46 protein-coding genes and 1 tRNA gene (1 of these 47 only partly in view) are annotated in these 57,069 nt (G+C 65.5%); 27 read left to right on the forward strand and 20 right to left on the reverse strand.

The window, feature by feature from the left end; translation table 11 throughout:
* Positions 1-255: 255 nt before the first annotated feature.
* Positions 256-663, reverse strand: coding sequence for a hypothetical protein (locus NK214_RS02145; protein WP_107800679.1), 408 nt, complete (start codon positions 661-663; stop codon positions 256-258).
* A 324-nt stretch (positions 664-987) separates the two neighbouring features.
* Here NK214_RS02145 and NK214_RS02150 point away from each other — a divergent pair, with 324 nt between their 5' ends.
* Entirely contained in the window at positions 988-1,257 is a 270-nt protein-coding gene (locus NK214_RS02150; protein ID WP_253313674.1) for a hypothetical protein, read from the forward strand.
* 961 nt (positions 1,258-2,218) lie between these two features.
* On the opposite strand, the gene NK214_RS02155 is transcribed toward NK214_RS02150, so the two are convergent.
* The 3 genes from NK214_RS02155 to NK214_RS02165 form a co-directional block, all read right to left on the reverse strand.
* Positions 2,219-2,686 (reverse strand): DUF1842 domain-containing protein, encoded by a 468-nt coding sequence (locus tag NK214_RS02155; protein WP_043589836.1) that lies wholly within the window; start codon positions 2,684-2,686, stop codon positions 2,219-2,221.
* Positions 2,687-2,930: 244 nt separating this feature from the next.
* Positions 2,931-3,458, reverse strand: a complete 528-nt coding sequence (locus NK214_RS02160; RefSeq protein ID WP_253313675.1) for an RDD family protein — start codon at positions 3,456-3,458, stop codon at positions 2,931-2,933.
* Positions 3,459-3,460: 2 nt separating this feature from the next.
* Positions 3,461-4,006 (reverse strand): gamma carbonic anhydrase family protein, encoded by a 546-nt coding sequence (locus tag NK214_RS02165; RefSeq protein ID WP_107800675.1) that lies wholly within the window; start codon positions 4,004-4,006, stop codon positions 3,461-3,463.
* Positions 4,007-4,065: 59 nt separating this feature from the next.
* Between NK214_RS02165 and NK214_RS02170 the strand changes: the two genes are divergently transcribed.
* A complete protein-coding gene (locus NK214_RS02170; protein WP_253313676.1) occupies positions 4,066-6,099 on the forward strand; it encodes a M3 family metallopeptidase in 2,034 nt (677 codons plus the stop codon).
* A 210-nt stretch (positions 6,100-6,309) separates the two neighbouring features.
* Here NK214_RS02170 and NK214_RS02175 read toward each other — a convergent pair whose 3' ends face one another.
* Positions 6,310-6,486: a hypothetical protein gene (locus NK214_RS02175; RefSeq protein WP_158274345.1), complete on the reverse strand. Its 177-nt coding sequence runs from the start codon at positions 6,484-6,486 to the stop codon at positions 6,310-6,312.
* Between the two features lie 220 nt (positions 6,487-6,706).
* Here NK214_RS02175 and xth point away from each other — a divergent pair, with 220 nt between their 5' ends.
* From xth to NK214_RS02195, 4 genes are all read left to right on the forward strand, one after another.
* Positions 6,707-7,480, forward strand: a complete 774-nt coding sequence (gene xth, locus NK214_RS02180; RefSeq protein WP_107801970.1) for an exodeoxyribonuclease III — start codon at positions 6,707-6,709, stop codon at positions 7,478-7,480.
* A gap of 112 nt (positions 7,481-7,592) precedes the next feature.
* Complete coding sequence (rquA, locus tag NK214_RS02185) at positions 7,593-8,300, forward strand: rhodoquinone biosynthesis methyltransferase RquA (RefSeq protein ID WP_107800673.1); 708 nt, start codon at positions 7,593-7,595, stop codon at positions 8,298-8,300.
* A gap of 157 nt (positions 8,301-8,457) precedes the next feature.
* Positions 8,458-8,991, forward strand: coding sequence for an acid-shock protein (locus tag NK214_RS02190; protein ID WP_107800672.1), 534 nt, complete (start codon positions 8,458-8,460; stop codon positions 8,989-8,991).
* 228 nt (positions 8,992-9,219) lie between these two features.
* A complete protein-coding gene (locus NK214_RS02195; RefSeq protein ID WP_227105079.1) occupies positions 9,220-10,347 on the forward strand; it encodes an alanine--glyoxylate aminotransferase family protein in 1,128 nt (375 codons plus the stop codon).
* Positions 10,348-10,456: 109 nt separating this feature from the next.
* Here NK214_RS02195 and NK214_RS02200 read toward each other — a convergent pair whose 3' ends face one another.
* The gene (locus NK214_RS02200; protein ID WP_019104206.1) at positions 10,457-11,239 is read right to left on the reverse strand and encodes a ferredoxin--NADP reductase; all 783 of its coding nucleotides are present in this window, start codon (positions 11,237-11,239) and stop codon (positions 10,457-10,459) included.
* Between the two features lie 44 nt (positions 11,240-11,283).
* On the opposite strand from NK214_RS02200, the gene NK214_RS02205 reads away from it, so the two are divergent.
* Positions 11,284-11,457 (forward strand): hypothetical protein, encoded by a 174-nt coding sequence (locus NK214_RS02205; RefSeq protein ID WP_158274344.1) that lies wholly within the window; start codon positions 11,284-11,286, stop codon positions 11,455-11,457.
* Between the two features lie 508 nt (positions 11,458-11,965).
* On the opposite strand, the gene NK214_RS02210 is transcribed toward NK214_RS02205, so the two are convergent.
* Complete coding sequence (locus NK214_RS02210) at positions 11,966-13,006, reverse strand: glycosyltransferase family 1 protein (protein ID WP_253313677.1); 1,041 nt, start codon at positions 13,004-13,006, stop codon at positions 11,966-11,968.
* A complete protein-coding gene (locus NK214_RS02215) occupies positions 12,994-13,824 on the reverse strand; it encodes a UDP-2,3-diacylglucosamine diphosphatase (RefSeq protein WP_107800669.1) in 831 nt (276 codons plus the stop codon). The genes NK214_RS02210 and NK214_RS02215 overlap by 13 nt, the downstream gene beginning before the upstream one ends.
* Before the next feature lie 219 nt (positions 13,825-14,043).
* Between NK214_RS02215 and NK214_RS02220 the strand changes: the two genes are divergently transcribed.
* Together NK214_RS02220 and NK214_RS02225 are read left to right on the forward strand one after the other, a co-directional pair.
* Positions 14,044-14,706: a response regulator gene (locus NK214_RS02220; RefSeq protein WP_107800668.1), complete on the forward strand. Its 663-nt coding sequence runs from the start codon at positions 14,044-14,046 to the stop codon at positions 14,704-14,706.
* On the forward strand, positions 14,703-16,055 hold the full coding sequence (locus NK214_RS02225) for an ATP-binding protein (protein WP_227105077.1): 1,353 nt from the start codon (positions 14,703-14,705) through the stop codon (positions 16,053-16,055). The genes NK214_RS02220 and NK214_RS02225 overlap by 4 nt, the downstream gene beginning before the upstream one ends.
* A 262-nt stretch (positions 16,056-16,317) precedes the next feature.
* Here the strand turns inward: NK214_RS02225 and NK214_RS02230 are convergent, their stop codons facing one another.
* Positions 16,318-16,719 carry a hypothetical protein gene (locus NK214_RS02230; protein ID WP_107800666.1) on the reverse strand — a complete coding sequence of 134 codons (402 nt, stop codon included), beginning with the start codon at positions 16,717-16,719 and terminating at the stop codon, positions 16,318-16,320.
* Positions 16,720-16,943: 224 nt separating this feature from the next.
* On the reverse strand, positions 16,944-18,920 hold the full coding sequence (locus NK214_RS02235) for a TonB-dependent copper receptor (protein WP_235086341.1): 1,977 nt from the start codon (positions 18,918-18,920) through the stop codon (positions 16,944-16,946).
* 120 nt (positions 18,921-19,040) lie between these two features.
* On the opposite strand from NK214_RS02235, the gene NK214_RS02240 reads away from it, so the two are divergent.
* The 5 genes from NK214_RS02240 (at position 19,041) to NK214_RS02260 (ending at position 27,092) form a co-directional block, all read left to right on the forward strand.
* Complete coding sequence (locus NK214_RS02240; protein ID WP_227105070.1) at positions 19,041-20,318, forward strand: ATP-binding protein; 1,278 nt, start codon at positions 19,041-19,043, stop codon at positions 20,316-20,318.
* Complete coding sequence (locus tag NK214_RS02245; RefSeq protein ID WP_107800663.1) at positions 20,318-20,842, forward strand: response regulator transcription factor; 525 nt, start codon at positions 20,318-20,320, stop codon at positions 20,840-20,842. Before NK214_RS02240 ends, NK214_RS02245 begins: the two co-directional genes overlap by 1 nt.
* A gap of 204 nt (positions 20,843-21,046) precedes the next feature.
* The gene (locus NK214_RS02250) at positions 21,047-22,675 is read left to right on the forward strand and encodes a 3-(methylthio)propionyl-CoA ligase (protein WP_253313678.1); all 1,629 of its coding nucleotides are present in this window, start codon (positions 21,047-21,049) and stop codon (positions 22,673-22,675) included.
* Between the two features lie 398 nt (positions 22,676-23,073).
* Positions 23,074-24,951, forward strand: coding sequence for a methyl-accepting chemotaxis protein (locus NK214_RS02255; RefSeq protein WP_227105066.1), 1,878 nt, complete (start codon positions 23,074-23,076; stop codon positions 24,949-24,951).
* A gap of 281 nt (positions 24,952-25,232) precedes the next feature.
* Positions 25,233-27,092, forward strand: a complete 1,860-nt coding sequence (locus NK214_RS02260; protein ID WP_253313679.1) for a tetratricopeptide repeat protein — start codon at positions 25,233-25,235, stop codon at positions 27,090-27,092.
* An 18-nt stretch (positions 27,093-27,110) separates the two neighbouring features.
* Here NK214_RS02260 and NK214_RS02265 read toward each other — a convergent pair whose 3' ends face one another.
* From NK214_RS02265 to NK214_RS02295, 7 genes are all read right to left on the reverse strand, one after another.
* Positions 27,111-28,493 (reverse strand): FAD-binding oxidoreductase, encoded by a 1,383-nt coding sequence (locus NK214_RS02265; RefSeq protein WP_253313680.1) that lies wholly within the window; start codon positions 28,491-28,493, stop codon positions 27,111-27,113.
* Position 28,494: 1 nt separating this feature from the next.
* Positions 28,495-29,010 carry a cupin domain-containing protein gene (locus NK214_RS02270; protein WP_107800656.1) on the reverse strand — a complete coding sequence of 172 codons (516 nt, stop codon included), beginning with the start codon at positions 29,008-29,010 and terminating at the stop codon, positions 28,495-28,497.
* Between the two features lie 19 nt (positions 29,011-29,029).
* Complete coding sequence (locus tag NK214_RS02275) at positions 29,030-29,653, reverse strand: glutathione S-transferase family protein (RefSeq protein ID WP_227105058.1); 624 nt, start codon at positions 29,651-29,653, stop codon at positions 29,030-29,032.
* 5 nt (positions 29,654-29,658) lie between these two features.
* Complete coding sequence (locus NK214_RS02280; protein WP_253313681.1) at positions 29,659-31,161, reverse strand: sodium/solute symporter; 1,503 nt, start codon at positions 31,159-31,161, stop codon at positions 29,659-29,661.
* Positions 31,158-31,391 (reverse strand): DUF485 domain-containing protein, encoded by a 234-nt coding sequence (locus tag NK214_RS02285; protein ID WP_253313682.1) that lies wholly within the window; start codon positions 31,389-31,391, stop codon positions 31,158-31,160. Before NK214_RS02285 ends, NK214_RS02280 begins: the two co-directional genes overlap by 4 nt.
* A 93-nt stretch (positions 31,392-31,484) precedes the next feature.
* On the reverse strand, positions 31,485-34,049 hold the full coding sequence (locus NK214_RS02290) for a hypothetical protein (RefSeq protein WP_253313683.1): 2,565 nt from the start codon (positions 34,047-34,049) through the stop codon (positions 31,485-31,487).
* A 251-nt stretch (positions 34,050-34,300) separates the two neighbouring features.
* On the reverse strand, positions 34,301-35,437 hold the full coding sequence (locus tag NK214_RS02295; protein WP_107800650.1) for a sugar diacid recognition domain-containing protein: 1,137 nt from the start codon (positions 35,435-35,437) through the stop codon (positions 34,301-34,303).
* Positions 35,438-35,621: 184 nt separating this feature from the next.
* Between NK214_RS02295 and NK214_RS02300 the strand changes: the two genes are divergently transcribed.
* Together NK214_RS02300 and NK214_RS02305 are read left to right on the forward strand one after the other, a co-directional pair.
* Positions 35,622-36,941: an MFS transporter gene (locus NK214_RS02300; protein WP_227105050.1), complete on the forward strand. Its 1,320-nt coding sequence runs from the start codon at positions 35,622-35,624 to the stop codon at positions 36,939-36,941.
* A gap of 37 nt (positions 36,942-36,978) precedes the next feature.
* Positions 36,979-38,145: a glycerate kinase gene (locus tag NK214_RS02305; RefSeq protein ID WP_253313684.1), complete on the forward strand. Its 1,167-nt coding sequence runs from the start codon at positions 36,979-36,981 to the stop codon at positions 38,143-38,145.
* Here NK214_RS02305 and NK214_RS02310 read toward each other — a convergent pair.
* Positions 38,118-38,813, reverse strand: a complete 696-nt coding sequence (locus NK214_RS02310; protein WP_235086357.1) for a S4 domain-containing protein — start codon at positions 38,811-38,813, stop codon at positions 38,118-38,120. The genes NK214_RS02305 and NK214_RS02310 overlap by 28 nt on opposite strands.
* Positions 38,814-38,949: 136 nt before the next feature.
* Here NK214_RS02310 and NK214_RS02315 point away from each other — a divergent pair, with 136 nt between their 5' ends.
* The 8 genes from NK214_RS02315 (at position 38,950) to NK214_RS02350 (ending at position 51,074) form a co-directional block, all read left to right on the forward strand.
* Entirely contained in the window at positions 38,950-39,666 is a 717-nt protein-coding gene (locus NK214_RS02315; RefSeq protein WP_107800646.1) for an SDR family oxidoreductase, read from the forward strand.
* A gap of 71 nt (positions 39,667-39,737) precedes the next feature.
* Complete coding sequence (gene recB / locus NK214_RS02320; protein WP_253313685.1) at positions 39,738-43,331, forward strand: exodeoxyribonuclease V subunit beta; 3,594 nt, start codon at positions 39,738-39,740, stop codon at positions 43,329-43,331.
* Between the two features lie 114 nt (positions 43,332-43,445).
* Positions 43,446-44,930: a polyphosphate:AMP phosphotransferase gene (gene pap, locus NK214_RS02325; protein ID WP_253313686.1), complete on the forward strand. Its 1,485-nt coding sequence runs from the start codon at positions 43,446-43,448 to the stop codon at positions 44,928-44,930.
* A complete protein-coding gene (locus NK214_RS02330) occupies positions 44,905-45,633 on the forward strand; it encodes an ABC transporter substrate-binding protein (RefSeq protein ID WP_253313687.1) in 729 nt (242 codons plus the stop codon). Before pap ends, NK214_RS02330 begins: the two co-directional genes overlap by 26 nt.
* Positions 45,634-45,697: 64 nt before the next feature.
* Positions 45,698-47,395, forward strand: coding sequence for an exodeoxyribonuclease V subunit alpha (recD, locus tag NK214_RS02335; protein WP_227105036.1), 1,698 nt, complete (start codon positions 45,698-45,700; stop codon positions 47,393-47,395).
* Between the two features lie 176 nt (positions 47,396-47,571).
* Positions 47,572-48,459, forward strand: a complete 888-nt coding sequence (locus NK214_RS02340) for a DUF4743 domain-containing protein (protein WP_107800641.1) — start codon at positions 47,572-47,574, stop codon at positions 48,457-48,459.
* A 377-nt stretch (positions 48,460-48,836) separates the two neighbouring features.
* Positions 48,837-49,019, forward strand: a complete 183-nt coding sequence (locus NK214_RS02345) for a hypothetical protein (RefSeq protein ID WP_158274340.1) — start codon at positions 48,837-48,839, stop codon at positions 49,017-49,019.
* Between the two features lie 192 nt (positions 49,020-49,211).
* Positions 49,212-51,074 (forward strand): ABC transporter ATP-binding protein, encoded by a 1,863-nt coding sequence (locus NK214_RS02350; protein WP_107800640.1) that lies wholly within the window; start codon positions 49,212-49,214, stop codon positions 51,072-51,074.
* Between the two features lie 177 nt (positions 51,075-51,251).
* On the opposite strand, the gene NK214_RS02355 is transcribed toward NK214_RS02350, so the two are convergent.
* Positions 51,252-51,328 (reverse strand) — tRNA-Arg (locus NK214_RS02355).
* 269 nt (positions 51,329-51,597) lie between these two features.
* Here NK214_RS02355 and NK214_RS02360 point away from each other — a divergent pair.
* Positions 51,598-52,209, forward strand: coding sequence for a cytochrome c5 family protein (locus NK214_RS02360; protein WP_227105032.1), 612 nt, complete (start codon positions 51,598-51,600; stop codon positions 52,207-52,209).
* 520 nt (positions 52,210-52,729) lie between these two features.
* Here NK214_RS02360 and NK214_RS02365 read toward each other — a convergent pair.
* The gene (locus tag NK214_RS02365) at positions 52,730-54,745 is read right to left on the reverse strand and encodes a UvrD-helicase domain-containing protein (RefSeq protein WP_253313688.1); all 2,016 of its coding nucleotides are present in this window, start codon (positions 54,743-54,745) and stop codon (positions 52,730-52,732) included.
* A gap of 129 nt (positions 54,746-54,874) precedes the next feature.
* On the opposite strand from NK214_RS02365, the gene NK214_RS02370 reads away from it, so the two are divergent.
* Both NK214_RS02370 and NK214_RS02375 read left to right on the forward strand, forming a co-directional pair.
* Positions 54,875-55,696, forward strand: coding sequence for a symmetrical bis(5'-nucleosyl)-tetraphosphatase (locus NK214_RS02370; protein ID WP_107800637.1), 822 nt, complete (start codon positions 54,875-54,877; stop codon positions 55,694-55,696).
* A 304-nt stretch (positions 55,697-56,000) separates the two neighbouring features.
* On the forward strand, positions 56,001-57,069 hold the 5' portion of the coding sequence (locus NK214_RS02375; protein ID WP_253313689.1) for an MBOAT family protein. It continues 137 nt past the right edge of the window; 1,069 of the gene's 1,206 nt are visible here — the first part of the coding sequence; its start codon is at positions 56,001-56,003; its stop codon lies beyond the right edge, outside the window.

Raw genomic sequence — 57,069 nt, forward strand, 5'->3', positions numbered from 1 at the left:
CGTTTCCGCGTGGGTATCGCTTCGCTCCACCCACCCTACGGCGAGCGGCGCGTAGGGTGGGTGGAGCCGCAGGCGATGCCCGCCAATGATCGGAAATCAAACAGGCCGGCGATGTTGAGCGCGTTTCCGCGTGGGTATCGCTTCGCTCCACCCACCCTACGGCGAGCGGCGCGTAGGGTGGGTGGAGCCGCAGGCGATACCCACCAATGGCTTGTCATCTCAAACAGGCTGATGAGCTGGGGGCATTGCCGTCGCTCACGGCTGGTTGTAGCTGTACTCGATGCCGTTGATCGTGGACTTGAAGCCGTAGCGCGGGAAGGCCGGGTTCGGCTTCTTGGCGAGGTAGGCGTCCGCCAGCGCCTCGGCCGCTTGCCGGTAGAATTTGATCTGGTTCTTGTTGTACCAGGGATCGTCGTGGGGATTGGGGCTGAATTTGTAGCTCTGGTCGCGGCCGCCGGCGATGTAAATGCGAATGCCGCGCGCGCCGGGGCCGGAGCCGCCGCTTTTTTGCTCCACATAGTTGAAGGTGATGCCGCTGTCCTTGTAATTGGGCAGGCTGCCGCTGATATTGGCTGCCAGCGCTCCGCCGGCGGTCAGCGACAGCGCGCTGACGGCGAGCAAGGCCGCGACGCGGCGGAACAGGAAGTTGAGTGGGGGATGCATGGCGCTCCTTTGGGTGATGGTTGAGAACCGTCGGCAAGCGAGCGGCCTTGCCGGCGAGGCGTTAGCGTCGTGAAATGGCGCTTAAATGTCGCCTATTTATACAAATGGCAATTATCTTTCATCTTTAAATGCCATTTGGATTGTGAAGATAGGCGAGCGCGAGGCTATCAGCAAGCGCTGCATGCCAGTCCTTAAGGCCGGGCGGCGAGAACGCGCTGATGAGGCGTTTGCGCGGCGGGTCGCGCTTGGACGGCGGATGGCGTCCCGCCGCCTCTGGCCTATGCTGAGAGGGAGGCATGAGCGTTGTGGGAAAGCGGGTTTGAAATGGAAGAACGCGATTTGGTGAGCAGCGCCATCCCCATGGCGCAACTCAAGCTGGAACTGCGCCCGAACGGCGTTTTGCGGATTGCGGTGTACGAGCTTGACGATGAGGAGCCGTTTTTCGTTTACGAGGCCAGCGATGACTTCGATCCCGAGGCGGTGCTGAGCGTCGCGGAAAGGCGGCTGGACCCGGTGCGGCTGGCCGTCTTCAAGCATGTGTTCTTCCCGGCTCAGGACGATGTCGAGGATGGACGGGAAGAGGGCGACGGGTAAAGGACTCCCGCGGCCCTTCGTCCATTGCAGGCCAACACCCCGCCAGGCGGGGTGTTGATTTTTACGCCGACCGCCATGGCTTTGACCCTGATGAACCGGCAAGTACAATCTTGGTCGTGTCGTTCAATTGGCGGAACCGGATTTGGCGCCCTAAATGTATTGATTCCTTTGTCGAGAGTGGTTTTCTCGCATCTATTTAAAGCAACGTAGTTGTGTTTCCTATGGCAGGCAGTGGCAGGGAGACCTTGATGGTCTGCCGGTTCTCAGTGCGCCGGTTCGCTAACCCTGTCACGTGCCTGTTTTTCCCCATGTGTGGTGGAGTTCTCGCTGCTTAGCCGGGAACAGTGGCCGCCATGGCCTTGACCCTGATGGACAGGCAAGCAACAATCCTTGCCGTGCTGCCGCCATAGCGGCACCGGGAGTGGAAACCCGTATTGCTGTTAAGAAGGCAGACGCGTTGTATGCGCGCGTCTGAGCCATTCCACGTCTGCAAGGCGGGGGGTGGCAGGGAGGCCTAGCGCCTGCCGATTGCCTTCTTGTCGGTTTTCCACCCCTGCCGCCTGCCTGCCACCCGAGTGGAAACGGGTGCCGGGCCGATCTTTTCGAAGAAGGAGGCCCCATGCTCATCCGCTATTTGTCTCATTTCTTATTACCGTCCCCCTTGCCGTCTCCGCACTCTGAGGAGGCCCGGCCATGACTGCGCGGCCGCTTGCCGCTTCGTCTCTGAGTCCGCGCCAAGACGCCCAAAGCCCGCCTGGGGGCGGGCTTCGGGTACTGATGGATGGCCCGGTCCTGGAACCGGGCGCATGCGCTTAGAACCTGTTTACGATCAGCTGCGCGTCGGTAGAGACATTGTGCGATGAGCGCCGTCTTCGAAATGCTCATGTACCGTATGTACATTCCGCTTTCTCAGCCGTTTTCGCCTTGTCTCGCCTTAGCTCGCGAGATCGTAAACATGTTCTTAACGCAGGTTCAACGCTTTGATCGCGTTGTTGATTTCATCCGCCAGGCGCACTTCCTGACCCAGCTGCTCGTGCCATTGCTGGTTCTGGAAGAAGGCGTAGCGCGCCTTGGAGTTGTTGCCGGCTTGCCAGCCGTCTTTCAGTTGGCCGTCGAAGAAGAACTGTTCCAGCAGCGCGTGGCCGGCCGCGTGGGCCTGGTTTTGCGCGTGCTGCTCGTGCAGGCGCGGCGCGCCCACCAGATGCAGTTCGATATCGCGGCCCTGCTCTTCGTAGCGGCCCTGGATCGGGTGCTCGAACACCAGCGGCTGCAGCGTGGCGTGGGTGATGGTGGCGCGGCCGGTGATATGGCGCGATGGGGTGTACACGGTCAGATCCAGCCGCAGGTTCAGGCCGCCCGCCTGGCCGGGCTTGTTGACGTTGTAGCTGACGATGAACAGGCCGGATTTTTGATCGCGATCGATAGTCATGTTTGGACTCCTTGAGATCAATAACATCAGAGAAGTTGGAGCGCCCGGTGGGACGCCCAGGCCCAATGGCGATGTGCGAGCCGCGGCGGTAACCGCTGCTGCCCTGTAGTTATATAACCTTTGATTTTATTTTCTGCCGTACTTAATGGCAGTTGGAAATAAAGAGGAGATGGGGCTTGCGCGCGGGCTTAGGGAGGGAAGGGGCAGGAAAGCGCGCCGCCGGGGCCGGCGGCGCGAGGGAAAATCAGGCTTGTTGCTCAAAGCGCACAGGCTGTTTGCCCAGGCGCTTGGCCCGCACCACCACGGTGCCGGCGATCTTGTCGTGCCAGCCCTGTTTGCGCGCGTCCAGGCCCACCCAGATCAGGCCCAGCAAGAAGGGGAAGCAGGATACGAAGTAGCCGAGATAGCGCAGCGCCGCCTGTCCCGGCGTCATCGGCGCGCCGGTTTTGGCGTCCACGATGCGAGCGCCCAGCAGCATCTTGCCCGGCGTGCTGCTCTTGAACCACCAGAAAGCCAGCACCGCCGCCGCCGGCAGCACCCAGTTGACCATCAGGCCGGCCAGCGGGCTCAACTCGAAACCGCCTTGCATCATGAAGGCCTGCATCATCCAGCCGTCGCCGCTTTCCGCCACGCGGCGGGTTTCGCCGCCGCCGCCGGCCAGCAGCCAGATCGCCGGCGCCAGCGCCAGGCACAGCAGCAGGGTGTCGATCAGGCTGGCCAGCACCCGCAGCCAGAAGCCGACGTATTCCAGTTCTTCCGCGCCGTCTTGCATCTTCAATCCTCCAGATTGGGTTTGTGCTTGGCCGCCACGCGCAGATAGTGTTCGGCGGAGTATTGGAAATAGGCCAGCTCTTTGTCGGTCAGCGGCCGCGCTTGCTTGACCGGGTTGCCCAGATAAAGATAGCCGGACTCCAGCCGCTTGCCCGGCGGCACCAGGCTGCCGGCCCCGATCAGCACCCGCGGTTCTATCACCGCGCGGTCCAGCACGATGCTGCCGATGCCGACCAGCACTTCGTCGCCTATGGTGCAGCCGTGCAGGGTGACGTGGTGGCCGATGGTGACATTGCGGCCTATCACCAGCGGCGCGCCGACGGGGTCCGCTGCGCTTCTGTGGCTGACGTGCAGCATGGCGAAGTCCTGGATGTTGGAGTTCTCGCCTATGCTGATGGCGTTGACGTCGCCGCGTATCACCGCACAGGGCCAGACCGACGCGCCCTCCGCCAACGAGACTTCGCCGATGACCACGGCAGCCGGGTCGATGTAGCAGCTGTCGTGGATCTGCGGCTGATGCCCGTCATAAGGGCGGATATTGCTTTTCATCGGTCTGTCCTCATCTGAAATCGGGTAAAGTTCCTATCATACCCCCACAGGATGCCAATATGAGCCAGAACCCCTTGCTGGACTTTTCCGGACTGACCCGTTTCGCGGAGATCAAGCCGGAGCACATTTCCCCCGCCATCGACGAATTGCTGTCCGCCGCGCGCGCCGCGGTGGCGCGGCTGACCGCGGAGCAGGGCGCGCCCAGCTGGGAAAGCTTCGTCGATCCGCTGACCGACGCCACCGAGCATCTGGGCCGCGCCTGGGGCGTGGTGGGCCATCTGAACGCGGTGGTGAACACGCCGGAGCTGCGCGAGGCCTACAACAGCAATATCCCGAGAATTTCCGAGTTCTGGACCGAGATGGGCCAGAACCTGGAGCTGTTCGCCCGCTTCAAGGCGCTGGCGGCCAGCCCGGAGCACGCCGGCTACAGCGCGGCGCGCAAGAAGATCGTATCCAACGATCTGCGCGATTTCCGCCTGTCCGGCGCGGAATTGCCGCAGGCGGAAAAAGAGCGCTTCGCCGCCATCCAGACGCGGCTGGCGGAGCTGTCCGCCAAGTTCGAGCAGAACGTGCTGGACGCCACCGACGCCTTCAGCCTGTATATCGAGGACAAGGCCGAGCTGTCCGGCGTGCCCGAGGATTCGCTGGAACTGTTCGCCGCCGCCGCGGCCGGCGACGACAAGAGCGGCTACAAGATCACGCTGCAATTCCCGTTCTACTTCCCGGTGCTGCAGTACGCGGACAACCGCGCGCTGCGCGAAAAGCTGTACCAGGCCAATGTGCAGCGCGCGTCGGAGTTCGGCCCGGCCGAACGCGACAACAGCCCCATCATCCGCGAAAAGCTGAAACTGGCGCGCGAGGAGGCCCAGTTGCTGGGCTTCGCCAACTTCGCCGAACTGTCCTTGTTCACCAAGATGGCGGAAAGCCCGGAACAGGTGATCGCCTTCCTGCGCGATCTGGCCGCGCGCGCCAAGCCGTTCGCGGTCAAGGACCGCCAGGAACTGGAGGCCTTCGCCGCCGCCGAACTGGGCCTGGCCAAGCTGGAAGCCTGGGATCTGGCCTACGCCGCGGAAAAGCTGCGGGTGGCGCGTTACGCCTTCTCCGAGCAAGAAGTGAAGCAGTACTTCCCGGAAAGCAAGGTGCTGCCCGGCCTGTTCGGCGTGGTGTCCACGCTGTTCGGCATCGAGGTGCGGCCTAGCAGCGCGCCGGTCTGGCATCAGGACGTGCGCTTCTTCGACATCCACAAGGACGGTCAACTGGTCGGCAGCTTTTATTTCGACCTGTACGCCCGCGACGGCAAGCGCTCCGGCGCCTGGATGGATGACGCGCGCGGCCGCCGCCGCAAGAGCGGCCAGGTGCAGACCCCGATCGCCTATCTGACCTGCAACTTCACCCGCCCTGTGGGCGACAAGCCGGCGCTGTTCACCCACGACGAAGTGATCACCTTGTTCCACGAGTTCGGCCATGGCCTGCATCATATGCTGACCCGCGTCGACGAACTGGGCGTGGCCGGCATCAACGGCGTGGAATGGGACGCGGTGGAGCTGCCCAGCCAGTTCCTGGAGAACTTCGCCTGGGAATGGGACGTGGTGCAGGGCATGACCCGCCATGTGGACAGCGGCGCGACCTTGCCGCGCGAGCTGTTCGACAAGATGCTGGCGGCCAAGAACTTCCAGAGCGGCATGGCCACGGTGCGCCAGCTGGAGTTCGCGCTGTTCGACCTGCTGCTGTACAGCGTCTTCGACGCCGACAAGGGCGATTGGCTGGCCCTGTTGGAAGAGGTGCGCGGCGAGGTGGCGGTGAACTTCCCGCCGGCCTACAACCGCTTCCCCAACAGCTTCAGCCACATTTTCGCCGGCGGCTATTCGGCCGGCTATTACAGCTACAAGTGGGCGGAAGTGCTGTCCGCGGACGCCTACGCGGCCTTCGAGGAGGCCGGCGGCGCCAATGCTGACACCGGCAAGCGCTTCTGGGACGAGATCCTGGCGGTGGGCGGCAGCCGTCCGGCGCTGGAATCCTTCCGCGCCTTCCGCGGCCGCGATCCGCAGATCGACGCCTTGCTGCGCCATTCCGGCATGGTGGAAACAGTTTGAAACGGCTGTTTTATGCTGAGGGAAAAATATTCCGGGCTTTGTCGGAACTCTTGTGAAGCGCCGCGGCTCTAATTTTTTGCTCAGTGGGTTATCTCCAGAGCAGCAAGCGAGCCAGACGCATATCAGGGTAGATTGATATAGTGTCTATTGCGCGCCTCCGTGTAGACGGAGGCGCCTTTTTTTTGCCGCGGATCGCGCGGCTAAAAAGATTCAGTCGTCCCGCTCTGGTTTGGCGGGCGGCGTCAGCGGCTGCAGGGTGTGGCGGTGCTGGAAGGTAGGGGTCCGCATCGAGAACGGCGGGGTCAACGGCGCCAGACGAGGGCGGTTGGGGTTGCGCGTCGGGCATAATGCCTGTTGCGCGTCGTGCTGCTTGTGCTTGATAGTCAAGAACTTGCTCCGGTTACGACGACGCTTTCGATCATAGGCCGGGGTTCCGGGCCTTGGCAAATTCCCGTCGTCCGGCTGTTGTTTATTTGTTTAAACACTTTTGTTTAATCAAGCATCAAATAATCGACGCCATCGACTGTCGCCGCCCAAAGCTTGGCAGTGCCGCGCGCTGCGGTTATGGTGTCGGCCTTTGCATGAAAAACATTTGGAGAGCCCGCCGATGCGTTTTGCCACCTGGAACGTCAATTCCCTCAAGGTCCGCCTGCCGCAGGTGATCCAATGGCTGTCGGACAGCCCGGTGGACGTGCTCTGTCTGCAAGAGCTGAAAATGGATCAGGACGTGTTTCCCTTGGCCGAGATCGAAGCGGCCGGCTACCGCGCGGCCTGGTTCGGTCAGAAAACCTACAACGGCGTGGCCATTCTGGTGCGCGCGCCGCTGGAGCTGGAAGACGTGGTGCTCGGCATCCCCGATTACGGCGACGAGCAGCGCCGGGTGATCGCCGCCACGGTGAACGGCATCCGCGTGATCTGCGGCTATTTCGTCAACGGCGAGGCGGTGGATTCGCCCAAGTATCCGTACAAGCTGGAGTGGCTGGCCAATCTGGAGCGCTATGTCGCCGCGGAGCTGCAACGCCACCCGCAGTTGCTGCTGTTGGGCGATTACAATATCGCGCCGGAAGACCGCGATGTGTACGACCCGGAAAGCTGGCACGAACAAGTGTTGTGCAGCACGCCGGAACGCGAATCCTTCCGCCGCTTGATCGCGCTGGGCCTGAGCGACAGCTTCCGCCTGTTCAATCAGGAGGAGAAGCAGTACAGCTGGTGGGATTACCGCGCGATGATGTTCCGTCGCAACAAGGGCGTGCGCATCGACCACATCCTGGTCAGCGACGCCTTGAAGCCGCGCGCGCTGGAATGTGTGATCGACAAGGCGCCGCGCAAATGGGAGCGTCCGTCCGACCACACTCCGGTGGTGCTGACCCTGGCCGATTGAGCCTAAAGGCCGGCCGCGGCCGGCCTATCCGCCAGCTTTCTTGGCTTGCCTCAAAAATATCGCCGGCCGGTTTTGCTAGTCTGGAGCTTTCTTGCTTTCAGATGGCTGCGCGATGACCCAAAACCACCCCAAACTGCCGGTAGACCCGTATTACGAGGGCGTGCCGGAATACATGACCCAGGTGTACGACTGGGCTTACGTCAACCCGCGCAAGGCCGGCTGGCTGGATCGCAACCTGGTGGTGCGCGTCTTGTTGTTCTTCAACGATCAAAGGCTGATGCGCGCCTATCTGGAGCAGATCCGCCCCGGCGACAAGGTGTGGCAGGTGGCCCATGTCTACGGCGACCTGGTGCAGCGCGCGGCGGACCGGGTGGGCGGGGACGGGCGCTTCGTGCTCACCGACATCACGCCGGTGCAGATAGAGCACGCCGAGCGCAAGCTGCGCGATCGCCCCCAAGCCGCGGTGGTGCGCGCCAACGCCGGCAATCACCGGCTGGAGTCCGACGATTTCAACTTGATCTGCAGTTTCTTCCTGCTGCATGAGGTGCCGGATCATCTGAAGCGCGCCATCGTCGACAATATGCTGTCCCAGGTGCCGCCCGGCGGCCGCGCGGTCTTCGTCGACTACCATAGGCCCAAGCCGTGGCAGCCGATAGGCTGGCTGCTCAAATGGGTGAACCGCGTGCTGGAGCCGTTCGCCGAGGCCTTGTGGAACCATGAGATTCGCGACTACGCGCAAGAGGCGGACGGCTTCGACTGGAGCAAGCGCACCCTGTTCGGCGGGGTGTACCAGGTGACGACGGCGAAGAGGAAGCCTTGAGGGCGCGCCGTACTTGACGTTACACGGGCTTACAAGCGACTAACAGACCCGGGACGGGGGCAGGGCTAGGATACGTCTCAAGGAAGCGCCGAATCCGGCGCGATGTGATCGGTGAACGGGAGCCCAAGGCTCCCAAGCCTGAAACTGGAGATGCATCATGAACAAACTGACTCTGCTTGCCCTGACCGCCGCTTTCGGCCTGAGCTCCGCCGCTGGTTTCGCCGCCGAAACCGCCAAGCCGGCCGCTTCCGCTCCGGCAGCCAAAATGGCTCCGGCCGCCAAGAAAGCTGAAAAGCACCCGGCCAAGATCCACCACGCCAAGAAAGGCGAAAAGGTAGCCGCTTCCGCTCCGGCGCAAAAAGCCCAGGCCGCCAAGGCCGAAGCGTCCGCTCCGGCCAAGGCCAAGCACGCCGCCAAGAAGCCGCACGCCAAGCATGCGAAGAAGGCCGCTTCCGCCGCCGCCCAGAAAGCCCAGGCCGCCAAGGCTGAAGCTTCCGCTCCGGCCAAGAAGCACGCCGCTAAAAAGCCGCACGCCAAGCACGCTAAAAAAGCCGCTTCCGCTCCGGCGCAGAAAGCCCAGGCCGCCAAGGCCGAGGCCTCCGCTCCGGCCAAGAAAGTAGAGAAAAAGGCCGCTCAACACAAGAAGCACGCCGGCAAGGCCAAGAAGGCCGCTGCATCGGCTGCCAAATAAACCGGACCTCGCGTCTGGCTCGCTAAAAAAAACAGGCCCCTCAGGGAGGCCAAGACTCAAAGGAGGCCGCGGCCTCCTTTTTCTTTTTGAACGGGACCGCCGGCAGGACCGCCGGCAGGACAGGCGCGCCCGGCGGCCTTATGCTGTTACACTCAAACGCTTCGATGCCGGCCGCATGCCCGGCTTGAAACCGCTTTCGTCCATTGATTTCGCGCTTAAGGAGCTTCCATGCTAGCCGCCCCGCAAGTTTCCGCCTTCCTGCCGCCGCGCCGCATTCTGATGGGGCCGGGCCCGTCCGACGTTTATCCGGAAGTGCTGGCCGCCCAGGCCCGCCCCACCGTCGGCCATCTGGACCCGCTGTTCGTCGGCATGATGGACGAGGTGAAAAGCCTGCTGCAATACGCGTTCCAGACCGCAAACCCGATGACGGTGGCGCTGTCGGCGCCGGGTTCGGCCGGCATGGAGGCCTGCTTCGTCAATCTGGTGGAGCCGGGCGAGAAGGTCATCGTCTGCCGCAACGGCGTGTTCGGCGAGCGCATGCGCCAGAACGTGGTGCGGCTGGGCGCGGTGCCGGTGCTGGTGGACAGCCCCTGGGGCCAGCCGGTGGATCCGGACGCGGTGGAGAGCGCCTTGAAAGCCAATCCGGACGCGCGCTTCCTGGCCTTCGTTCACGCCGAGACTTCCACCGGTGCGCTGTCCGACGCCAAGACGCTGTGCGCGCTGGCCAAACGCCACGGCTGTCTGAGCATCGTCGACGCGGTGACCTCGCTGGGCGGGGTGGAGCTGCGCGTGGACGAATGGGGCGTGGACGCGGTGTATTCCGGCAGCCAGAAGTGTCTGTCCTGCGTGCCCGGCTTGTCGCCCTTGTCTTTTTCGCCGGCGGCGGTGGACAAGCTGCAGGCGCGGCAAAGCCCGGTGCCCAGCTGGTTCCTGGACCAGACCCTGGTGATGGCCTACTGGGGCGGCGGCAAGCGCAGCTACCATCACACCGCGCCGGTGAACGCCTTGTACGCGCTGCACGAATCGCTGCGCCAGCTGGCCGGCGAGGGCCTGGAAGCGGCTTGGCGGCGCCACCGCGACATGCATCTGATTCTGCGCGACGGCCTGGAAAAGCTGGGGCTGAGGTTCGTGGTGGACGCCGCTGCGCGCTTGCCGCAGCTGAACGCGGTTTATATTCCCGAGGGCATAGACGACGCGGCCACGCGCAATCGTCTGTTGCAGGAGTACAACCTGGAGATAGGCGGCGGCCTGGGCGATCTGGCCGGCAAGGCCTGGCGCATCGGCCTGATGGGCTACGGTGCGCGCCGCGAGAACGTGGCGCTGTGCCTGAAGGCGCTGGAGAGCGTGTTGAAGTAAGCGCGGCCGGTGTCCGGCGGGCGCGAGTCAGCGCGCGCCGCGCCGCCGGGAGATGAAAAACGCCATCCGCGAAGGATGGCGTTTTTGCTGCCGCGGGAGGCGGATCGGCTTATTTTTCGACGAAGGCGCGTTCGATCGCGTAGTCGGCCGGTTCGCCCATGCGCGGGGATTCCTTGAAGCCCATGCCGTTCAGGATCTCGCACAGATCGTGCAGCATGGACGGGCTGCCGCAGATCAGCGCGCGGTCGTGCTCCGGGTTCATTTGCGGCAGGCCGATGTCGGCGCACAGCTTGCCGCTGGTGATCAGGTCGGTCAGCCGGCCCTGATTGCGGAAGGGCTCGCGGGTCACGGTCGGGTAGTAGATCAGTTTCTCGCGCACCATCTCGCCGAAGAATTCGTTTTCCGGCAGTTCTTTGGTGATGTAGTCGTGGTAGCCCAGCTCGCTGACCCAGCGCACGCCGTGGGTCAGGATCACTTTGTCGTAGCGCTCGTACACGTCCGGGTCTTTGATGATGGACATGAAGGGGGCGAGGCCGGTGCCGGTGGACAGCAGATAGAGGTTTTTGCCGGGCAGCAGATTGTCCTGCACCAGGGTGCCGGTGGGCTTCTTGCTGATCATCACGGTGTCGCCCACCTTCAGGTGCTGCAGGCGGGAGGTCAGCGGACCGTCCTGCACCTTGATGCTGTAGAACTCCATGTGTTCTTCGTAGTTGGAGCTGACGATGGAGTAGGCGCGCATCAGCGGCTTGCCGTTGACTTCCAGACCTATCATCACGAACTGGCCGTTGATGAAGCGCAGGCCGGCGTCGCGGGTGCAGGTGAAGCTGAACAGGGTGTCGTTCCAGTGATGGACGGACAGGACCTTTTCGGAGGTCAGGTTGGGAGAGGACATAAGGTTTGCTGCTCGCTAATTTATGAAGTAGAAGCTCGAAAAGTATGGGGCCGATTTTAACCGGTTTGTCGCTTCGCCGCTTGTTCTTACTGGGCAAGGCCGGCGATATCGACGTTAAATTCAATTGGAACAGCATGTTAACCGACATTGCCGTCGCCGCCGAACGATTGTTTTCTGATGTGTTTATCGCTGCGCGTTATTTGTCCGCGACGCAATGAAAGAGGGCGTCACCGTGGCGGGACGCCCTCTCGGACAACTTACAGAGAAAGACTATGCGCTTTACCCTTGCAGAACCGCACGACCACCGCTTTACCGCAAGGCCGTTACCAAAGAGCGGGCTGTACAAGACAGCGCTACGACGATGCCGTGTCGTGGCGGCGCCGCCATCATGGCAGCTTGCCGCGCACCGTGTCCTTGATGGACATCACAGAAAGACCAACCGCTTCTTTCTTAATGGGCAAATCGACAAACGGTAATCACAAGTTTATTGACTCTGGATTTGGCGGACCGGCCTGGCCGGTGTTGCATGCGCTCCGTCTTGGAGGCTGGCTTGGCGTTGCGGACTGTGCCGATTTGGCTGGCCGTGTTTATTGGCCAATGCTCAACGCGTGGAAAACTGGATGGCCGCCGGCATACTGCCATGAAAGCATTCGGAACCCTCCCTGTCGTGTTGACCATTCCACTATAGACGCTGCCGTTCCCAATGCAAGCCGGCGGGCGGCGGCCTCAACTGACCTTAGGGTCGGCCAGCGGCGCGTCCAGCGCCAGCCGAGCGGGGCGCAGATGTTGTTCGAACTGGCGGCTGGCGGCCTGCCAGGAGTAGCGCTCGGCGACGGCGCGTACATGGCCGCGGTCCAGTTCCAGCGCCTTCAGGCAGGCGACGCGCAGGTCGGCGTCCAGCACGCCGGCGCCGCTGTCGCCCACCACGTCCAGCGGCCCGGCCACCGGGTAGGCGGCCACCGGCGTGCCGCAGGCCATCGCCTCCAGCAGCACCAGGCCGAAGGTGTCGGTCAGGCTGGGAAACACGAAGACGTCGGCGGCGCGGTAGAAGCGCGCCAGCTCGTGCTGGGGAAAGATGCCGGCGAAGTGGACGTCCTGATAGTGCTGCTTCAGCCGCGCCAGCTGCGGGCCGTCGCCCACCACCCATTTGCTGCCCGGCAGCTCCAGCTTGAGAAAGGCTTCGATGTTCTTTTCCACCGCCACCCGGCCGATGTAGACGAAGCGCGGCGGCGCGGTGCCGTCCAGCCGCTCGCGCGGGCCGGGGCTGAACAGCGCGGTGTCCACGCCGCGGCTCCACAGCTTGACGTTGTGAAAGCCGCGGGCGCTCAAATCGTCGGCGATGGACTGGGTGGGCACCATCACGCAATGGGCGGCGTTGTGGAAGCGGCGCATCCAGGCGTAGCTGAGCGCCAGCGGCAGCCGGCAGCGGGCGTGCACGTATTCCGGAAAGCGGGTGTGATAGGCGGTGGAGAAAGCCAGGCCGTGGCGCAGGCAATAACGGCGCGCGGCCAGGCCCAGCGGCCCTTCGGTGGCGATGTGGATGGCGTCCGGCGCGAAGGCGGCGATGCGGTCGGCCACTTTGCGGTAGGGAAACAGCGACAGGCGGATGTCGGGGTAGGTGGGGCAGGGCAGGGTGCGGAAGGCCTGCGGGGTGATCATTTCCACCTGGTGTCCGAAGCCGGCCAGTTCGCGCGCGGTTTCGGTCAGCGAACGGACCACGCCGTTGACCTGGGGCAGCCAGGCGTCGGTGACAATCAGGATGCGCATGTCGTCTCCTTGTGGTCGGCTTGCGCCGTTTGGGCTTGCAAGGCGGCGGCCGGCTGTCCCATTTGGGTCCAGTACAGCACTTCCAGCCGGCCGTCGGCGTGTTCCACCAGCGCGGACAGGCTTTCCACCCAGTCGCCGCTGTTGCCGTAGAGAATGCCGTCGATGTCGCGCACCTCGGCCTTGTGGATGTGGCCGCAGATCACGCCGTCGTAGCCGCGCCGGCGCGCTTCGCCGGCGAGAATGGTTTCGAAATTGCTGATGAAGTTGACCGCGTTTTTGACCTTGTGTTTCAGGTACTGCGACAGCGACCAGTACGGCAGGCCCAGTTTCAGCCGCGCCCAGTTGAAGCCGCGGTTCAGTTCCAGGATCAGGGTGTAGAGGGTGTCGCCGACATAGGCCAGCCATTTGGCGTACTGGATCACGCCGTCGAATTCGTCGCCGTGCAGGATCAGCAGCCGCTTGCCGTCGGCGGTGCGGTGCTCGGCCTCCTGACGGATGGCGATGCCGCCGAAGTCCAGCCCGGCGTACTGGCGCGCCGCCTCGTCGTGGTTGCCGGGCACGTAGATCACCTTGGTGCCCTTGCGCGCCTTGCGCAGCACTTTTTGCACCACGTCGTTGTGGCTCTGCTTCCAGTACCAGGATTTTTTCAGCTGCCAGCCGTCGACGATGTCGCCGACCAGGTATAGGTATTCGGATTCGTGGCAGCGCAGGAAGTCCAACAGGTGGTCGGCGCGGCAGCCGGAGGTGCCGAGGTGGACGTCGGAAATCCAGATCGCGCGCAGTTGTCGGGCGCTGTCGGGGGCGGGGTCTGGCTGCATGGCGGCTCCGTCGGCCTGTGGACTGCTGGCGATGCTGACAGCGGCAGGTGACAGTCGCGTGAGATTTCGGTGACGACGCGATGAAATTTCTTGAGCGGGGCCTTTAAGATTGTCTTAAGCGCGCTCTGTTGCAATCGGGCTTTGCGGCGGCGCTTGTGACGGCGGCGAGAGCGCGCTAGGCTGCCGGGACCTTGAACGCCCGGCGACGGGGAGACGGATATGCGGGTTTTGGTGGTGGAGGACGACGCTCAGATCGGCGACGGGTTGAAAATCGGCCTGGAGCAGCTGGGTTTTGTCGCGGACTGGTTTCGCGACGGCAAGCAGGGGCTGGCGGCGCTGAGCGCCGCACCCTACGACGCGGTGGTGCTGGACCTGGGGCTGCCGGGCATGGACGGCATGGACATCCTGTCCGCCTGGCGGCGCGGCGGCCAGGATGTGCCGGTGCTGGTGTTGACCGCGCGCGACGCGCTGGCGGACCGCGTCGGCGGCCTGGACGCCGGCGCCGACGATTATCTGGTCAAACCGTTCGCGCTGAGCGAGGTGGCGGCGCGGCTGCGCGCGCTGCATAGGCGTCGACACGGCCAGAGCCACCCGGAATGGCGGCACGGCCGCCTCTGTCTGGATCCGGTGGCGCGCGCGGCCACGCTGGACGGCGCGCCGCTGGAGCTGACCGCGCGCGAACTGGCGCTGCTTGAGTTGCTGCTCAGCCACAAGGGGCGGGTGCTGCCGCGCGAGCTGATCGAGGACAAGCTCTACGGCTGGGGCCAGGAGCTGGAAAGCAATGCGGTGGAGGTGCATGTGCACCATTTGCGCAAGAAGCTGGGCAGCGCCTTCATCCGCACCCTGCGCGGCGTGGGCTACACCCTGGGAGATCCGGCATGAGGGGACCGCGCAGCCTGCAGGCGCGGCTATTGCTGCTGCTGTTGCTGATCGTGCCGGCCATCTGGCTGGTGGCTTCCGCCACCGCGGCCTGGCTGGCGCACGAGGAGGTGGACGAGCTGTTCGACACCCAGATGGGGCAGTTCGCCCGCCAGCTGTTGCTGGTGGAGGTCAGCGAGAATTCGCTGATCGAGCTGCCCAAGCTCAAGCACCTGCTCAAGCACGCCGACAAGGGGCAGCTGGAAAACGACGACTTCGGCCTGGCGGTCTGGGACCGTCGCGGCAACCTCTTGCTTAGCGACGGCCGCGGCCGTCGCTTCGACTTCGAGCCGGAGCGGCGCGGCTTCTACGATTACCGCGGCAAGGACAGCGATCACAACTGGCGGCTGATCTATCTGGCCGCGCCGGACGGTTCCCGGCTGGTGGCGGTGGGTCAGAAACAGGGCTTGCGCCACGAGATGGTGTTGAAGGTGGTGTCCGCCCAGCTGCTGCCGTGGCTGGTGGGCCTGCCGGTGATGCTGCTGCTGATCCTGCTGGCGGTGCGCCGCGAGCTGGGGCCGCTCAAGCGCCTGGCCGCCGGCATCGCCCAGCGCGCGCCGGACGACAGCGAGCCGGTGTCGCGGGAGGTGCCGCGGGAGGTGCTGCCGCTGGTGGACGCGCTGAACGCCTTGTTCGCCCGCATCGCGGCCACGCTGGAACACGAGCGCCGCTTCACCGCCGACGCCGCGCACGAGCTGCGCACGCCGCTGGCGGCGCTGAAAGTACAGGCCGAGGTGCTGGAGCTGCTGCCGGACGAGGGCCGCCGCCGGCACGCCATGCGGCAATTGATGTTGGGCATAGACCGCGCCACGCGCTTGGTGGAGCAGTTGCTGGCCCTGTCGCGCCTGGACCCCTTGAACGCGCCGCGCCAGGGCGAGCCCATCGCCTGGGCGGCCTTGACCGAGCGCGTGCTGGCGGAGATGGCGGCCGAGGCGGCGCTCAAGGGGGTGAGGCTGGAAACCGAATGGCGCTGCGTGCCGGAACGGGTCTTGCCCTTGAACGGAGACGAAACCCTGGTGGGCCTGATGCTGCGCAATCTGCTGGAAAACGCCGTCCGCTACGGCGCCGAGGGCGGCGAGGCGCGGCTGGTGCTGGCCGAGGACTCGGTCAGCGTGCTGGACCGCGGTCCGGGCGTGGCGGCGGAATGGCTGGAACGGATACGCGAGCGCTTCTTCCGGCCGCCGGGCCAGGACGTGGTCGGCAGCGGGCTGGGCTTGTCCATCGTCGAGCGGGTGGCGGAGCTGCACGGCCTGCGCCTGATTCTGGCCAAGCGAGACGGCGGCGGGCTGGAGGCCGGCTTGAGGCGGCGCTGAGAAGCGGTGCTAAAGTCCGCTGCGCTTCGTGAGACGTGGCGCGGCGAGCGCAGCATTCGAAACGCTCATGCGGCACTTGTGCATTCCGCTTTCTCAGCCGTTTTCGTCTTGCAGGCGAGGCTTGGAGCACGCTCTGGGACTGCGGCAATTCGCCGCATGGGAGCAGAGGGGGAATCCGGCTATGCTGGCGACGCTGGCCCTGACGCAGCCAGCGTTCTACATTTGGTTGCGGCCCGCCGGTTTCGGCGGGCTTTCTTTTTGTCTAGCTCGGGCGTTTAGGCGCGCCGAAGCGCATCAGCCAGAACAGCGCATTGCAGACGCCGCCGGCCATCGCGCCCAGATAGAGGTTCATCAGGTCGTTGTACAGCAGCGGCTCGGCCAGCCGGGCGTAGACGAAGGTGACCACGCTGCCGCTGAAGGCGCCGGGCAGGAAGGCGACCAGGGCCAGCAGCCAGCGCGGCCAGCCTTGCTGCCAGCCGGCGATGGGCCGGGCCAGCAGCATGCGCAGCAGGCAGAGCAGCAGGCCGAAGCCCAGCGCCGGAATCGCGCCCATCAAATAAGCCATCATCGGCACCACGCCGCTGGCCAGCAAGGCCACCAGCGGACCCAGCAGGATGAACAGGGTCAGGCCGCAGGCGAGTATTTTCAGATAGGGCGTTTTCATCCGGCGGTCGAGGTTTGGGCGGTGGCAAAAGGCCTCCAGCCTAGCAGACTGGAGGCATGGCGGCGAGAGGCCGCGTGCTCAGAATCTGTTTACGATCTGCTGCGCGTCGTGAGACGTGGCGCGGCGAGCACAACGTCGAAATGCTCATATACCGTGTGTACACCCCGCTTTCTCAGCGGTTTTCGCCTTGTCCCGCCTTCGCTCGCAAGATTGTAAACACGTTCTCAGAACTGAAGTTGCACGCGGCCCCACACTGTGCGGCCCGGCTCGTTGACCTGCAGGGTGCGGTCGTAGCCGGCCACCATCGCGCCGCCCTTGCTGACGCTTTCGGCGTAGGCCTTGTTGAACAGGTTGTCGACGCCGAACAAGAGCTTGGCGTGCTTGTTCAGCTTCATGCCGCCGTCCAGCGACACCACGCCGAAGCCCGGGGTCGCGCCGATGTCGGTGCCGACGATATTGCCCTGGCCGGGCGCCACGCGGTCCTGGCGCTGCACGCCGCGCACGGTCAGGCCGGTCGCGTATTTGCCGTTGTCCCATTTCAGCGCCGCCTTGGCGTCCAGTGGCGGGGTCTGGCCCAGCGGACGGTTTTCATCGAGATTGGCGGCCCAGACCCAGGCCAGGCTGCCGGACAGCGTCCATTCCGGCGCGAAGCGCCAGCTGAGGTCGCCTTCGAAGCCGTAGCGGCGCGCGTCGATATTGCGGGCCTTGCCGCCGATGGCGCCGGCGTCGCCTTCCACCAGAATGAAGTTCTGCACGCGGCTGGCGTAGGCGGACAGCGAGCCTTGCAGCTTGTCGTCGCGGTAGAGCAGGCCGGCGTCCAGTTGGCGGTTGGTTTCGCTGTTCAGCGTCGAGCTCTTGTTGCGCTCCCAGAAGTCAGGCGCGCGTTCGGCTTGGCCCAGGCCGACGTAGCGGGTCCAACTGCCCGCCGTGTGTTCGTAACGCAGGAAGCCGGCGTTGAGCTGGTACTGGGTTTCCTGGCGCGCTTGGGCCGGCTTGCCCATGGCGGCGGCCTTGGCCTCGAACACCGCCTGGGTCTGGTCGCGGCGCAGTCCGGCAATCAGTTTGCCGCCCGCGCCCAGCGGGTGGCTGGCTTCGGCGTAGACGCCGTGGTTGTCGAAGCTCTGATTGGGCGTGCGCGGCTGATCCACGTATTGGCCGACGTTGGGGCCTTTGCCCATGCGGCTGCGGTGGCGGTCGCGCAGCCAGTCGAAGCCGGCGCTGACTTCCCAGTCGCCGAAGGCCATGTCGGCGGCCAGGCGGCCGGTGTCGGCGCTGCGGTCGGGATTCATCGCCGCGCGGTCCGCCGGCGCGGTCTGCGGGCGCAGCGAGTAGTTGTCCATCACGTGGTCCACTTCGCTATGGCCCAGTTGCAGGCGCACGGCGTCCAGCCAGCCGCTGAGATTGCGGCGCTCGGCCTTGAAGCTCCAGGCGTCGCGGTCGAACTTGCTGCCGTCCATGCCTCGGTCCGCGTAGGCGGCCTGGCCGCGACTGCGGTCCAGAGCCAGTTCCAGCGTGGTGTCCCGGTCCGGGGTCAGTCCGGCGATCAGGGTCTGGCTGTCGCGGTCGAAGCTGGAGTGGACCTTGGCGCCGTTGCCGTCCTTGTAGTCGCCGCCGTGATTGCGGCTGGCGATGGCGCGCACATAGCCCAGGCTGGAGCCGAAGGCGGCGTCGGCGTAGGCATCGTTGCGGTCGGCGTTGCCGCCGGTCAGGCTGCCGTTGAAGCGCACGCCGGCCTCGTCGAAGCGCTTGGTCTTGCGTTCGAAGTTGACGCCGCCGCTGATCAGGCCGGGCCCGAGCTTGACGCTTTGCGGGCCCTTGACCACGTTCACCTCGTCATAGGCGTCCGGATAGAGATAGGCGGTGGGCGGGTCCATGCGGCCGCCGCAGCCGCCGAACACGAAGTTGCCGTCGGCGAGGATGGCCAGGCGGGAGCCGCCCAGGCCGCGCAGCAGCGGGTCGCCGGAGGCGCCGCCTTTGCGGATCACGTTGAAGCCGGGCAGGCCCTTGAGCAGGCCGGCGCCGTCGGCGGACGGCAGCGGCTGGCGCGGCGCGCGCGGGTCCACCGACATTTTCAGCGGCTGTTCCGCCTTGGTGGCGGTGACCAGCACTTCCTCGCCGCGGAATTCCGGCAGTTCCTGAGCAAAGGCGTGGCCGACGGCGAGCGCCAGGGGAATCGGCAGCAAATACGGTTTTTTAGTCATTTTTTAGAAACTAACGTTAACAAATTTAGAGGTGACAATTCTAGGTTGCGAGTTGCGGCGGCCCAATGCGGCAAAGTGTCGCAGCGCCCCTGTTCGGCGCATGGTGATAAAGTGTCGGCCATGATTGCCGGATTCCCCGTTTCCTCCCCCCGCCTGGGCCTGACCGCTGACATCGCGCGCTCGGCGCGGCTGATAGGCTGGCTGCGCTGGCTGATGCTGCTGCTGGGCTCCACCGTGGCCTTGGTCTGCTGGTGGCAGCACGTCTACCTGCCCTGGCCTTTGCTGTCCCAGGCGCTGCTGACGCTGGCCGCGGTCAACGTCTGCCTGCCGTGGTGGCTGCGCCGCGGCGGCGACCCCTTGCTGGCCTTGCGTTTGGGCTTGTCCGCCGATGTGCTGGTGCTGACCGAGTTGCTGGCCTTCACCGGCGGCGCGGCCAATCCGCTGGCTTCGCTGTTTTTGCCGCCGGTGCTGTTCGCCGCGCTGTTGTCGCCGGGCCTGTTCGCCTGGGCGCTGGCGCTGGCCAGCGTCGCCGCCTACGGCCTGCTGTTCGAGTGGCATCTGAGCTGGCCGGTGGACCACGGCAACGCGCTGCACATCTTCTCCATGCATCTGACCGGGATGTGGTTGAGCTTCGCGCTGTCGGCGCTGTTGATCGCCGGCTTCGTGTCCTGGCTGGCGCGGCAGCTGGCCCTGCGCGAGGCGGCGCTGGCGACGGCGCGGGAAACTCAGCTGCGCGACGAGCAATTGCTGGCGGTGGGCATGCAGGCGGCCGGCGCCGCCCACTCGTTGTCCACGCCCTTGAACACCATGACGCTGCTGGTGGACGAGTTGCTGGCCACGCGGCAGCGGGACGCCGAGCTGATGGAAGACTTGCTGCTGATGAAGGCGCAGCTGGCCAATTGCGGCAGCGCGCTGGCGCGCTTGAAGCTGGGTTCGGAGTCCGCGCCGGGGGAGACCGCGCTGTTCGCGGCCTTGGCCGAGCGCCTGGCCGGCTGGCGCTCGCTGCGGCCGGACGTGAGGCTGGACTGGCAGACGCCGCGCGGGCCGGACCCGCTGGCGACGCTGGACCCGGCGTTCTGGCCGGCGTTTTTCAATCTGATCAACAACGCGGCCGAAGCCGGCGGCGGCGAACTGACGGTGGCGGCGCGGCTGGAGCAGGGAGCCTTGCTGCTGGACATCGTCAACCATCAGGGCTGTTTGACCGAGCAGCAGCTGGAGCGCGCCGGCCTGACCCCGCTGCCGTCCGACAAGCCGGTGGGCATGGGCCTGGGCGTGATGCTGAGCCATGCGACGCTGGCGCGGCTGGGCGGTTCGCTGCGTTTGCTGAACCGGCCGGAGGGCGGCGTGCACGCGCAGGTGCGCCTGCCCTTGCTGGCGGACGATAAGGAAGGAGCCTGATGCTGGATTTTCTCTTGGTGGACGATGACGAGGCCTTCGTCGCCATTCTGGCGCGCTCCCTGAGCCGGCGCGGTTTTGAAGTGGCGGCGGCCCAAACCGCCGCGCAGGCCTTGGAATTGGCCGGCGACGCGCCGGCGCGCATCGTGCTGGATTTGAACCTGGACGGCGACAGCGGGCTGCGCCTGCTGCCGGCCTTGCTCGCCGCCTGCCCGCGCAGCGCCATTTTGATTCTGACCGGCTACGCCAGCATCGCCACCGCGGTGGAGGCCACCAAGCTGGGCGCGGTGCAGTATCTGGCCAAGCCGGCGACGGTGGACGAAATCCTGGCCGCCTTCGAACAGCAGCAGGCCAATCCCGAGCTGCCGCTGACGCCGCAGCCGATGTCGCTGCGGCGGGTGACCTGGGAGCATCTGCAACGGGTGCTCAGCGAAAACGACGGCAACATCTCCGCCACCGCCCGCGCCTTGAACATGCACAGGCGCACTTTGCAGCGGATGCTGGCGAAGAAGCCGGTGAAGAGTTGAAGCCAGGCCTGTTGCATTGCTACAGCGCGGCTGCCTGCCGCCAATGGGCAGGATGCGGATTGTAGCGGTCTTTGTTCTTCAATTACCGGATCATGACGAGGGTATAAATCCGGCTTGGCCGCGCCATCAGAAAAATTGATTGGAGCGTCCACTCTAGCCGCCGTATGGTGAATGTCCATAACCATGCCAATGGAGGGGACTACCATGCTTCGCGGACAGATGATGGACCGGCCTTTGCTGATTTCCGACTTGCTGCGCCACGCCGAAACCTACCATGGCGACACGCCCATCGTGTCGCGCACCGTGGAGGGGCCCATCCATCGCTACACCTACCGCGAGGCGGCGCGGCGCGCGCGCCAACTGGCCAATGCGCTGGCGGCGCTGGGCGTGCGCCAGGGCGACTGCGTCGGCACCCTGGCCTGGAACGGCTACCGCCATTACGAGACTTACTTCGCCGTGTCCGGCTACGGCGCGGTGTGCCACACGGTGAACCCGCGGCTGTTCGCCGAACAGATCGCCTGGATCGTCCAGCACGCGGAAGACCGGGTGCTGATGTTCGACCTGAGCTTCCTGCCGCTGGTGGAGCAGATCGCGCCGCAACTGGACACGGTGGAGGCCTTCGTGCTGATGACGGACAAGGCGCATATGCCGGCGCAGACGCCGCTGTCCAATCTCTTGTGCTACGAAGATCTGGTCAACAGCCACAGCGACCAGTACCAGTGGCCGTTGCTGGACGAAAACGCCGCATCCAGCCTGTGCTACACCTCCGGCACCACCGGCAACCCCAAGGGCGTGCTGTTCTCGCATCGCTCCACCGTGCTGCACGCCTACGGCAGCGCCTTGCCGGACAGTTTCGGCATCTCGGCCCGCGCCTGCGTGATGCCGTTGGTGCCGATGTTCCACGTCAACGCCTGGGGCCTGCCCTACAGTTGCACCATGAACGGCAGCAAGCTGGTGCTGCCCGGACCCAAGCTGGACGGCGTCAATCTGTACGAGCTGATCGAGAGCGAGCAGGTGACCGTCACCGCCGGGGTGCCGACGGTGTGGATGATGCTGTTGCAGCATTGCCAGAAGAACCATCTGAAGCTGCATTCCCTGAAGCGGGTGATCGCCGGCGGATCGGCGGTGCCGGAAAGCATGATCGAACAACTGGCCGAGCACGGCGTGGAAATGCGCCAGCTCTGGGGCATGACCGAGCTGTCCCCCTGCGGCACCACCGGCACGCCCAAGCTCAAGCACGAGGGCCTGGAGCCGTCCCGGCTGCATGCGCTGCTGTCCAAGCAGGGGCGGCCGATCTACGGCGTCGAACTCCGCATCGTGGACGACGCCGGCAAGCCGCTGCCGCACGACGGCGTGGCCTTCGGCAACTTGCAGGTGCGCGGCCTGTGGGTGTTGTCGCAATACTTCCGCCGCGAACTGGACGCCAGCCACAGCGCCGACGGCTGGTTCAACACCGGCGACGTGGTGACCATAGACGCCGACGGCTTCATGCGCATCACCGACCGCACCAAGGACGTGATCAAATCCGGCGGCGAGTGGATCAGCTCCATCGAGCTGGAAAACATCCTGGTGGGCCACCCGGCGGTGGCGGAGGCGGCGGCCATCGGCATTCCACACCCCAAATGGGACGAACGGCCGCTGATGGTGGTGGTGCTCAAGCCCGGCGCCAGCGCCACGGCGGAGGAGCTGCTGGGCTTTTACGAAGGCAAGATCGCCAAATGGTGGACGCCGGACGATGTGGCCTTCGTCGAGGAGCTGCCGCACACCGCCACCGGCAAATTGCAGAAGGTGCGGCTGCGCGAGCAGTTCCGCGATTTTCGCTGGCGTTCCTGACGTCGGTCGCGGAATGGACTGGACTGAATAGAGTAATTACGCTACAGTGGCGGCTGCACTGAAAACCGTATGGTTTTGAGGTGTTAGCCCCTCGAAATGTCGGCCGGTCTGCCGGACGACGTTTCTTCCTCGTGTTGGCCCCTGCCGTTGTCAAACCGCAGGGGGTTTTTTTTGCCCGCCGTCCGGCGCGCGTCTTCCCTTGCTCCTGTGTTTGATCAAACAAAATCATAATCTGTCACAACTGTACCCATATTTGATATTTAAAACGGGTTACATCCGTTAAACTGGCCGAAGATAAACCAACAATAACAATTGGCTGCCAACGGTAAGGGGAGTGTCGCGCGGCAAGGCGGGGCATCAAAACCATGGTTGTCAATCACGCGAGAAAAAGGACTGTTATGAAATCGCTCCGTAGCCGGCTGATCGCCCTGAACGCGCTATTGATGGCGCTGTTTGGTTTGGTGCTGGTGGTCATCGTCTTCGTGCAGATGCGCACGGAAATATTGCAGGGCCTGGATCAGGAGTTCGAGGCCAGCCTGATGGGACAAAGCGCGGTGGTGACCACCTGGCTGGGCGAGAAGAAACAGCAGATTGTCGCGCAGAGCACGATGGCGTCCGAGCCCGACGCCCTCCGCTTCCTCAAGACCGGCGCCAAGGCCGGCGGTTTCAACGTCAACTACGCCGGCTACGCCGACGGCCGCTCGCTGTTTTCCGATGATTGGACGGCGCCGGCCGACTACAAGGTGGCCGACCGCGATTGGTACAAGCGCGCCAAGGACAGCGGCCAGGCGGTGGTGACCGACCCCTATCTGGACGAAGCCACCAAGAAACTGACGGTGACCATTTCCGCGCCCTTCAACCACAACGGCGCTTTCGCCGGCGTAGTGGGCGGCGACGTGATGGTGGACACGCTGGTGAAATCGGTGCTGGGCCTGAAAGTGCGCGGCAACGGCTACGCCTTCATCATGGACAAGAAGGGCACGGTGATCGCCCATCCGCAAACCGATCTGGCGCTGAAGCCCATCACCAGCGTGGCGCCGGAACTGACGCCGGAACGGCTGGCGGATATCGTCAGCCACGACCAGGCGTCGGAAGTGCAGATCGGCGGCCAGGCCATGCTGTTGTCGGCGCAGGAAATCCCCGGCACCAACTGGGTGATGGCCTTGGCGGCGGACCGCGCCACCGTGCTGGCGCCGCTGACCACGCTGCTGTACACCATCGCCGGCCTGACCGCGCTGGTGTTCGTGCTGATGATCCCGCTGGCGAGTCTGGTGATAGGCCGCATGCTGGCCGGCCTGGTGCGGCTGAAGAACGCGATGGAGGACATTTCCCACGGCGAGGGCGATCTGACCTTGCGGCTGAAGGACGACGGCCAGGATGAAATCGCCGCCACCGCGCGCGCCTTCAACACCTTCGTCGCCCAATTGGCCCAGCTGTTCCGCGGCCTGAAGCAGGACGCCGCCGGCGTGGTCAACGGGGTGCAGGACGCCAGCCAGCTGGTGGCCGGCGTGGCGGACAGCTCGCGCCATATTTCCGATGTGTCCTCGTCCAACGCGGCCACGCTGGAGCAGATCACGGTGTCCATCTCCCACATCGCCGACAGCGCGCGCCAGGCCGACGAGCTGACCAGCCTGACCGGCGCCAGCCTGGAGGCCAGCGCCAGCAATATGCAAAGGCTGTCCAGCGGCATGGAGGGCACGGTGCAGTCGGTGCGCGGCCTGGAAACCATGTTGTCCTCGCTGGACAAGCGCTCTCAGGAAATTTCCGGCATCACCAATGTGATCCGCGACATCGCCGACCAGACCAATCTGCTGGCCTTGAACGCGGCGATCGAGGCCGCGCGCGCCGGCGAACAGGGCCGCGGTTTCGCGGTGGTGGCGGACGAGGTGCGCAAGCTGGCCGAGCGCACCGCCCAGGCCACGCTGGAAATCTCCAATATGGTCAGCGCCATCCGCGACGAAACCGGCCGCGCGGTCAACGACGTCAACCAGACCGTGGCCGCGGTGGACGAGGGCGTGGAACTGACCCGCGAAGCGGTGGCCAAGATCGAGGAAATCCGCGCGTCCATGTTGGACGTGGTGGCCAAGATGAACGAGATTTCGGATTCCACCAGCGAGCAGCACAAGGCGACCACCTTGATTGCGCAAAGCTCGGAGGCGATCAACGGCCATGTGCTGGAAAACGACGACTCCTTGCAGAACGTCAGCAGCACGCTGACCGGCTTGTCGCTCAATGCCGGCAAGATGAACGCCGAGTTCGACAAATTCCGTTTGTAAAACGGCGAGAGCGAGAACACACGGCCGGGGAGCTTGCTCCCCGGCCGTTTTCATAGGCGGCGGCTCAGCCGGCCCCAGCATCCAGCCGGCAGGCAGCGTTCTTGCCGCCCACCCTGTGAAAAGGCCGCCGCGCGTGGAGGAAATTCAGGCGGAGCACGGCAAAGGGCGTTTTCATCAAGGAGAGATGCTGGTTACTATGCGGGAGACGATATTCCGCTGATTTCAAAAAGCGCTTAATCGGAACGGGGCCGGGGCGCTTGCGTTCCGGGCGCTGAAAACTTATGACCGAACCGACTTCCCACGCCTTGCGCGCCGGCGCCTTATTGGCCGCCGGCGATCTGAACGGCGCCTTGCTGGCCGCGCAAAGCGGCTTGCAGGCCCAGGCCGACAATGCCGAATTGTGGAATCTGCTGGGCGTATGCGCGGCGCGGCTGGAGCAACTGGCCATGGCCGAGCAGTGCTGGCGCCAGGCGCTGCAATGCGATCCGCGGACGCCGGACGCCCATTACAATCTGGGCCGCTGCCTGATGGCGCAAGGCCAGTTGGCGCAGGCGGAGGCGCATTACCGCGCGGAACTGGCGCAGCGTCCGGAGCACGCCGCCTGCCAAGGCAATCTGGGCGTCTTGCTGGAGGAGGCGGGACGGCTGGACGAAGCCGAAGCCCAGTATCGGCTGGCCCTGCGGCTGCGGCCGCAGTCCGCCGTTCATTGCTTCAATCTGGGCCGTTTATTGTATCGGCTGCGGCCGGAGGAGGCCGAGGACTGCTTGCGCCGGGCGCTGGCCTGCGCGCCGGACGACGTGGACGCGCTCAATCTGCTGGGACAAAGGCTGGCGGAGCGCGGGGAGCGGGCCGAGGCGGAAACGCTGTTGCGCCGGGCGCTGGCGCTGGAGGCGAGCCATGCCGGCGCGCTGAGCAATCTGGGCTTGTTGTTGCAGGCGCAGCGGCGTTGGGCCGAGGCCGAGGCCTGCTTGAGCGCGGCGGCGGAGCGCGCGCCGGAACAGGCGCAGGTGCTGGGCAATCTGGCCCTGTGTTTGTGGCGGCAGGGGCGCAGCGAGGAGGCGGAGCCGCTGGCGCGCCGCGCCTTGGCGCTGGAGCCGTCGGACGCGGACGCTCATCAGCAATTGGCGCTGGCTCTGGCGCAGCAAGGCGGTTGGGAAGAGGCCGAAACTACGCTGCGCGCGGGGCTGGACGCTCAGCCGCTGCACGCCGGGCTGCGTCGCAATCTGGGCTATTTGCTGCTGACCCAGGGACGCTGGGGCGAGGGCTGGCCCTTGCACGAGGCGCGGCTGGAAACCACGCCGTCGCCGGCCTTGAGCTCACCGCGCTGGCGCGGCGAGGCCTTGGCCGGCCGCCGTCTGCTGCTGTGGTTCGAGCAGGGTTACGGCGACGCCTTGCAGACGGCGCGTTACCTGCCGCTGCTGCTGGGGCGCGGGCCGGCGCGCGTGATCGTCGCCTGCCGGCCTGTCCTGCTGCCCTTGCTGCAAGCGCAGGGCTGGCCGGTGGAGTGGCTGCCGATAAGCGATCTGGCCGGTCCGTGGCCGGCACACGATTGCCATGTGTTTTCCATGAGTTTGCCCGGCCTTTTGCAGCCGGAGCCAGCGCCAGCGCCGGCCTATCTGCGCGCCGACGACGCCGGCCGCGCCGCCTGGCGCGCGCGCTTGCCGGCCGGCGGCCGCAAGCTGGGCCTGGTGTGGCGCGGCCGGCCGGAGCACGAGTTCGACCATTGCCGCTCCTTGCCGGGCCCGGAGGCGTTGCTTCCTCTGCTGGCCTTGCCCGGTGTTCAGTGGCTGGCCTTGCAGCCGGAGCTGAACCAGGCCGAGCGCGATTGGCTGCGCGCGCGCGGCCTGCCGGCCCTGGGCGATGAGTTGGCGGACTTCGCCGCCAGCGCCGCCTTGCTGGCGGAGCTGGACGGACTGGTGACGGTGGACACCGCCTTCGGCCATCTGGCCGGCGCTTTGGGGCTGCCTTGCGCCTTGCTGCTGTCGGCGCGGCACGCCGACTGGCGCTGGGGGCTGGAGAGCGAAACCACGCCCTGGTATCCGCGGCATCGTCTGTTCCGCCAAAGCGAGGCTGGGGACTGGACGGCGCCGCTGGCGCGCTTGGCGAGCGCCTTGTCGGGCGATCCGGATCTTAAGGGCTGAGCGGGGCGGGGCAATCCATCACAGCCACTTGCCCGGATTCATCAGCCGCTCCGGGTCCAGCGCGGCCTTGAGCGCGCGCATCAGCTCCAGCGCCAGCGGGTCCTTGTAGCGCTCCAGCCACTGGGGCTTGAGCTGGCCTATGCCGTGTTCGGCCGCCAGCGTGCCGCCCAGGCGGTAGACGTGGTCGTAGACGATGGCGTTGACCGCCGCCTCGTCGTCGAACAGATCGACGTTGCCGGGCCGGGTATAGCTGATGTTGTAGTGCAGATTGCCGTCGCCGGCGTGGCCGAAGGCGACGATGCGCACGCCGGGATAAGCGCGGCGCAGCGCGGCGCCGCAGTCGCGCACCAATTGCGGCAGCGCCGAGGTGGGTACGGCGATGTCGTGCTTGATGCTGGGGCCGTCCTGTTTCTGGATTTCCGAAATCTCCTCGCGCAGCAGCCACAGCTTGCGGCGCTCGGCCTCGCTTTGCGCCACCACGCCGTCGCGCGGGCTTTGCCCGGCCAGCCAGTCCAGCAGCGCCTCGTTCAGCGCGGCGTCGTCGCCGCCGTCGGACAGCTCGATCAAGAGCAGCCACGGCGCGGTGAACGGCAATTGGCCGGGGCGGTGGCGTTCGATTGCCTGTTGGCAGTCGGCCTCGATCACCTCGAAGGCGGTGAGGCGGTCGTCGAAGCGTTGGCGCAGGCCGTTGAGCCAGACGATGGCGGTTTCGATGTCGTTCACGCCGATCAGCGCGGTGGCGCGGGCGCTGGGCAGCGGAAACAGCTTCAGCGTGGCGGCGGTGATCAGGCCCAGCTGTCCCTCGGCGCCGATGAACCATTGTTTGAGGTCCAGGCCGGTGGTGTCCTTGCGCAGGCCGGCCAGCGCGTCCAGCACCCGGCCGTCCGGCAGCACCACTTCCAGGCCCAGCGTCAGTTCGCGCATGGTGCCGTAGCGCAGCACCGCGACGCCGCCGGCGTTGGTGGACAGATTGCCGCCGATCTGACAGCTGCCTTCCGAGGCCAGCGACAGCGGAAACAGCCGTCCGGCCTGTTCCGCCGCCAGCTGCACCTCGCGCAGCGTGGCGCCGGCCTCCACGGTGACGGCGTTGTTGTCCGCGTCCAGCTTGCGCACGGCGCGCAGCCGCCGCATCGCCACCACCAATTGGCGGCCGCTGGCGTCCGGCGTGGCCGCGCCGCAGGTGGAGGTGTTGCCGCCTTGCGGCACGATGGCCACCTGATGGCGGCGGCAGAGCTTGACCAGCTCGGCCGCCTCGGCGGTGCTGCCGGGCAAGGCCACCGCCAGCGGCCGGCCCTGGTAGCGGCGGCGCCAGTCCAGCGTGTAGGGGGCGGTGTCGGCGGCCTCGGTCAGCAGATGGGCGGGGCCGATCAGGGACGCGGCGGCTTGGAGAAAATCGTGCATGTCAGAAAGGGCCTCCGGCCGCGCGCAGCAGATCGGGCAGGCCGTCGTGATCGCCCTGCGGGCGCTCGGGCGCGTCGCTCCAGTGCTGCGGGCCGATGGCGGCGTTGCGCGCCGGGTGCAGCGGGTAGTGCACCTGATTGTCGTCGCGGTTGACGTCGCCGACGCAGAGCAGGCGCACCGGCTTATCGCTATTGTTGATGAAGGTGTGGGCGAGGCCGGTGCCGGCCTTGAAGCCGACCGAGTCGCCGGGCCGCAACCGGTGAAGCGCGCCGTCCAGCCAGACGTCGGGCTCGCCCTCCAGCACATGGACGAATTCGTCCTCGGTTTTTTCGGCGTGCGGCCAGCTGGTGCGTTGGCCCGGCTCCAGCAGTTCGTGATGGATGCCGAGGCGGGCGAAGCCGTAATGCTTGCCCAGCGCCGCGCCGCGCGCCAGCGGCTCCCGGCTGTCGGGATAGCTTTGCGAGCGGGCTTCGATCAGCTCGCTCCAGTGTCGGATGCAATCGGGACGGGACGACATGGCGGGGCTCCGTGGGGGCTTAGTCGGGAATGTCCGGCGCCATCAGCACATCGGGGTGCTGCCAGCCCGGCTGCTGGGCGATGCGTTCCAGCCAGGCCCGGACTTGAGGCCAAGCGGCGATGTCCAGGCCGGCGTCGGCCAGCCACCACAGATAGGCGCTGGCGGACAGGTCGGCGATGCTCAACCGCTGGCCGGCCAGATAGGGCTGTTCGGCCAGGGCGGCGTCCAGGGCGTCCAGATCGGCGCGCGCGCGTTGTTCCAGCCAGGCTTCCACCTCCGGCTGAGGCAGCCGGTTCATCCGCGACCAGCGCAGATTGGGCACCGACAGGCCGACGCGGTTGGCTTCCCAGCTCAGCCATTCGCGCACGGTTTCGCGGCTGCCGTGCTCGCCGCTGAGCTGGCCGAAATTATTGGCCAGCCATTGCAGAATGGCGTTGGACTGGCACAGCGCGGTGCCGTCGGCCACCAGCACCGGCACTTCGCCGAAACGGCTGGCGGCGCGGAAATCCTCCGGCCGCTGTTCGCGCGGCAGCTCCAGGTCCACATGGACGTAATCATGGGAAACATCGGCCAGCATCAGCGCCAGGCGCACCTTGTAGCTGTGGCCGGACAGTCGGTTGCCGTAAAGAGTCAGTGTGGTCATGAGTGTCAGGGTCGGTGAGAAGTATCGCTAGCCGATGATACCGCCGTTGCGCCGCGGCGCGAACCCAGCCAAGCCAGCGCAAAGGCCAGCGGCACAGAGAACAGCGCCGGGTTGGCGTAGGGAAACAGCGGCTTGGCGTGGCCAAGCATGCCCACCCATACCGCCGGGCCGGCCACGATCAGCGCCGCCGCCGCGGCCAGCCCGCCCAGGCTGCCCCACAGCGCGCCGCGCGCGCTGAGGCCGGGCCAGTGCAGGGCCAGCAGCAGCACCGGAAAATTGGCCGAGGCGGCGATGGCGAAGGCCAGGCCCATCAGGAAGGCGATGTTCTGCTGCTGGAACAGCGTGGACAGCAGCAGGGCCAGCAAGCCCAGGCCGACGGTGGCCCAGCGCGACACGCGCAATTCGGCGTGGGCGTCGACGCGGCCGCGCCGCCACCAGACCGCGTAGAGATCGTGGCTGATGGCGCTGGCGCCGGCCATGGCCAGGCCGGACACCACCGCCAGGATGGTGGCGAAGGCCACCGCCGCCACCAGGCCCTGCCAGGCCGGTCCGCCCAGCAAGGTGGCCAGGTGGATGGCGGCCATATTGCCGCCGCCCAGCAGTTTGCCGGCGGCATCGTGGAAGCCGGGTTCCGGCCCCACCAAGGCCAGCGCGCCGTAGCCGATGACGATGTTGACGGCGAAGAACAGCGCGATCAGGCCGGTGGCGAAGCAGGCGGACTGGCGCGCGGCGCGGCGGTCAGGCACGGTGAAGAAGCGCATCAGCACATGGGGCAGGCCCAGCAGGCCCAGGCAAAGGCCCAGGCCCAGCGACAGCACTTCCAGCGGATCGCTCAGCGCCGGGCTGGGCAGGAAGGCCTGCGGCCCGCGCAAGGCCTCCACGGCGGCGAACAGCCGCGCAGGATCGCCGCCGAAGCGCGCCAGCACGCCGCCGGCCAGCAACAGCGCGCAGCCGAACATCAGCACCGCCTTGACCATCTGCACCCAGGTGGTGGCCAACATCCCGCCCAGCGCCACGTAGAGCACCATCAGCGCGCCCACCAGGCTCACCGCGGCCAGATAGGGCAGGCCGAACAGCAGCTCGATCAGCTTGCCGGCGCCCACCATCTGCACGATCAGGTAGAACAGCGTCACCGTCAGCGAGTTGACGCTGGCGGCCAGCCGCACCCCGTCGTGGTCGAAGCGCCGGCCCAGCACCGCGGCGGCGGTGTAGCAGCCGCTGCCGCGCAGCTTTTCCGCCAACAGCAGCAGCAAGAGCGGCCAGCCGGCCAGGGTGCCGACGGCGTAGGCCAGAGAGTCGTAGCCCTGGGACAGATACAGGCCGGCGGCGCCGAGGAAGGCCGCCGCCGACAGGTAGTCGCCGGCCAGCGCCAGCCCGTTCTGCCAGCCGCGGATGCGGCCGCCGGCGGTGTAGAAATCGCCGGCCGAGGCGGTGCGCCGCGCGGCGGCGGCGGTGATGGCCAGCGTCAGCAGCACGAACAATAGGAAAAAGGCGGACGCGTGGTTCATGCGCGCTCCGAGTCGTCGGCGCGGCCGGCGGCCAGCGCGTAGCCGGCGGCCAGCAGGAAGAACAGCAGGAACATGGCCAGCGCCAGCAGGACGGACGCCGGCCAGCCGGCGAGTTTGGCTTCCAGCCAGGCCGGACGCAGCGCCAGCAGCAGATAGTAGCCAAGGCAGCCGGCGGCGGCGATCCAGGCCAGCCGGCGGGAGAGGGGGGGAGTGGCAGAGGGCTGGCCCATGAGGGATTACGCAAGAAGTCTAAACCGAACAGTTTAGCGCATCGGCGGGCCGGGCAGGGAGATCGGACCCTGCCCGGCGGCGGGCCAGGTGAATCAGCCTGCGAGCGGACGATACAAGTGATAACGGCCGCTTTGTCGTTCCACTAGCAACAGCAACGGCGGCAGTGACGGGACCGGGGTCTCAATGGAGCGGCGGTTGCGGCTCACCGGCACGCCTTCCGGCAGGCGTTGCTGAAAATGGTCAGAGCGGTCGGCGGCGGCCTTCAGTGTTTGGTAGTCGCGCTCGAAACCGGCAGGGTCGCTGTCCGCCTTGCCCAGGAAGGAGACGAACTGGGCGATGGAGTCGGCGTTCTTGAGCCCTTTGAACTCAATATTGATGTTATCGATCTGCGGCAGGTCGGCGCCGCCGTAGCGGCTATCCTTCTCGATATGCTTATTGGCCAGGTTGATCAGTTCAAATACATCGACATCGCCGACGCGGGCCTGCTTTTGCGTACCGACATAAGCGAAGTCCAGCGTGTTGGGGCCGCCATGCGACAGCTCGTGGATCAGCACATCGGCGACCGCGCTCGGGTTTTTGCCCATCCGTTCGTAATAGGCGTAGAAGCCATCGCGGCCAACATTGATGATTTTTGATTTGGGTTTGCGGGCCAGCATCTGGTATTGCTCCCTGGAGAGTTCCGCCACCGTGGTGGGAGAGCCGACCCGGCTGTCGAAATTGAAGTTGGCGGTGTCGATGCGCGCCAGATCGCCCTGGATCTGGTCCAGATATTTGCCCAGCTGCGCCAAGCGTTTCGGGTCCTGATGGAAGGTTTTGCCGAAATAGGCCTCCTCCGCCAACTGGACCTGGGGGCGAAGGTCGGAGCGGTTCAAGGCCTGGATCGCATTGGCGATTTTGGTTTGCGCAACCGGCAGCGCCTTGCCTATGGCCTTGCGCGCGGCGCGGATTTTCAGCGGCTTGCCGATGATAGGCATGTCAACCAGTTTGAATGCGGGATTGTCCCGGCTGGCTGGTTTGGCCAATCCCACCTCGACGCGCTTGCCGTGGGCGCTCAGCTCGATCTGCAGATTGCGGGCGCTCCCAAGCTGCACTTGCTTGCCGTGCCGTTGAACGGGGTAGTACTGCTGGTCGATGGCCAGGACGTATTGGCCATCGCCGGTGCGCTGGATGCCGAAGTGATTGGGCGTGGAAAGCTGGCGCTCGTCCAGGGCCAGCGGCGCGATGTCGTGCTTGGCGATGGCCGCGCGCAGTTCGGGAGCGGGCTGTCGCGTGAGCCCGTGCTTGATATGCCATTCGCCCAGACGATTTTCCACTTCCAGGGGCGCGGCGTCAGGCCGGCGGGCATCGTAGATGTATTCCTTGCCGGTGGTGAGTTCATGACGGTAAGGCACCAGGCGGCCAAACAGCTCGATGGCTTCAAGCCGTGCCGGTTGCGCTGTGAAGGAGTTGTGAACGCTGTAGACATGAGGCGTGTTCGCGCTGCTGGAGCGATGCAAGTGATGCGGACCCAGCGCCAGTTTATGGGCGGCTAATTGTTCCTGCTTGCTGAAATGCCGGAATTTGCCATCGCCCAGCAAGCGCCATTCCTGTGCGAGATGGTTGAAATAGACTTCGCGGTTAGCGAACTTTCCCTGCTGCTTGGCCGGGATTTGCGCAAAGCTGCGGCCATCCTTCTCCAACAAGGCGACGTCATGGTGTTTGCCGTTGGCTTTGAGTTTGATGTGGTTACGACCGTTTTTGAGATGGAATGCCGGCAGGTCTATTCCTGAAGCCTTGCCGCCAGGCTGGGGCGCGGTTTGCAAGCGCTGCCGCTCGGCATGGCTCATCCCATCAATGCTGAAGCGGGCTTGTTGGGTCACTTGCTGCAACAGGTTGAGTTCTTCTTCCCGCGAGGTGGGTTTGCCTTCCAGATCATTGGCTGCATGCTCCAGCAGAGGGCCGACGATGTATTGCGCGATGGCCAAGGGCTGGCTGCCTGGCAGCAGCGTCAGGACTTGCGAGGTGATGGCGTCGACTTTCTCGGTGATGTCGGTGATGGCCGAGATCTCCTCGGACGTGGCGCAGCCGCGGCCCTGTCTCCAGCTGTCGACATGCTTGCTTTCCGTGGCCAGTGCGGTGATGGGGTTGCGCAAGGTTTTGCCGATTTGGCGCAGCACTTGGGCGAAGGACAGATTCTCGCCTTCGTTCATGCAGGAAAAATCAAACATCTTAACGATCTTGACGTCGTCAGGCGCAGCGGTCGTGGTCGTGGTCTTGGGTTTGGGAACGACATGGCGCGCTTGGCGGAGCAGGGGCGTTTCCGGCTGTGGAGGCGCGGAGCGGGAAGAGGGCTGGCTGTGGACCTGGACCAGCGCCGAGGGGAGGGCGGATGGCGCGGAGGACGCTGGAAGCAACGGCGATTCGCGGTTGAGAAGCGGTTGAACCCCGGCCTGGACATACAGGCCGCTCAGCAGAACGTTTTTCAAGGTGAGGGGAAAGGCGGGGGGCGAAAGCGTGGATGCCGACGAATCGGGTGCATTGCGTATTTGTTTCACCTGAGCAAACAGATTTTCCGTTTCACGGCGTTCTGCCGGGGTTTTTGCGTTGGCGAGCAGTTGCGCTTCAATCGGGCTAGGCTGCTGGGAGGGGCGACTTGAGAAAAAGGGGATGGAAGGCATATGGCGGTCCTGTGCGGTGAGGGCGATCTCGGGCATCGCGACAGGGGGCAATACTAGAGACAGGCTTGGAGCCTGCCTCTCAAAAAGTGTCCATACGCCGTCTTGGTCTTGTTTCGTTGCCGCAGTCATGGACTGCGCATAAGCATCTGGAGACCTTGCTGGAAATCGCGCTGGCGCAGCAGGGGGCCAAGCCGGCGCGGCTCAAGCGCATCGGCCGGTAGCCCGAGGCCGAGGCCGTCGACGAGCGAGTGTCACCCCAGCAGCAGCGCGACGTAGAGCCGGAAACGGTCCTCGTGACGCTGCAGGTCCAGTCCGGTGATGTCGGCGATGCGGCCCAGCCGGTAGTCCAGCGTGTTGCGGTGGATGTGCAGCGCCCGCGCGGTGGCGCCGGGGTGGGACTGGTGGGCGAACCAGGCCTCGGCGGTGCGGCGCAGTCCGCTTTTGCCGGCCTGTTCCAGCCTTTGCAGCGGCTGCCGCAATTGCTGGGCCTGCCAGCCGTGATCCAGGCCGGACAGCAGCACCGGCAGCGCCAGTTCGTAATAGCTGTGCGCCCGCCGCTTGGGCTGCCGTTGCCGGCCGATGCGCGCGGCGGCGCGGGCGCTGAGACAGGATTGGGCCGCGCCGTCCCGCCCCGGCAGCGCAATGCCCATGCCCAGGCGGAAGCCGGGCGCCGCCGTTTCTTCCAGCCAGGCGGCCAGCGCGCGCAGCCGGCGTTGCAGCAGCGCTTCGCGTTCGGCTTCGCCTTCCTCCTCGCAAGCCTCCACCAGCACCAGCTCGTAAGGGCCGGTGGCCGCGCTCAGCAAGCGCGGCCAGCGCGCCGCCAGCGCCGATTGCAGCTGTTGCAGCGCCGCCTGGGCCTGATCGGCGGCCAAGCCCTCTTCGTCCAGTTGCAGGCTCAGCGCCACATGGTGCTGTTCCAAGCGCAGCCCCAGACGCTGCGCCCAGGCGTCCAGCGCCGCGCCGGGCTCGCCGCGTATCCATTCCAGCACAAAGGCTTCGCGTTGGCGCGCGTCGTGTTGCAGCGCCCGCTGCAACTGCGCCTGCTCCAGAATCATCTCGGCGGTCAGCCGCACCAGTTCGCCGAACTGGCGAACCTGCTCCGGCTGGCCGGTCAGGCCGACCACGCCCGCGATGCGGCCGTTCACGTGCAAGGGCAGATTGATGCCGGGACGGGAGCCGTGCAGCTTGCCGGCGGTGGCCTCGTCTATTTCCACCGTGCGTCGTTGCGCCAGCGCTAGCAGCGCGCCGTCGTGCAACTGCCCCAGCCGGCCGGCGTCGCCGCTGCCCAGAATCGCGCCTTGGGCGTCCATCACGTTCACGTTGAACGGAATGATGCGCATGGTGCGGCTTACGATGTCCTGCGCGAGTTCGGCGGTCAGAATGGGCATGGCGCGTCCAGGGTTTGTGCGTTTGCATAATATATTCCGGCAATTCCCGCGCATAAACCAGACGTCTGCACGAAGTATTTTCCGTTGGCGCTGACCAGAATGAGCGACGCGATACAAAAACAATATTCATCAGAACCAAGGAGACGCGCCGGAGGGGGAGCCCCCGCGCGCAGAGGAGATGGATGTGAACCCTAGCGATACCCTGAGCGCGCCGCGGCAGGACATTCTGGCCGGCGCTTACAAGAAAGCCGTTTGGCGGCTGATTCCCTTCATTTTCGTTTGTTATCTGTTCAACTATCTGGACCGCGTCAACGTCGGCTTCGCCAAGCTGGAGATGCTGGACGCGCTGGGCTTGAGCGAAACCGTCTACGGCCTGGGCGCCGGCATTTTTTTCATCGGCTATGTGCTGTGCGGCGTGCCCAGCAATCTGATGCTGCACAAGGTGGGCGCGCGGCGCTGGATCGCCTTGCTGATGCTGGTGTGGGGCACCTTGTCCGCTTGTCTGATGTTCGTGTCCACGCCGCAGTCCTTCTACACGCTGCGCTTTTTCACCGGCGTGGCCGAGGCCGGCTTCTTTCCCGGCATCGTGCTGTACTTCACCCGCTGGTTTCCGGCCGACAAGCGCGGCCAGGTGATGGCGCTGTTCATGTCGGCCATCCCGGTGTCCGGCGTGTTGGGCGGGCCGCTGTCCGGCTGGATGCTGCAGCATTTCGCCGCCGGCCAAGGCGGCCTGGCCGGCTGGCAGTGGCTGTTCCTGCTGCAAGGCCTGCCCACGGTGTTGCTGGGCCTGGGCGTGTATTTCTATCTGAACGACGGCATCGCCGAGGCGCGCTGGCTGAGCGCGGAAGAGAAAGCGGCGATGCGGCAGGCGCTGATCGACGACGAGGCGCGGCGCTCGGCGCAGCGGCCGGTGGAGCAGTCCTTCGCCAGCGTGCTGCGCAACGTCAATGTGTGGATGTTGGGCGCGATCTATTTCGCCATCCAGATGGGGGTGTACGCGATCAACTTCTGGCTGCCGTCCATCATCAAGGGTCTGGGTTTCCAGAGCGCCGGCGTCATCGGCTGGCTCAGCGCGCTGCCTTATCTGGCCGCCTGCTTCTTCATGGTCTGGGTCGGCCGTTCCGGCGACCGGCGCGGAGAACGCCGCTGGCACGTGGTGCTGCCGCTGCTGATGGGCGTGCTGGGCTTGCTGATGGCGGCCAATAGCGGCGGCGCGGTCTGGCTGTCCATGCTGGGTCTGAGCCTGGCCACCATGGGCGCGCTGGCCGGCCTGTCCATGTTCTGGCCGCTGCCCACCGCCTTTCTCGGCAGCGCGGCCGCCGCCGGCGGGCTGGCCTTGATCAATTCGCTGGGCCAGGTGGCCGGCTTCGTCAGCCCCTTCCTGGTGGGCTGGATCAAGGACCTGACTCACAGCACGGATCCGGCGCTGTACATTCTGTCCGGCGTGATGCTGGCCGGCGCGCTGCTGGTGCTGCGGATTCCGCCGCGGCTGGTCAATCGCTAATATCTTGCCATCGTCGTCTCTTGTGATTGAAAACCGCATGAAAATCGTGATTGCCCCGGACTCCTACAAGGAAAGCCTGAGCGCGCTGCAGGTGGCCCAGGCGATAGAGGACGGCTTCCGCCAGGTGTTTCCCGCCGCCCGCTACCACAAGCTGCCGATGGCGGACGGCGGCGAGGGCACGGTGCAGGCGATGCTGGACGCCCTGGGCGGCCAGTGGCGCGAGGCGTCGGCGCGAGGCCCGCTGGGCGAGACCTTGTCCGCGCGCTACGGGCTGACCGCGGACGGCGTGGCGGTGATAGAAATGGCCGCCGCCAGCGGCCTGGCCTTATTGCCGCCGGAACGGCGCAACCCCTTGCTGACCGGCAGCCACGGCACCGGAGATCTGATCCGCGACGCGCTGGACGCCGGCGCGCGCCGCTTTGTGCTGGGCATAGGCGGCAGCGCCACCAACGACGGCGGCGCCGGCATGTTGCAGGCGCTGGGCGCCAGGCTGCTGGACGCGGACGGAGGCGAACTGCCGGCCGGCGGCGCGGCCTTGGCGAGCCTGGCGCGGCTGGAGCTGTCCGGGCTGGACCCGCGGCTGGCGGCCTGCCGCATCGACGTGGCCTGCGACGTGGACAACCCCCTGACCGGCCCGCGCGGCGCGTCGGCGGTGTTTGGGCCGCAGAAGGGCGCGACGCCGGCGATGGTGGCGGCGCTGGATGCGGCTTTGGCGCATTTCGCGGTCTTGATGGAGGGCGAGTCGGGCGTGGCCGCGGCCGAGGCGGCCGGGGCCGGCGCGGCCGGCGGCATGGGCGCCGCGCTGCTGGCCTGCCTGGGCGGCCGGCTGCGTTCCGGCAGCGCCATCGTCGCCGAGGCCGTCGGCCTGGACGCGGCGTTGGCCGACGCCGATCTGGCGGTGACCGGCGAAGGCCGCATCGATAGCCAGAGCGTGCAAGGCAAGACGCCGATAGGCGTCGCCCGCGTCGCCCGGCGTCATGGGGTGCCGGTGCTGGCGATAGGCGGTTGTCTGGGCGCGGGCAGCGAACTGACCCACGCGCACGGGCTGGACGCGGTGTTCGCCGCGGTCAGCCGGCCGTGCAGCCAGGAACAGGCCTTGGCCGAGGCCGCGGACAATGTCAGCCGCGCCGCGCGCAACGCGGCGGCGGCGCTGGCGCTGGGCATGAAGCTAGGTTCTCAGAAACGCTCGAAGTCCGGCACATAACGCCACTGCCCGGCCGCCAACTGGCCTATCGCCAGCCGGCCGATGCGGATGCAGCGCAGCGCCAGCGGGCTGACGCCCAGGCCGGCGCAGATATCGTCCAGCCAGCGCGCGTCGCGCGCCGCGAGCACCAGGCGCAGTTGTCGGTCGCTCTGGCGCGAGACTTTGAGTTCGCGCGGCGGCTTGCCGCCGGGGCGCAGGCCGCTCTGTCTTTGTTGCAGTTCGGCGGCGGCGGGCGCGGCGTCGACATTGATCAGGAATTCCAGCTGGCAATCGGCCAGCCGCTGCGCCAGCTTGCGGTCCTGGGTCAGCGCCACCAGGCCGTGGGCGCGGTCGGCGACGGCGCCGACACCTTGCAGATGCTGGCGATGGCGCGGCAGCCAGCTCAGCCCGCTGACGTCGCCCGGCATCTGGCTGTCCGGGCCCAGCAGGGACAGCGGCTCGGCGCCGGCCGGCTTGTGCAGCAGCAGGGTGACCGCCGCGTCGCGCTGCGCGTCGGGCCGGCCCAGGAGTTCGACGCGCTGCTGCGGCTCCACCCGGCTGCCCAGCGCGGTGACGATCTGGCCGTCCACTTTCACCAGACCCTGCTCGATGCAGGCGTCGGCTTCGCGGCGCGTGCACAGGCCCAGTTCCACCATGCGTTTTGAAAGTCGGATTGCGGCGTCGCTCATTGTGTCAGGCCTTGAATGCGGGGTTCGGGCGGCGATTATCCCCTTTGCCGGCGTGGCCGACAAATTTGACGAATCAGGTATCCTTCTCGTCTGTCACTGCCGCGGAACCGCCGCGCAGATTCATTTTGGAGACGCCGTGAATATACTGATCATTGGAGCGAGCCGGGGCCTTGGCAAGGCTTTTGTGGAAGGATTGGGGCGGGAGGGCGACCGCGTGATCGGCGTTTCCAGGCGCAGGCCGGAAGACCTGAAGCCGCCGGCCGGCGTTGCGCTGGACTGGATAGAGGCCGATTTGTCCAAGCCGGCGCTGGCCGTGGAGCAAGTGATGAGCGCGCTGCCGGAACGGCTGGACGTGGTGATGTGCAATGTGGGGATCTGGGAGCGGGAGGCGTTTGAGTCCTCCTATGCGTTTTCCCGCTGTTCGGATCTGGAGCTGATGGAAGTGGTCCAGGTCAATATCGCTTCGACGATTCTGCTGCTCAAACATCTGCTGCCGCGCATGTCGGGCGCGGCCAAGCCGCAGCTCATCCTGACGGGGTCGACTTCGGGCCTGCCGCGCAGCGGCCGTCCCGAAGTGGCTTTCGCCGCCAGCAAGTTCGCCTTGAGCGGCATGGCCGACGCGCTGCGGGAGGAGTACCGCGCGCAGCGCCTGGCCGTGACCTGCCTGCAATTGGGCTACCTCAATACGGAGGATGATTTGTCCGTGCCCCGCGAGCACGCCGCCGAGCGCGGCGCCGGCCAGCTGATCCCGCTGCACGACGTGGTGAGTCTGACGCGCGCCTTGCTGAATTTGTCCGACGCCTCCTTCGCGCGGGAAATCGTCCTGCCCGCTATCCTGGACGAGCGCTTCTGAATGCGGACAAGCGATGCTGGCCCCGATGACGGGTCGTTTAAATGGCCGAATCGCATTAAAGTGTCGCCATCATGAGCCTGCTTCCCCAAGCGCTGGACGCGCTGAACTGCCCGCTGAGCGGCATCAACCTGATCGAAGCCTCGGCCGGCACCGGCAAAACCTGGACCATTGCGGCCCTGTTCGCCCGGCTATTGCTGGAAGAGCGCGACGGTCAGCCGCCGCCCACCGTCGATCAAGTGCTGGTGGTGACCTATACCAAGGCCGCCACCGCGGAGCTGCGCGAACGGCTGCGCCGGCGCTTGAGCGAGCTGGCGCAGACGCTGGCCGGAGAAGGCGAGGCCGGCGGCGATCCCTTTCTGTCGGCGCTGGCGGCGCGTTTTCCGCCCGGCGCGGCGCGGGAGCAGGCCTCGCAGCGGCTCAAGGCCGCGATCACCGGCTTCGACGCCGCCGCCATCTACACCATCCACGGCTTCTGCCAGCGGGTGCTGACCGACGCCGCCTTTGAAAGCAGCCAGACCTTCGAAGCCGAACTGGTCAGCGACGACGAGGAGCGCTTGATCGAAATCGTCGACGACTTCTGGCGGCGGCGGGTGGTGGACGATCCCTTGCTCGCCCAAGTGCTGGTGGACAACGGCGAAACGCCGGACGGCTGGCTGGCGGACATCCGGCCCTATCTGTCCAAGCCCTATCTGCGCATGCGCGCGCCGCACGTGGCCGGCCTGGAGCGCGCCTTGCTCGCGGTGGAGCGGGGCTGGCGGGCGCTGGCGGCGCGGCCGGAAGGCGCGGCGGAGGCCGCCGATCTGCTGCGCGCCGCCGTCGGCTTCAACGCGCGCAGCTACAGCCCGGCCATTATCGAACGCGCCATCGGCGCCCTGGACGGCCTGCTGGCCGCGCCGGAGACCACCCCGGTGCTGGACAAGGAGAGCCGCCGCCAGCTGGACAAGCTGCTGCCGGCCTCGCTGGCCAAGGGCATGAAGAAAGGCCACGCCGCGCCGGAGCACCCCTTGTTCGCCTTGACGGAGGCCTGGCTGGGCGCCTGGGACGCTTATATGGAAGAGGTGGCGCTGTCGGTGGCGCAACTCAAGCTGGAGCTGATCGCCTGGACCAATGAACAATTGAGCGCGCGCCGCGTGGGGGAGCGCAGCCGCAGTTTCGACGACCTGTTGACCGATCTGGGCGCGGCGTTGACCGACCCGATCAGCGGTCCGCTGCTGGCGGCCCACGTGGCGCGCAGCTTCCAGGTGGCCTTGATCGACGAATTCCAGGACACGGACCCCATTCAGTATTCCATCTTCCGACATTGCTTCGTCGCGCAGCGGCGGCCGGTCTTCCTGGTGGGGGATCCGAAGCAGGCGATCTACAGTTTCCGCGGCGCCGACATCTTCGCCTACCTGGCGGCGCGTAACGACGCGCAACATCATTACACGCTGGACACCAACCGTCGCTCCGAGGCCCCGCTGGTCAGCACCGTCAACGCGCTGTTCGCGCGGGAACTGCCGTTTCTGATCGAGGGCATCGCCTATCAGCCGGTGGCGGCGCAACCGGCCTCCGGCGGGCGGCTGGACATCGACGACGACAGGCCGCCGTTCTGCTTCCAATGGCTGAGACCGGAGACCGAGGGCAGGGCCGCCAGCGGAGAAGCCGCCGCCGAAGGGGCCGCCGAGGCCTGCGCCGACGAGATCGCGCGTCTGCTGGCGCTGGCCGCGGTCGACCGCGCCGCCATCGTCGCCGGCGAGGCGCGCCGGCCCTTGGCCGGCGGCGACATCGCCGTGCTGGTGTCCACCCATCGTCAGGGAGACCGGGTGCGCCAGTCCTTGGCCGAACGCGGCGTGGCCAGCGTGGCGCTGACCCAGGAGAGCGTGTTCGCCAGCCGCGAGGCCGGCGAGATGCTGGCCTTGCTGCGCGCCTGGGCGGAGCCGGCCAGCGAGGCGCGGCTGCGCGCGGCGCTGGTGACCGAGCTGGCCGGGGTCGACGCCGGAGAGTTGCTGGCCCGGGTGGAGGACGAGGCGCGCTGGGAAGCGCAGCTGCAGGCCAACGCCGCCGACCACCTGCTATGGCGGGAGCGCGGCTTCATGGCCGCCTGGCGGCATTTCTTCGCACGGGAACGGGTGGCCGAACGCCTGCTGCCGATGCCGGACGGCGAACGCAGGCTGACCAATCTGTCTCATCTGGCCGAACTGCTTCAGCAAGAGAGCGATCAGCGCCAGGGCATGGCGCCGCTGCTGGGCTGGCTGGAAACGCGGGTGGCGCAGCCGCCGGGCGGAGAGGAGGCGGTGCTGCGGCTGGAGAGCGACGCGGCCCTGGTCAAAATCGTCACCATCCACACCGCCAAGGGCCTGCAATACCCGGTGGCCTTCTGTCCTTTTTTGTGGGGAGGCGCGCTGGAGCGACGCGACGCCGCGTTCTGGCGCTACCACGCTCAGGATCAATCCTGGCTGGCGCCGGACGCCGCGGCAGACGCCGAGGTGAAACTGGCGGCGCGCAGCGAACTGTTGGCGGAGAAACTGCGTCTGCTCTATGTGGCGCTGACCCGGGCGCAATATCGCCAATACCTGTGCTGGGGCTGGGTGCGCGGCATGGAGACGGCGGCGCTGAGCTGGCTGCTGCACGGCCGCGACGCGCGCGCCTTGCCGGAGCTGGAAACGCTGGAACTGGACGACGCCGTGCTCAGGCGGGAGCTGGAGGCGTTCGCGGCGACGGCCAACGCCGCCGCGGCAGGCGCTTGCGCGGTGCTGGAGGAGGACGGCGTGCGGCCGGCCTTGGCCGCGCGGCGCGAAACGGGGCGGGATTATCAGGCTCAAGCGTTCACGCGCCGGCTGGCCGCGCCGTGGCGGGTGGCCAGCTTCACCTCGCTGACCCACGCGCAGGCGGCCGGCAAATGGCAGGAGAGCCCGGACCACGACGCGGGCCAGCCCGCGGCGGCGGCGGAAGCGCCGGAGCCGCCGGCCCTGGATCGTTTCGGTTTTCCGCGCGGGGCCAAGGCCGGCACCTGCCTGCACGAGATTTTTGAAACCATCAGCTTCGGCGTGGACGACGCCGGCCTGCGTCAGGCGGTGGAGCGGGCCTTGGCCAAGCACGGCTTCACGCCGGAGTGGGCCGACGCCGGCTGCGAGATGGTGGCGGCCACGCTGAACGCGGAACTGGATCCGGGGGTGAGACTGGCCGAGGTGCCGGACGGCAAGCGGCTGGTGGAGATGGAGTTCATGCTGCCGGCGCCCAGGCTGGAGGTGGCTAAGCTGGCCGCCATCCTGTCCGCGCCGGAACACGGCCTGGCCGCGCCCTTGCGCGCGGCGGCGGCGCAACTGGACTTTTCCACCGTGCGCGGTTTTCTCAAGGGTTTCATGGACCTGGTGTTCGAGTCCGACGGGCGCATTTATCTGGTGGACTATAAATCCAACCACCTGGGCGGGCGGCGCGAAGACTATCGCGCCGAGCGGCTGGCGGAATCCATCGCCCAAGAACATTATTATCTGCAATACCTGATTTACTGCGTGGCCCTGCGGCGCTATTTCAGCGCGCGAGGCGTGGACTTCGCCGCCCGCTTCGGCGGCGTGCGTTATCTCTATCTGCGCGGCGTCGGCGCCGACGCTTGCGGGATCTGGAGCGATCAGCCCGCGCCGGCCTTGCTGGAGGCGCTGGACCAATGGTTCGCCGGGCATGCGTAGGAATGCGGAGTGCGCAAGCCGCGGTCATGGGACTAAGCTGAACTATCTGAAGTGGAACGCGGCCGGAAGGGGAGAGTGGCGCCGGGCGCGGGCCGACAATAACAAGGACGCATCATGTTCGAATCCGCCGAAATCGGCCATAGCATCGATAAAAAGACATTCCGGGAAGCCATGCCCAAATTGCGCGAGGCCTTGCTGGACCTGCAATACGATTTGAAGGAGAAAGCCGATTTTCCGGTGCTGATCCTGATTCACGGCTTCGACGGCGCCGGCCGCGGCGAAACCATGAATCTGATCAATGAATGGCTGGACCCGCGCCTGATCGACACCGTGGCCTTCGCCGAAGCCAACGACGACGCCCGCGCCCGGCCCTGGATGTGGCGTTACTGGATGCAGCTGCCGGCCAAGGGCCGCATCGGCATGTTCTTCGGCTCCTATTACTCCGACGCCCTGTTCGACCGGGTGTTCGCCCGCAGCGACCGCGACGCGCTGGACAAGCAGATCTTCGACATCCTGCGCTTCGAACGCATGCTGACCATGGACGGCGCGCTGGTGCTGAAGTTCTGGTTCCACCTGACCCGGGAGCAGCAGCACAAGCGGCTCAAGCAGATGGAAAAAGATCCGGCCAGCAGTTGGCGCGTGACCAAGACCGACTGGGAGCATTACGAGCGCTACGACAAGATACGCAAATCCGCCGAGCACATCCTGCGGCTGACCAATACCGCCGCCGCGCCCTGGGTGGTGGTGGACGGCGAGGACGCCAATTACCGCAGCCTGACCGTGGGCAACACCCTGCTCAACGCCATCCGCAACCGGCTGGCGCAGGCGCAGGGGTCGCAGGCCGAATTGATAGACGCGCCGCCGCTGCTGGCGCCGATAGACAACAAGCTGTTGCTGGACACCCTGCAACTGGACCAGCCCATGGACAAGGCCGAATACAAGGCCGAGCTGGAAAAACTGCAAGGCCGGCTGCACCGGCTGACCCGTCACCCGCGCTTCGCCCAGCATTCGCTGGTGCTGGCTTTCGAAGGCAACGACGCCGCCGGCAAGGGCGGCAGCATACGCCGCATCACCCAGGCGCTGGACGCGCGGCGCTACCGGGTGGTGCCCATCGCCGCGCCCACCCAGGAAGAAAAGGCCAAGCCCTGGCTGTGGCGCTTCTGGCGTCATATGCCGGGCAAGGGCGGCATCACCATTTTCGACCGCACCTGGTACGGCCGGGTGCTGGTGGAACGGGTGGAGGGCTTCGCCAAGGAGGCGGACTGGATGCGCGCCTATTACGAAATCAACGATTTCGAGCATCAGCTGAGCGAAAACGGCGCCGTCATCGTCAAATTCTGGCTGGCCATCAGCAAGGACGAACAGATGGCGCGTTTCAAGGGCCGCGAGGAAACCGGCTTCAAGCGCTTCAAGATCACGGAGGAAGACTGGCGCAACCGCGACAAATGGGACGCCTACAAGCTGGCCGTCAGCGATATGGTGGACCGCACCAGCACCAGCAAGGTGCCGTGGACGCTGGTGGAGGCCAATAATAAATACTATGTCCGCATCAAAATTCTCAAAACCATTTGCGATGCGCTGGAAGCCCGGCTTGCTTGAGCGCGGCGTCCGGCTGATCGCCTTGCTGCTGGCGATGCCGGCCGCGGCCGCGCCCGGCTTGCGCGCCGGCGTGGCCAACGACAGCTTCGGCCCTTTGTACAGCGCCCAGGACGGCGCGCTGGCCACCCAGTACCGCGCCGCGCTGGAGCTGATCGGCCGGCACAGCGGCGTCCGCTTCGAGCTGGAGTACTATCCGTCGTCGCGGCTGCAGCAATTGTTCGAGGTGGGCAAGGTGGACGTGGAAGTGGGCGTCAATCCGTCCTGGCGCGCGCTGTCGCCGGTGGCCGGCTTCTACACCCGGCCCATCGACGTGCAGACGCTGCGGCTGTGCTTCGCTCCCGGCAAGCGGCGCAAGGGCGCGGCGCCGGCCAGCCTCAGCGGCCTGAGTCTGGGCGTGCTGCAGGGGCGCAGCTACCCCGTGCTGGAAGCCGGTTTCGCCAGCGGGCAATTCAAGCGGGTGGAGGCCGCCAGCGAAAGCGATCTGATCAGCGGTCTGCGCCAGGGCAGCATGCAGGCCATCGTCTTGAGCCAGCGTCAGCTGGACTTGCTGCTGAACCGCGCGCCGGAGGCGCAGCCCTGCGCGGCGGGCGACGTCGTGGGCAGCGTGTCGGTGATGCTGCGCCTGCATCCGCAATATCGGCAACTGTTGCCGCAATTGGACAAGGCGATTCAGCAGCTGCAAGATAGCGGCAAATTGCGCTGAAGCGCTTCGAGTCTCCCCATTCCGGCTCCGCGTCGCGGAGCGCAAAGCATCCGGATTCCAAGCCATGTCTGTCCAGCAAGCCCTGTTGCCCGCCGAACTCGCCCACTTGTTCGCCCGTCTCGATCCCGGCGTGGACGAGGCCGCGTTGGCGTTGATCCACGAGCTGGCCAGCGCCAATCAGGCCGGCCACGTCTGCCTGCCGCTGGCGCAGCGTCCTGAGCGCAAGGCCTTGCAGGCCAGCGCGCTGGTCGGCCGCCCCGGCGACTACGCGCCCCTGATCCTGGACGCCGCCGGCCGGCTGTATTTCGCCCGCCACTGGTTCGACGAAGCGCGGCTGGCCGAGCGCCTGGCCGCGCTGGCCGAGCCGGGACCGGCTCCGGACGGCGCGCGCTTGCGCCCTTTGCTGGAGGCTTTGTTCGGCGCGGCGTCCGCGGCGGGTCCGGACCGGCAGAAGCTGGCGGCGGCCCTGGCGGCGCGTCAGCGCCTGATGATCATTTCCGGCGGTCCGGGCACCGGCAAGACCACCACCGTGCTCAAGCTGCTGGCCTTGCTCGCCGGCCTGTCGCCGCGGCCGCTGGTGATGGCGATGGCGGCGCCCACCGGCAAGGCCGCCGCGCGGCTGTCGGAGTCGGTGCGCGGCGCGCGCGCGCGGCTGGACCTGGCCGAGGATACGCTGCGGCAATTGCCGCAGCAGGCGCAGACGCTGCACCGCTTGCTGGGCTTGCGCCCGGGCGCGGCGGCGCCGCGCCATCACGCCGGCAATCCTTTGCCGCTGGACGTGCTGGTGGTGGACGAGGCGTCGATGATAGACCTGTCCTTGATGGCGCGCATGGTGGAGGCTTTGCCGTCGCAGGCGCGGCTGATTCTGCTGGGCGACCGCGATCAGCTGGCCTCGGTGGACGCCGGCGCGGTGCTGGGCGATTTGTGCGCCGACATCCATTACCGTCCGGATACTCTGGACTGGCTGCGGGCGAACTGCGGCGAAACCCTGCCGTCGACGCCGGGCGCGGGCGGCAAGCTCACCGATTGCGTGGCGCTGCTGACCCACAGCCATCGTTTCGGCGCCGATTCCGGCATCGGCGAACTGGCGCGGCGGGTGAACGCGGGCGACGGCGTCGGCAGTTGGGCGGTGCTGCAGGACCCGGAGTGGGGCGATGTGGAAGCGGTGCCGGCCTTGGAGGCGGCGGAGGTGCTGGCGCGCTGGCGGCCGTATTGGCGGGCGGTGCGCGCGGACGCGCCGCTGGCCGAGCGGCAGCAGGCTTTCGCCGGCTTCATGCTGCTGGCGGCGGAACGGCGGCAGGTGGAGGCCTTCAATCTGCGCGTGGAGCGGCAACTGGAGGCCGACGGCGACAAGCCGGCCGGCCGCGACTGGTATCCGGGGCGGCCGGTGATGATCAGCGAGAACGATTACGGCCTGGGCCTGTTCAACGGCGACATCGGCTTCACGGTGCAGCGCGAGGCCGGCTTGCGCGTGGCCTTTCCCGGCGACGACGGCGGCTGGCGCGAATTCGCCCCCGGCCGGCTGCCGCAGCACGACACCGTGTACGCGATGACAGTGCACAAAAGCCAGGGGTCCGAGTTCGGCGAGGTCTGTCTGCAGCTGCCGGAAGCGGCGGGGCCCTTGCTGAACCGGGCGCTGGTGTATACCGCGATCACCCGGGCGCGGGAGCGCTTCCTCGTGTCCGGCGCGCAGCCGGTGTGGGAACAGGCGGCCGTCGCGGCGCCGCAGCGTTACTCGGGGCTGGCTGATAAATTGAAATGACAAAGTCGTTAAATTGTCTGGGCGGAGGGTTTGCCGAAGCGGCCGCCGAGACAATTCCGCAACATCCCAACGCAAAATAATCTGTTTATTTGCCGGCTGTTACGCCAGATATAGTCAAAGCCCAAGAAGCATCCTAAGATGCAGCCTTCCCGAAACACATCGCAGCGGAGTCGGCAATGCAAGTGGATGCGGTTCTGGCCTATCTCGACAAGATCACCCGTTTTGATCGTCAGCAATTCACGCCTTTGTATATCGGCAAAGAGCGCTTGGGCTGGGTCAACGCGGCGTGGAAGGAACGCTTGCTGAACAGCGAATCGCAGCTGTTCGAGGAGCAATACCAGAAACTGCATTGCCGGCTGGACGGCAGCTACCGCAGCATCAGCCACGCGCTGGCGCAGGCGGCGCGGCGCTGGCAGCAAGCCGGCTGGCTCAATGGCTGGCGCAATGAAAACTTCACTGCCTTCCGTCACGACGGCTCCCCTTATTTCGAACTGGAACGCGCCGCTTTCCGCCCGCTGGGCCTGACCAGCCGCGCCGTGCACCTGAACGGGCTGACCCGTTTGCCGTCCGGCGAAGTGCGGATGTGGGTGGGGCGCCGCAGCCCGCACAAGGCGGTGGACCCCAATCGTATGGACAACCTGGTCGGCGGCGGCGTCGCCGCCGGCGAAACCATAGAACTGGCGTTGGAGCGCGAGGGGTGGGAAGAAGCCGGCGTGCGCCGCGAGCAGGTGCGGGATTTGCCGCAATCCAGCTTGCTGCTGGCCGAGCGTCCGGTGCAGCGCGGCCTGCACCGCGAATGGATTTACGCTTTCGATCTGTGGCTGGACGCGGGGGAGACGCCCTGTAACCAGGACGGCGAGGTGGCAGAGCACATCCTGACGCCGTTCGCCGAAGTGGAACGCCTGCTGTTGGAAGAGCGCTTCATGATAGACGCGGCCCTGGTCGCCAGCGATTGTCTGGCGCGCCACGGCTATTGGGGAGAGCGCACCCCGACGATAGACGCCGCCTTGGCGCGCATCCGCCACCCTCAGCGCAGCGATGTGCACGCCTTGACCTCCTGCTGATTCCCTTGCCGCGCCGGGACGCTCTTCACAGTGGCCGGCGCGGCTCTCTCGCTATTGTTCTATCCGTTTATATTACATCTGCGTGAATTAATTCAGGAATCTTTGCCTGATGCCGCCGGTAATGGGTAGAATCATTCTCAAGAGCGGAAAAATCCGTCAATAAATGCCAAGGGCCCTTGGCCCGCGCTGTTTCCCGCGTCAAATACTCGTGTCGTTAAGCGCCGCCGTCCGCGAAACGGCGCTTGCTTCGCGTAAAATTATGTCAATGGTTTGTTTTTGGCGAAATCAAGGAAACATCGGCATGGCGAGTTTCTCACTTTTTGCCGGCGGTGAAAGCGGACGCCGCGGCCTTGGGGGGCGCAAGGGGGATGTATCGTTTGAAACTGATCTCGGAGCAGTTCGGCGTTGACGACAGCGGGCCGCTGCATCCCAGCCAGGAACAAGCGCGGCGGGCCGCGCTGGTGATGTGGAACGTTTATCGCGGCCAGCTGCGCATCGAGATTCACCGCGTGGTGGACCTGCGCAGCCGCAAGACGGAAAAGCTCGAGGAGTTGTGCTGACTGTCGCGTTTTAGCCAATGTAGTTGCCTACAAATCAACCCTGTTCGCGCTTATTGGCTGAATATGACAAATGCGGGCATGGTTGACGCCAACTTTCCATTGCGCGATTTTCAGCGCTTGGCTATTGTCCTACTTCCCATTAAACCCAAAGCAGGCGCGGCTCAAGAGGCGGCCTCTGCACTGGAGCGATCTTTGTTCAACTGGTTCGAAAAGCGGATCCATCCGTATCCCGACACGTCTCCGGCCCAACCTCCCAAGGGCTTTTTCCCATTTTTGTGGTTCTGTACCCGCGGTCTGCGCGGCCTGATTGCGGCCGTCATTTTGCTGACCGCCGGCATCGGCGCCTTCGAGGCCTTGCTGTTCTCCATGCTCGGTTCCGTCGTGGACTGGCTGAGCGCGGTCAAGCCCGCGCTGTTGTGGGACGCGCAACGCCATAATCTCTTGCTGCTGGCGGGCATCCTGCTGGCCAGTCCCTTGCTGATCGCCGTGCAGGCGCTGATCAAATACCAGGGCCTGTCCGCCAACTTCCCCATGCTGCTGCGCTGGAATTTTCACCGCCACCTGCTGCGGCAGAGCATGAATTTCTATCAGGACGAATTCGCAGGGCGGGTTTCCGCCAAGGTGATGCAGACCGCGATCGCGGTGCGGGAAACGGTGATGATCGTCGCCGACATCCTTGTGTTCGTGGTGATTTACTTCGTCACCATGATCGCCGTGGTCGGCAGTTTCGACAGCCGTCTGCTGTGGCCCTTCCTGGCCTGGCTGGCCTTGTACGTGGCCACGCTGTACTTCTTCGTGCCGCGTCTGGGCCAGGCCGCCACCGCCCAGGCCGACGCGCGCAGCCTGATGACCGGCCGCATCACCGACGCCTACACCAATATCGCCACGGTGAAGCTGTTCTCGCACGCCCAGCGCGAGGCCGGCTTCGCCCGCGGCGCGATGCAGGAATTCCTGGCCACCGCCTATCGCCAGATGCGTTTGATCAGCGGTTTCGAAATCATCAACCACAGCCTGAGCATGTTGTTGATCGCCAGCACCGCCGGCGCCACCTTGTGGCTGTGGAGCATGGGCGAAGTCGGCGTCGGCGCGGTGGCGGCGGCCACCGCGATGGCGCTGCGCCTGAACGGCATCTCGCACTGGATCATGTGGGAGATGGCTTCGCTGTTCGAACAAGTGGGCACGGTGCAGGACGGCATCGCCACCCTATCGCGCCCGGTGCTGGTCAATGACAGCGCCGACGCCAAGCCCTTGGCGGTGAAGCAGGGCGAGATCCGTTTCGATCAGGTGGATTTCAGCTACGGCGGCAGCAAGAGCGTGATCGAACAGCTGTCGCTGACGATACGCCCGGGCGAAAAGATCGGCCTGGTCGGCCGCTCCGGCGCGGGCAAATCCACCATCGTCAATCTCTTGCTGCGCTTTTACGATCTGGACGGCGGCCGCATTCTGATCGACGGCCAGGATATCGCGCGGGTGACGCAGGACAGCCTGCGCGCCCAGGTGGGCATGGTGACGCAGGACACCTCGCTGCTGCACCGCTCGGTGCGCGACAACCTGCTTTACGGCAGGCCGGACGCCGACGACGCCGCGATGGAAGCCGCCGCACGCCGCGCGGAGGCGCACGACTTCATCCTGACCTTGACCGATCCCAAGGGACGCGTCAGCTACGACGCTCATGTCGGCGAACGCGGGGTCAAGCTGTCCGGCGGCCAGCGCCAGCGCATCGCCATCGCCAGGGTGATGTTGAAGGACGCGCCCATCCTGCTGCTGGACGAAGCCACCAGCGCGCTGGATTCGGAAGTGGAAGCGGCGATTCAGCGCAGTCTGTATCGGCTGATGGAGGGCAAGACCGTGGTGGCCATCGCCCACCGGCTGTCCACCATCGCGGCGATGGACCGCTTGATCGTGCTGGACAAGGGGCGCATCGTGGAAGAGGGCGACCACCGCAGCCTGCTGGCCAAGGGCGGCCTGTACTCGCGGCTGTGGGCGCATCAGAGCGGGGGCTTCCTCGGCGAAGAGGACGACGACGCAGCGGAGCCGGTGGCGACGCTGGCCTGAGGCCGAGCCAAGGCCAAGGCGAGAGAGCGGGACGCGCAAGCGGCCCGCTTTTTTCATTGCGGAGACGGGAAGACGGCTGCGGCGACGCAGGACGCGTTTAGACGAAAACGCGGTTTCGGCGCACGTCGCGGAAAAATAATGGGAAAAAGCGGAAAAACGGAAAATACTGAGATGTTGTGGCGCACCCGACAGGGATCGAACCTGTGACCTTCAGCTTCGGAAACTGACACTCTATCCAACTGAGCTACGGGTGCGCTGTGCTTGCTTTGAGGCAGGCCCGCATCATAGCGCAACTTCCTTACCCGAGTCCAGTGTATGGTTTTGCCTTGCCTTCAGGCTTACCGTATAATTATCCTATTTTAAATGTCATTAATTCCAGGCGAGGCTCGTAATGAGTAATGAGAACGGAATGGCTCCCGGCCAGGTCATCAAAGTGCTGGTTGGCGTCGTTGTCTTTCTTGTAGTGGCAATCTGGCTTTTGGCCAAGTTGGCTACCAGCGGTTACAACGTGGATGCCGAAGTAATGACCAAGGAGGCCATTGCGTCTCGCCTGAAACCGGTCGGCGAAGCCAAGGCCAGCGACGCGCCTCCGGGCATGCGCACTGGCGAACAGGTATATAAAGGCATCTGTATTTCCTGTCACGGCACCGGCCTGGCCGGCGCGCCCAAGTTCGGCGACACCGCCACCTGGGGGTCGCGCATCGCCAAGGGCTGGGACACGCTGACCCAGCACGCGCTGCAGGGCTTCAACGCGATGCCGGCCAAGGGCGGCGCCACCGACCTGAGCGATGACGAAGTGAAGCGCGCGGTAGCCTATATGGGCAACTCCGCGGGCGGAAAGTTCACCGAACCGCCGGTGGGCGGCGCAGGCGGCGCGGCCGCGGCGGCGGACCCGGCCGTGGTGGGCAAGAAAATCTACGACAGCGTGTGCATGGCCTGCCACGCGGCCGGCATCGCCGGCGCGCCGAAGTTCGGCGACAAGGCGGCCTGGGCCGAACGTCTGAAGCCGGGTCTGGACGAAGTGGTCAAGATCGGCATCAAGGGCTTGAACGCGATGCCGGCCAAAGGCGGTTATACCGGCAGCGACGCCGAGTTCCGCTCCGCGGTCGAGTACATGGTGAATAATTCCAAATAAGCCGCGGATCAACGCAGCAAAAAACGCCTTGCACGGTTGCAAGGCGTTTTTTATCGCCAAAAAGCGGGGGTTTCTATGTTTTTGGGAAAATTTTGACCGGATGAAATGGCAATGTGCTATGTCAACAAAACCCCGCTGTAACAAGGGACAGGTGCCCTGGCGGGGCGCATGGTGCATGATGAGTCCATCTGTTTAGGTCGTGAAGCGTCAGGCGCTTCGCGGCTTGGTGTGGGGATTCAGTGGCTTTCCACTTTCGCTTCACCCAGAGATGTTCCTCATTCTTCATATGGCGCCGCTGGCGCCATTTTCTTTTGCGCGTCGCGCCAGCCAGGATGGACCGGCGTCGCAGGCGAAAGTTCTCGCGGCTTGGGGCGGGTGCTCAGCGCCTGTTCAAAGCCTGGCGAGCCTGCGCGCGACAAGGCAAGCGACTGAGAGCGCGAGATGGCCATGGTCATCTGGGCATGCCGAAGCGGCGGACGCCGCGCGCTATTCTCCACGCGGGCAGGGCTTGCTCGGCTTTTCAGGATTCGGCCGGCTTTTCCTTATTGGCCAGCATTGCGCTGAGGCTGGCCAGCCGCGATTTGCCCTCGGTCTTGCTGACGATGGGCTCGGCGCCGGGTTTGCCGAAGTGGCGCAGATCGTCGCCGTTGATCTCGGCGATGAAGCGCGAGGGCTCGACGAACTGCCATTCGCCGGCGCGCTTGCGTTTGACGCAATAGGTCAGCGTCAGCATGCGCTGGGCGCGGGTGATGCCGACGTACATCAGCCGGCGTTCTTCCTCCACCATGCCGTTGTCGACGGATTCGCTGTGCGGCAGGATGCCTTCCTCGGTGCCGACCAGGAAGACATACGGGTACTCCAGACCCTTGGACGCGTGCAGCGTGGACATTTTAACCGCGTCCACCTCGCCTTCCTCGCGTCCTTCCAGCATGGTGATCAGCGCGATGGTCTGGGTCAGCTCCACCAGATTTTTGCCGCTGTCCTCGCCCTTGCGGCTGAGCCAGCTCACCATTTCCAGGATATTTTTCCACTTGGTTTCGGCGATGCGCGGGCTGTCCTCGCTATCGTAAAGCCAAGCCTCGTAGCCTATGGCCTGCATCATCTCCATCGCCAGCGGGCCGCCGTCCTCGCGGGTGGCGCGGTATTGCAGATTGGCGATGAAGTCGCAGAACTGCTCCAGCGGTTCCAGCTGGGCCTTTTGCACTTGCAGGCGGAAGCCTTCCTCATGGGCGCTGGCGAACAGGCTTTTGCCGCGTTCGCCGGCCCAGGCGCCCAGCCGTTCCAGCGTGGCGGCGCCGACGCCGCGCTTGGGCGTGGTCAGCGCGCGAATGAAGGCCGGATCGTCGTCGGGATTGGCGATCAAGCGCATATAGGCCAGCATGTCCTTGATTTCCGGCTTGTCGAAAAAGCTTTGGCCGCCGGCCATCTGGTAGGGGATGCGCTGATTGCGCAAGGCTTGTTCGAAGATGCGCGCCTGATAGTTGCCGCGATAGAGGATGGCGTAGTCCTTGAACTCGGTGCGGTATTCGAACTTGTGCGCCAGCAGCCTTTGCACCACGGTTTCCGCCTCGTGCTCTTCATCCTTGCACTGAACCACGTGGATGGGTTCGCCCAGGCCCAGCTCGCTCCACAGCTGTTTCTCGAACAGCTTGGGATTGTTGGAGATCACCGAGTTGGCCGCGCGCAGGATGCGGGCGGTGGAGCGGTAGTTTTGCTCCAGCTTGATGATCTTGAGCTTGGGGAAGTCGCTTTGCAGCAAGCGCAGGTTTTCCATATTGGCGCCGCGCCAGGCGTAGATGGACTGGTCGTCGTCGCCCACCGCGGTGAACATGCCGCGCAAGCCGGTCAGCAGTTTGACCAGCTGGTACTGGCAGGTATTGGTGTCCTGGTATTCGTCTATCAGCAGGTAGCGCAGCTTGTTCTGCCACTTCTGCAGCACGTCTTCATTGCTTTGGAACAGCTGCACCGGCAGGCGGATCAGGTCGTCGAAGTCCATCGCCTGGTAGGCGCTCAAGGTGTCCTGATAGGCGACGTAAGTGGAGGTGCAGACGCTTTCCCATGCGCCCTGGGCTTCCAGCAGCATCTGGTCTGGCGTTTTCAGGTCGTTTTTCCACAGCGAGATCTGGCTCTGCACCTTGCGCACCTCATCCTTGGAGGTGGTCTTCAGGATGTCGGAGATGATCTTGCCGGCGTCGAAGGCGTCCAGGATGGAGAACTGGGGCTTATAGCCGAGGTGCGGCGCTTCCTGACGCAGGATCTGCATGCCCAGCGAATGGAAGGTGGAGACGGTGATGCCGCGGATCTCCGCCGGCGTCATCAGCTTGCCCACTCGTTCCAGCATCTCGCGCGCGGCCTTGTTGGTGAAGGTGATGGCGGCGATATTGCGCGCATTGATGCCGCCTTCGCGGATCAGGTGCGAAATCTTGAAGGTGATGACCCGGGTTTTGCCGGAGCCGGCGCCGGCAAGCACCAGCAAGGGGCCGTCAAGATACTGGATCGCCGCGCGCTGCGGCGGATTGAGCAAGGGAGCGGACATGGCGGTATGGGGGAAGGGGCCCGGCGGGGCGCAGTAAATCGGTAACTCAGCCAGTGCATTGTAGCATGCGGTATCATGGCGCTATCCGCGGATGACGTCTCAGATCGATCCGCCACTTATGAGGTGCATATGGCCATCTACGCTATTGGCGACATTCAAGGGTGTTTCCAGCCGTTTCAGCAGTTGCTGCGGCAAATCGATTTCAATCCCGGCAAGGATACCCTGTGGCTGACGGGAGACTTGGTCAATCGCGGGCCGCAATCGCTGGAAGTGCTGCGCTGGGTGTTCCAGCATCAGGATCAGGTGGAGATCGTGCTGGGCAACCACGATCTGCATTTGCTGGCGGTGGCGGAGGGTTTCGGCAAGCTGCATCGCAGCGATACGGTGCTGGACATTCTCAACGCCGCCGATGGCAAGGTGCTGCTGGACTGGTTGCGCTGCCAGCCTATGATGATAGCCGGCCACGGCTACGCGATGGTGCACGCCGGCCTGCTGCCGGAGTGGAGCATAGACCGCGCGCTGGATCTGGCGGAGGAAGTGGAGGCCGGCTTGTCCGGCCCCAAGCACCGCGAATTCCTGTCTCGGTTGTACGGCAACCGGCCGACGCGCTGGAACGAGGAGCTGCGGGGCTCCGACCGTCTGCGCGTGATCGTCAACGCGATGACCCGGATGCGTTTCTTGAACCGCGACGGCGAGATGGATCTGAATTACAAGGGCGAGCTGGAGAACGCGCCGGCCGGGCTGACGCCCTGGTTCGAGGCGCCGGGGCGCTGGCAGGGCGAGATGCCGATTATCTGCGGCCATTGGTCGGCGCTGGGCGTGCATATCACCGACGACGTGGTGGCGATTGATTCCGGTTGTTTGTGGGGCGGCAGCCTGACCGCGATGCGTTTGGGGGACCAGGCCTTATTCTCCCTGCCGTGTTCGGCTTATCGCGAAATCACCGCCTAAAGAGTATGGGCGGCTGCGCCGCCGTAAATAAAATATCGACAAGCCATAGTCAGCCAGGCCCTATGGCTGTCATAATCGCGGCTCTTGCCAGAGCCGTTTTTTTATTTGTATGAGTTACCTTTCCATTGAGTTCGCGCTGGCATTCCTCGCCTTTTTCGCCCTGTATTGGCTGTGCCGCAAGCGCACGGATTGGCAGAATGGTTTGCTGTTATTGGGCAGTTACGCCTTTTATGCCAAGCTTGATTGGCGATTTGCGCTGATTCTTGCCGTTTATACCCTGTTATTGACCCTGATATCGTCGCGGATGCTTGATTCCGTCCGGCCCAAGCGTTGGTTGCGCGCGGGTTTGCTGATGGCGGTGGGCAATCTGGCGATATTCAAATACTTCGATTTCTTCCGCGAAAGCGCGCAAGCGGGGCTGCATGCGTTGGGTATCGCCGCGATATTGCCGGCGGTGGATTTCCTGATGCCGGTGGGCATCTCCTTTTACACCTTTCAATCGGTCAGTTATCTGGTGTCCCTGTATCGCGGCGAATTGCGTTTCGCCCGGGCCAGGGAGCTGGGTTTGTTCCTGGCGTTCTTTCCCACCTTGTTGGCCGGGCCGATTTGTCGCGCCACCGGTCTGCTGGAGCAGCTGCGCAGCGGCGCGCGTCGCCACATCCTGCAACTGGATCGCGCGCTGGGTCTGATTGTGCTGGCCCTGGCCAAGAAACTGTGGCTGGCCGGCTGGCTGGCCAGCGCCTGGGTGGACCCGGTGTTCAGCGCGCCGGAAACCTATCATGCGCTGGAGGTCTGGGCGGCTTTCTACGCCTACGCCTTCCAGATCTATCTGGATTTCTCCGGCTACACCGATCTGGTCACCGCCCTGGCCTTATTGCTGGGCATCCAGTTGCCGCGCAATTTCGACGCGCCCTACCTGGCGCACAATCTGCGCGACTTCTGGCGGCGCTGGCATATGTCGCTGTCCAGCTGGATTCGCGACTACGTCTATATCCCCTTGGGCGGCAACCGGCTGGGCTTTGCCCGCGCCCAGCTCAATTTGCTGGCCGCGATGCTGCTGTCCGGCCTGTGGCACGGCGCCAGCCTGAAATACCTGGTGTGGGGCGGCATGCACGGTCTGGGCGTGGTGGGTTTGAACCTGGGGGACCGGCTGTTGGGCAAGGAAGCGCTGACGCGGCGCTGTGCCTGGCTGGCGCGGCTGCTGACCTTCCATTACGTTTGCCTGGCCTGGGTGTTTTTCCGCGCCGCGTCGCTGGAGGACGCCTGGAGCTTTTTGGAGGCCATGGCCGGCACCGGCCAGGAATTGACGCTGAACGCGCCGGGCTTTCTGGCGCTGAGCGCGGCGGCGTTTGTCGCGCAGCCTCATCTGGGCG

The organism is Chromobacterium sp. S0633, from assembly GCF_024158805.1.
Lineage (GTDB): Bacteria > Pseudomonadota > Gammaproteobacteria > Burkholderiales > Chromobacteriaceae > Chromobacterium.

Excerpts from the sequence above, each read along its gene's own strand:
- NK214_RS02145 (WP_107800679.1), bottom strand. The coding sequence starts at position 663 with ATGCATCCCCCACTCAACTTCCTGTTCCGCCGCGTCGCGGCCTTGCTC.
- NK214_RS02150 (WP_253313674.1), top strand. The coding sequence starts at position 988 with ATGGAAGAACGCGATTTGGTGAGCAGCGCCATCCCCATGGCGCAACTC.
- NK214_RS02155 (WP_043589836.1), bottom strand. The coding sequence starts at position 2,686 with ATGACTATCGATCGCGATCAAAAATCCGGCCTGTTCATCGTCAGCTAC.
- NK214_RS02160 (WP_253313675.1), bottom strand. The coding sequence starts at position 3,458 with ATGCAAGACGGCGCGGAAGAACTGGAATACGTCGGCTTCTGGCTGCGG.
- NK214_RS02165 (WP_107800675.1), bottom strand. The coding sequence starts at position 4,006 with ATGAAAAGCAATATCCGCCCTTATGACGGGCATCAGCCGCAGATCCAC.
- NK214_RS02170 (WP_253313676.1), top strand. The coding sequence starts at position 4,066 with ATGAGCCAGAACCCCTTGCTGGACTTTTCCGGACTGACCCGTTTCGCG.
- xth (WP_107801970.1), top strand. The coding sequence starts at position 6,707 with ATGCGTTTTGCCACCTGGAACGTCAATTCCCTCAAGGTCCGCCTGCCG.
- rquA (WP_107800673.1), top strand. The coding sequence starts at position 7,593 with ATGACCCAAAACCACCCCAAACTGCCGGTAGACCCGTATTACGAGGGC.
- NK214_RS02190 (WP_107800672.1), top strand. The coding sequence starts at position 8,458 with ATGAACAAACTGACTCTGCTTGCCCTGACCGCCGCTTTCGGCCTGAGC.
- NK214_RS02195 (WP_227105079.1), top strand. The coding sequence starts at position 9,220 with ATGCTAGCCGCCCCGCAAGTTTCCGCCTTCCTGCCGCCGCGCCGCATT.
- NK214_RS02200 (WP_019104206.1), bottom strand. The coding sequence starts at position 11,239 with ATGTCCTCTCCCAACCTGACCTCCGAAAAGGTCCTGTCCGTCCATCAC.
- NK214_RS02205 (WP_158274344.1), top strand. The coding sequence starts at position 11,284 with ATGGGGCCGATTTTAACCGGTTTGTCGCTTCGCCGCTTGTTCTTACTG.
- NK214_RS02210 (WP_253313677.1), bottom strand. The coding sequence starts at position 13,006 with ATGCGCATCCTGATTGTCACCGACGCCTGGCTGCCCCAGGTCAACGGC.
- NK214_RS02215 (WP_107800669.1), bottom strand. The coding sequence starts at position 13,824 with ATGCAGCCAGACCCCGCCCCCGACAGCGCCCGACAACTGCGCGCGATC.
- NK214_RS02220 (WP_107800668.1), top strand. The coding sequence starts at position 14,044 with ATGCGGGTTTTGGTGGTGGAGGACGACGCTCAGATCGGCGACGGGTTG.
- NK214_RS02225 (WP_227105077.1), top strand. The coding sequence starts at position 14,703 with ATGAGGGGACCGCGCAGCCTGCAGGCGCGGCTATTGCTGCTGCTGTTG.
- NK214_RS02230 (WP_107800666.1), bottom strand. The coding sequence starts at position 16,719 with ATGAAAACGCCCTATCTGAAAATACTCGCCTGCGGCCTGACCCTGTTC.
- NK214_RS02235 (WP_235086341.1), bottom strand. The coding sequence starts at position 18,920 with ATGACTAAAAAACCGTATTTGCTGCCGATTCCCCTGGCGCTCGCCGTC.
- NK214_RS02240 (WP_227105070.1), top strand. The coding sequence starts at position 19,041 with ATGATTGCCGGATTCCCCGTTTCCTCCCCCCGCCTGGGCCTGACCGCT.
- NK214_RS02245 (WP_107800663.1), top strand. The coding sequence starts at position 20,318 with ATGCTGGATTTTCTCTTGGTGGACGATGACGAGGCCTTCGTCGCCATT.
- NK214_RS02250 (WP_253313678.1), top strand. The coding sequence starts at position 21,047 with ATGCTTCGCGGACAGATGATGGACCGGCCTTTGCTGATTTCCGACTTG.
- NK214_RS02255 (WP_227105066.1), top strand. The coding sequence starts at position 23,074 with ATGAAATCGCTCCGTAGCCGGCTGATCGCCCTGAACGCGCTATTGATG.
- NK214_RS02260 (WP_253313679.1), top strand. The coding sequence starts at position 25,233 with ATGACCGAACCGACTTCCCACGCCTTGCGCGCCGGCGCCTTATTGGCC.
- NK214_RS02265 (WP_253313680.1), bottom strand. The coding sequence starts at position 28,493 with ATGCACGATTTTCTCCAAGCCGCCGCGTCCCTGATCGGCCCCGCCCAT.
- NK214_RS02270 (WP_107800656.1), bottom strand. The coding sequence starts at position 29,010 with ATGTCGTCCCGTCCCGATTGCATCCGACACTGGAGCGAGCTGATCGAA.
- NK214_RS02275 (WP_227105058.1), bottom strand. The coding sequence starts at position 29,653 with ATGACCACACTGACTCTTTACGGCAACCGACTGTCCGGCCACAGCTAC.
- NK214_RS02280 (WP_253313681.1), bottom strand. The coding sequence starts at position 31,161 with ATGAACCACGCGTCCGCCTTTTTCCTATTGTTCGTGCTGCTGACGCTG.
- NK214_RS02285 (WP_253313682.1), bottom strand. The coding sequence starts at position 31,391 with ATGGGCCAGCCCTCTGCCACTCCCCCCCTCTCCCGCCGGCTGGCCTGG.
- NK214_RS02290 (WP_253313683.1), bottom strand. The coding sequence starts at position 34,049 with ATGCCTTCCATCCCCTTTTTCTCAAGTCGCCCCTCCCAGCAGCCTAGC.
- NK214_RS02295 (WP_107800650.1), bottom strand. The coding sequence starts at position 35,437 with ATGCCCATTCTGACCGCCGAACTCGCGCAGGACATCGTAAGCCGCACC.
- NK214_RS02305 (WP_253313684.1), top strand. The coding sequence starts at position 36,979 with ATGAAAATCGTGATTGCCCCGGACTCCTACAAGGAAAGCCTGAGCGCG.
- NK214_RS02310 (WP_235086357.1), bottom strand. The coding sequence starts at position 38,813 with ATGAGCGACGCCGCAATCCGACTTTCAAAACGCATGGTGGAACTGGGC.
- recB (WP_253313685.1), top strand. The coding sequence starts at position 39,738 with ATGAGCCTGCTTCCCCAAGCGCTGGACGCGCTGAACTGCCCGCTGAGC.
- pap (WP_253313686.1), top strand. The coding sequence starts at position 43,446 with ATGTTCGAATCCGCCGAAATCGGCCATAGCATCGATAAAAAGACATTC.
- NK214_RS02330 (WP_253313687.1), top strand. The coding sequence starts at position 44,905 with ATGCGCTGGAAGCCCGGCTTGCTTGAGCGCGGCGTCCGGCTGATCGCC.
- recD (WP_227105036.1), top strand. The coding sequence starts at position 45,698 with ATGTCTGTCCAGCAAGCCCTGTTGCCCGCCGAACTCGCCCACTTGTTC.
- NK214_RS02340 (WP_107800641.1), top strand. The coding sequence starts at position 47,572 with ATGCAAGTGGATGCGGTTCTGGCCTATCTCGACAAGATCACCCGTTTT.
- NK214_RS02360 (WP_227105032.1), top strand. The coding sequence starts at position 51,598 with ATGACCAAGGAGGCCATTGCGTCTCGCCTGAAACCGGTCGGCGAAGCC.
- NK214_RS02365 (WP_253313688.1), bottom strand. The coding sequence starts at position 54,745 with ATGTCCGCTCCCTTGCTCAATCCGCCGCAGCGCGCGGCGATCCAGTAT.
- NK214_RS02370 (WP_107800637.1), top strand. The coding sequence starts at position 54,875 with ATGGCCATCTACGCTATTGGCGACATTCAAGGGTGTTTCCAGCCGTTT.